The organism is Mesorhizobium sp. M0293, assembly GCF_040321735.1.
GTDB lineage: Bacteria > Pseudomonadota > Alphaproteobacteria > Rhizobiales > Rhizobiaceae > Mesorhizobium.
On record NZ_JAMYSA010000025.1, the window covers coordinates 1 to 57,671 of the forward strand.

The following is a 57,671-nucleotide window of genomic DNA, read 5'->3' on the forward strand; positions in this document are numbered from 1 at the left end:
CTGCCGCGCCAATAAAAATGGCCGGAAAACCCGGCCATTTCAAGATCATCGTCGCCCATGACGGCTGGTCGCGCCGCCGGCCTTGCCCCTCAGTCGTCGCGGTAGACTTTTTCGCGGCGCTCGTGCCGTTCCTGCGCTTCGATCGACAACGTCGCGATCGGACGTGCATCGAGCCGCTTCAGCGCGATCGGCTCGCCGGTCTCTTCGCAGTAGCCATAAGTGCCTTCGTCGATGCGCTGCAGTGCGGAATCGATCTTTGCAATGAGCTTGCGCTGACGGTCGCGCGCCCTGAGTTCGATGGCGCGGTCGGTTTCCGAAGAGGCGCGATCGGCCAGATCGGGATGGTTGGCGTTTTCTTGTTGCAGGATTTCCAGTGTTTCGCGCGCTTCGCGCAATATGTCATTCTTCCAGGTGACGAGCTTTGAGCGGAAGTAAGATTTCTGCCGCTCGTTCATGAACGGCTCGTCTTCGGAGGGTACGTAATCGGCGGTAACGATGTCGTTCATTCGACTCACCCAAACTGCCCCAAATTTGGCGCCTATATATTCGCCGTCCGACGCCTGCACAAGCGCAATCAGCCGCTGTCTCACGCAATTGTTAATGTGCGCCGGCGCGCGCCTTTGCAGCGGCATACGGTCGTTTTGATACCAAACTACTCTGTGGCGCTTTGGATCCGGCGCAACATGCTTTCGGAACATCGGCTGTGATTTTCGGCCGGTGCACAACCGCCTTTTGCGGCACCGCACCATGGGTGATTCGGGTATTCGAAGCACACAAGCCATTGTGCGCAACGCGTTCTCGTGGCTAATCCTGGAAGGCTTCGGCATCGGAGGTTGGGTGAGCAGGCTTTATCTGTTGCGACATGCCAAGGCTGGCTGGGCACTGCCCGGCATGCGCGATTTCGATCGCCCGCTCGATGAATCCGGCCGTGCCGACGCCGAAATGATGGGCGCCGCCATGCGCTCCCGCTCCTATGTTCCGGACCTGACGCTGTGCTCCAACGCCAAACGCGCCAAGGAGACGCTGGAAGGCCTGGCCGGCCAGACCGACACTGGCCGAGTGCTGTTCTTCGACTCGCTCTACAGCGCGGACGCGGCCGGTTACCTCCATCTCATCCGCGAAAATGGTGGGGCGGGCTCATTGCTGGTCATCGGCCACAATCCGATGACGGAAGACCTCACCATGGCGGTTTCGGGCGACGGCGACGAGACGGCGCGGGCAACGCTCAACCATGGGTTCCCGACCGCGGGCCTGGCGGTCGTCCGCTTTGACGGCGCTCTTGCCAAGGCCGCCCAGGGCACCGGCTATCTCGAAGCGTTCCTGACGCCGGCCGATCTTTGAAGCCATTTCAAAGCCTGGTTGCAGAGCCTATATCGGACGGACCGAAGCCCTGAGAGATCACATTTTGGCATCATCGCTGACCACCTTAACCGACGAGGCGAGGATTGCCCTCGACACGTTGTCGGGACGCGCTACCGGGCTTTTTTCCCCATCGCTGCGCCTCGGCGTGACCGGATTGTCCCGCGCCGGCAAGACGGTGTTCATATCGGCCCTTGTCCACAATTTGATCCATGGCGGGCGCCTGCCGCTGTTTGAGGCGCAAAAATCGGGGCGCATCGCCCGTGCCTTCCTCGAGCAGCAACCGGACGACGCCGTGCCGCGCTTTCAGTACGAGGATCATATCGCAGCCCTGGTCAACGATCGCGCCTGGCCCGATTCGACTCGCGCCATTTCGGAACTGCGGCTGACCATCGAATATGAATCGGCCTCCGGCTGGAGCCGCATGTTTTCCTCAGGCAGACTGTCGGTCGATATCGTCGATTATCCCGGCGAATGGCTGCTCGACCTGCCGCTACTCGGCAAATCCTTCGCCGATTTTTCGCACGAAGCCTTCGAAATGGCCGTTCTGCCGGTGCGCGAGGACCTGTCGCAGGCGTGGCGGGCGCTCTCGGCGGAGATCGACCCGAATGCCGATGCCGACGAGATGACGGCGCGCCGCCTGGCCGAGAGCTTCGCCGCCTATCTGAAGGCGTGCAAGCTCGACGAGCGGGCGCTTTCGACCTTGCCGCCCGGCCGCTTCCTGATGCCTGGTGATCTCGAAGGCTCGCCGGCACTGACCTTCGCGCCCTTGGCCGGGATCGGCGACAGGCGCCCGCGCCCGGGGTCGCTGCACGCCATGATGGACAGGCGTTACGAGGCCTACAAGACGCATGTCGTGAAACCGTTCTTCCGCGAACACATCACCCGCCTCGATCGTCAGATCGTGCTGATCGACGCCATGCAGGCGCTGAACGCCGGCCCCGGCGCCATGGCCGACCTGGAACGCGCGGTGACCGAGATCCTCAGCTGTTTCCGTCCGGGCCGGGGCAGCTTCCTTACCGACCTGTTCTCGCGGCGCATCGACCGCATACTGGTTGCCGCGACCAAGGCCGATCACCTGCACCACGAAAGCCATGACCGCCTGCAGGCTATCGTGCGGCGGCTTGCCGACCGCGCCGTGGCGCGCGCGAATTTCACCGGCGCGGATGTGGATGTCGTCGCCATGGCGGCGATGCGCGCGACACGCGAAGGCACCGTCAAGCAAGGTCGAGAGACGTTGCCGGTCATCATCGGCATGCCGATCGCCGGCGAGAGGATCAACGGCGAAACCTTTGATGGAAAGACGGAAACAGCCATATTTCCCGGTGACTTACCGGAGAAGATTGATGCGGTGTTCGATGTTTCGGGCCCCGATCACAAGCAGGACTCCGCGGACCCGGCAATCCGCTTCGTCCGTTTCCGTCCACCAAAGCTCGAACGCACGGCCGAAGGCGTCACGCTGTCGCTGCCGCATATCAGGCTCGACCGTGCCTTGCAGTTCCTGATCGGAGATCATCTGGCATGACCGCGCCCCGCAAGCCGGCAGCATTCCGCATCGAGCCGGAGCCCGTATCCCGGCAGGAAGCGCCGCAGGCGCACCGTGCCCACGCCGATCGTGCACAGACCGACACGGGGCGAAAGCCCCGCGCGATGAAAACCGATGTGGCGATGGTCATTCCGGCGGAAATCGATGTCTTCGACGAGCCCGACATCATTGCCGCGGAGCCGCCGCCGGCGATCGCCCCCAGGAAACGCTCGCTGCTCGGCAGCATCTTCTTCGGCGCTTTTGGCATCCTGGTTTCGCTGGCTGTCGGCCTGTGGACCGACCAGCTCATACGCGACCTCTTCGCCCGCGCCGAATGGCTGGGCTGGCTGGCCGCGGGCATGGCTGCCGTCGCCATGCTGGCGTTGCTGATCATCCTGATTCGCGAATTCCTGGCGATTGCCCGTCTCGCCGAGGTCGAAAAGCTGCAGATGCGGGCGCTCGACGCGATCGCGCGTGACGATCCCAAGGCAGCACGATCGGTCGGCGACGAATTGTCGGCCTTTGTCGCGGCCAAACCCGAGACCGCGGCCGGCCGGCGCGCGCTGGCCGAACTGCGCGGCGAAATCATCGACGGCGGCAATCTGGTGCGCCTGGCCGAAGCCGAAATTCTCGGCCCCCTCGATGCCAGGGCAAAAATAATGATTCTTGAGGCCGCCAAACGCGTCTCGCTGGTGACGGCGGTCAGCCCGCGCGCACTCGTCGATGTCGCCTATGTCGTATTCGAGGCCGGGCGGCTCATCCGCCGCCTGTCGGAACTTTATGGCGGACGGCCGGGAACGCTGGGTTTCTTCCGCCTTGCGCGTAGCGTGCTGGCGCATCTGGCGGTCACCGGCTCGATCGCGATCGGCGACAGTTTCGTCCAACAGATCGTCGGCCACGGCCTGGCGGCGCGCCTTTCGGCCAAGCTTGGCGAGGGCGTCGTTAACGGCATGATGACAGCGCGCATCGGCATCGCGGCGATGGAAACGGCGCGCCCCCTGCCCTTCAGCGCCGCGAAGCGTCCCGGACTGGGCGATTTCCTCTCCGCCCTGACATCGTTTGCCACCAGGAAAGACGGTGAAACAGCCCCGCCTGGCAAGTGAGCCGGGCCGGAGCGTTTGGACCTTCGGAATTGTTACCGGACTGCTTTGTGGCGACACCGTAGTGACGAAGCATTAACCAATCTTGTTCATGGTCAGACGGGTTCCAAACAGCCTCTTTGTTGCCGGGTGTCGTCGATGAAAAGCGTATTTCTGTCCAGCCTCCTGCCCCTGGCAACCGTGATCACAGCAGTCGTCGGTATTGCCGGAGCGGCCTCCGCGGCGGAGCCGGACAAGCAATTCTTCCAGTCGGCCGAAGGCAAATGGATCGGCCCCGGCGAAATCGTCGCCGGCAAGTACAAGGGCACCAAATTCAACTGCAGCTTCACCGGCTCGACACCCGACGGCAAGGTCGGCATGTCACTTGACGGCGGCTGCCGGGTCGGCATGTTCACCCAGCCGATGTCGGCCAAGATCGAGCGCAAGGGCCGCGAGGGCTACAAGGGCAGCTTCATGGGCGGCGCGAGCGGCTCCGGCCTCGACATCATCGGCGGCAATGTGGTCGATCCCCGCAAGGTGGTCTTCACCATCAACCGCAACCAGTTGCGCGGCGTCATGCAGGCGCGCATCCCCGACGACAATTCGATGACAGTGACCATTGCCGTGCGCGTCGACGACCAGTTGGTGCCGGTGATCGGCATGAGCCTGAAGCGCGTCGACGCCGTCGAAGTCGGCTCCATCGCCCCGAACTGACAAATCATCGATCGCTGAAAGCAAAAAAGGCGGCGACCCCATGGTCACCGCCTCATTCTAACAGCTAGAATCGGGCGCTTAGCCCTTGATCGCGGCCGTTACTTCGTCGTTCAGCCGCGAGGCTGTAGCAGCGCCAGTAGGGCCGTCGCCGCCGCAAGGACAGCGGTCAGAGTCAAGGGCGCCGTGGCACCATAGGTGTCCACGACATAACCACCGACAACCGCGCCGATCGTGATGGCAACTTGGAAAGAGACGACCATCAGGCTACCCGCCGCTTCCAGCGCATCAGGCGCCGCACGCGACAGATTGGTCGGCAGCACCACCGGCCCCATGCCGAAGGCGAGGCCCCAAAGTGTAACGAACCCGAAGGCAACGCCGATGTGCACGCCCCAAAGCACCAATGCCAGCGCCGCAAACGCCATCAATGCGGCGGTTACCACGAGAGCAATGCGGATATTGGCGTCGGCCATGCGGCCGCCGGCAATATTGCCAATCACGGCGGCGATGCCAAATCCGAGCAGAGCCAGGGCAATTGGCCCGGTTGCAAGCAGCGTCACGTGTTCGAGGAAGGGACGCACATAGACAGAGCCAGCAAAATGCCCTGTCATCAGCAAGACAATGGCAAGCATGCCGAGTTGAATACCACGCCGCCGTGTCAGCCGAAATACGTCTGCAAGACTGTTGCTTGCTGCTGCAGGCAAGGTCGGCAGGCTAAGCAACTGCAAAAGCATGGCAATCACGGCCAGCCCCGCCGTCATGGCCATGGCGCTGCGCCATCCCAGCCAGTCGCTGATCAACGCACCCATCGAGGGCGCGGCAATGGTGGCGAGCGAGACCCCGAGGGTGACGATGGCCATGCCTCGACCTGTCGCATTGGCGCCGACCAGCCTTGCAACGACAGCAACCGAAAGTGCCCAGAAAGCGCTGAGAGCAATCCCCAGTCCGGCCCTGCCTAGCAACAACAGCCAGAAATTAGGCGCCAACGCTGCAAGAATATTGGAACCGACCGCCAAGGCCATGAGGCCAACCAGCACCGTCTTGCGGTTCAATCGGCCGATGAGAACATTGCTCAACATGGCCGTCACGGCGCCGACGGAGGCGGTGGCGGTGACGACCTGTCCAGCCGTCCCCTCGCTGATGCCGAGATCACGCGCCATTGGCGTCAACAGACCTGCCGGCAGGAATTCGGCTGATACAAGGGCAAAGCTGGTGGCCGCCAATGAAAGGACCGCGAACCAGGTGGCCGCGCTCCACGCGACCGGCGCGTCGGCATCAAGGCCAATCGCGGCGTCTTCAAGCTGTAATGTTGTGTCAGTCACTGAAGGATCTCCAAAGTTTAGAGATCTTCATAGGCGAGTCCTTACGGATGATATGTATCTCAAAATCCGAAATTCATGTCTATTCGTCCGGGAATTGTGCGGCGCACAACACCGGGCGAGACATTGGTGATGCGCTTGAACGCGCGAGCGAAGGATGCCTCGGAATCATAGCCCAAACGGGTAGCGACTTCGGCAACCGACAAGCCGTTTTGCCCCAGCAACTCGCGGGCAAGCTGCATACGCAGGCGAGCGAGATAGCGTGCGGCACCCTCCCCCAATACAGCGCTGAAGCGCTCGGCGAAAATCGAGCGCGATTGGCCTGCCACGCCGGCGAGGCTTTCCAGCGTCCAGTTACGGCCGGGGTCTCGGTGCATTGCTGCCAGCGCGCGGCCAATATGGGGATCGCGGATGGCTGCGAGCCAACCCGTGGTCGAGGCTCCCGAGCAATTGACCCAGCAGCGGATGAGCCGGGCTGTCAGCAAGTCCGCCATACGCGACAAGATGGTGGCGCTGCCCATCTGCGGATGTGCGGCCTCCGCCGTCATGGCCGCCAGCAAAGGACCAACGACCGGGTCATTGCCGGCCACGTCGCAACCCTTGATGATAGGCGGCATCAACGAGATCAATGGGTTAAGCGCACAGGAGTCCAAGGTCATGGAGCCGCAGAAAAGGGTGCTCGTCGCGCCCGTTCCTTCCCGGACCACCTCGCAGACGTTGCCCCCCAACTTGATCACCTGGCAACCCTGGAGCGAGTCGCCTGCAACATTCGGCGCACTCGCCAACCGATGGGCGATGCCTTGCGGCAGCAGCACCAGATCGCCATTGCGCAACTCCTGCCAGCCTTGCGCTTCGGTATGAATCCAGCATGGACCCTGGCCGACAAAATGGAAACGAAGCAGATTTTGTTGCGGAAAGTCTATGCTCCATGGATGCCGGAGCTCGCAGCGGCCATAGTTGACACCACTCAAGCGAAAGTCTTGCAGAACTTCGCTAAGCGCGTCCATCGGGATGTGCGGCAACGACGGGCGGGACGAATAGTCAGGCATATAGCTGATATAGATGCCGAACGTCCGGCAAGCAAGCGGAGACCATTGTTCCACCAAGGAAATCGCGTCAACGGCACCCTACCCTTCCTGTCAAGCTTTGTGCCCTTGCCTCCCGCTCCCAGTGCATGCAAGGAGTGCTGTCAGACACAGGGAAAAGAGGCATGGCGGAAGCATCGGGCAGCGAGCTTATTCAGGTGGTGGCGCTGCTTGCCGCGGGTGTCGTCGCGGTTCCGATCTTTAAACGCATGGGGCTGGGCTCGATCCTCGGCTATCTCGCCGCAGGCGTGGTCATCGGCCCGTTCGGCCTCGGCGTCTTTTCCGAATCGGAAGCCATTCTTCACGTCGCTGAACTCGGCGTCGTCATGTTCCTGTTCATCATCGGGCTGGAAATGCAGCCGTCGCGGCTGTGGGGCCTGCGCCGCGAGATCTTCGGCCTCGGCGCCCTGCAGGTCGGCGTCTGCGCGCTTCTGCTGACCGGCGTTGGCATGGCGGGAGGATTTCCGATCGCGCAATCCTTCGTCGCCGGCGCCGGCTTCGTGCTGACCTCGACGGCGATAGTCATGCAGCTTCTCGAGGAGCGCGGCGAAATCGCCTCCCCGAAAGGCCAGCGCATCGTATCGGTCCTGCTGCTCGAGGATCTGGCCATCGTGCCGCTGCTGGCCCTGATCGCATTTCTGGCGCCCGGTGGGGCCGACACCAGCCTGTCGGAGCGGCTGACGGAGGTCGGCATCGGCCTCGCCGCGATCGTCGGCCTGGTGGTGGCCGGCCGGTATCTGCTCAATCCGTTCTTCCGCATCCTGGCGGAAGCCCGTGCCCGCGAGGTGATGACGGCAGCAGCACTTCTGGTCGTTCTCGGATCCGCGCTCGCCATGCAGCTTAGCGGCCTGTCGATGGCGATGGGCGCCTTCCTGGCCGGCGTGCTGCTGTCCGAATCGACCTTCCGCCATCAGCTCGAAGCCGACATCGAACCCTTCCGCGGCATCCTGCTCGGCCTGTTCTTTCTCGCGGTCGGCATGTCGCTCGACCTGCATGTGGTCGCCGCGAACTGGCGGCTGATCGCCATCTATGTCGTCGCCTACATGGTGATGAAGGCGTTCGGCATCTACATCGTTGCCCGCATCCTGAAATCAGGTCATCGCGAAGCGCTGGAGCGCGCGGTCTTCATGGCGCAAGGCGGCGAATTCGCCTTTGTCCTTTACTCGGCGGCCGCGGCCGTCGGCATCATCGACGGCAACGCCAACGCGACGCTGACGGCGATCGTCATCATCTCCATGGTTCTGACGCCGCTGGCGATCATCGCCTTGCGGTATCTGACGCCGCGCGACGAGCAGTCGCTCGACGGCGTCGATATCGCCGATGGCCTGACCGGCAGCGTGCTGGTCATCGGTTTCGGCCGCTTCGGGCAGATAGCCAGCCAACCGCTGCTGCTGCGCGGCATCGACGTGTCGATCATCGACAATGATGTCGAAATGATCCAGGCGGCGGCCGATTTCGGCTTCAAGGTCTACTATGGCGACGGCACGCGGCTGGACATCCTGCATGCCGCCGGCGCCGGCCGGGCACGCGCCGTGCTGATCTGCGTCGACAAGGCTGATGTGGCCGTTCGCATCGCCCAGTTGATCAAGGCTGAGTTCCCACTGCTCACCGTGCTGGCCCGCGCTTTCGACCGCGGAACCGCGCTGCAGCTCATTCGCGCCGGTGTTGATTTCCAACTGCGTGAAACCTTCGAATCCGCACTTGTTTTCGGTGGCTCGGCCCTGGAATCGCTGGGTGTCGATCCGGAAGATGTGGCTGAAACAATCGAAGATGTCAGGCGCCGCGACACCGACCGCTTCGAAACCCAGCTCGCCGAAGGCATTCGCGCCGGACAGCGCTTCTTGAGGGGCAATATCGGCACGCCGATTCCGACGCCGCTTTCCACGCCGCGCCGCCCTGGCCAGGCGCTCAACGAAGAGACGGCCGGCGTGCTGCACAAATCCGAAGCGGCCGATTGAGCAAGGAATTATGCATGGAATTGGACAGCAGAGCCTTGTCGGTCACCAAATTCTGGCGCGATGCCGGCGAGGATGCGTGGTTCGAGAAGAACGAGGCATTCGATGCCGACTTCCGCAACCGCTTTCTCGATCTCCACTACGCCGCCGCGCGGCGTGAATGCGACGCCTGGCTGGAGCATGCCGAAGGCTCGCTGGCGCTGATGATCCTGCTCGATCAGTTTCCGCGAAACTGCTTTCGCGGCACCGGCCATATGTACGCGACCGACCCGCTCGCCAGATATTTTGCCGCAAAGGCGATCGCGGCCCGTCATGATCTGGCGCTTGAGGAAGAAATTCGCGTCTTCCTCTATCTGCCATATGAGCATTCGGAACTGCTTGCCGACCAGCACCTATCGGTCGATCTGACCCAGGCCAGGGCCGAACCCTATCTGAAGTATGCTGTCGAACACCGCGATATCATTCAGAGTTTCGGCCGTTTCCCGCACCGAAACAGGATGCTTGGCCGCGAAACCACCCCGCAGGAGCAGACATTCCTGGATGGCGGCGGATTCTCGGGCTAAACGTCCGGCTGCCGCCTCGTCCGGACCTCAGGCCAGCCACCAATCCCGGCCGGACGACAATCGCTCGATGCCGGATGTGTCGACGGCGACCAGCCGGTCCGTGATGCTGCGACCACTGACAACCAGGCCGGGCGCGATCTCGGCCAGCGGCGCCAGCACGAAGGCACGCTCCAGCATGCGCGGATGCGGCACCTCCAGCCCGGTTTCGTGAATGACGCGGTCGCCGAACACCAGAATGTCGATGTCGATCAGCCGCGGCCCCCAGCGCTCCTCGCGCACCCGCTTCAGCTTGCGCTCGGCATCGAGGCAGAGGTCGAGCAAGGCACGCGGCGCCAGCCCGGTGGAAATTGCGGCAGCCGCATTGAGAAAATCCGGCTGATCGAGCTTGCCCCAGGGCGGCGTGCGATAGAGCGAGGAGACGCCGGTGACACGCGTGTCCGCGTCGGCGTCCAGCATGCGCAACGCCGCGCCCATTGATTTCGCCGGGTCGCCGAGATTGCCGCCAAGGCTGAGATAGACCGTACTATTCGGGCCAGACAACGGTCACCTCGACGTAATCGAGCACGCCGGGCACCGGGGCATTGGGCTTGCGCACGGTGATCTCGGCTTTCTTGATCTGCGGAAAACGCGCCGTCAGCGCACGCGCCACTTCGAGCGCCAGGGACTCGATCAGAAAACGGCGATGCCCGGTGATGATCTCTTCGATCACCGTGAACGCAATGCCGTAGTTGACGGTATCCTCGATGGAATCCTCGACAAGCGCCCGGCCGGGATCGACGGTGAGAGCGGCATCGACATAGAAGCGCTGGCCAAGCCTTTCCTCCTCGTCCAGCACGCCGTGCCGGGCAAAGAAAGCGCAGTTCTTCATGCGGATGACATACATCGCTCAGTCTCTCGCCCGGTCGGTTTGACGCGCCAGCATAGCATCTGCGAGCGCCAGCGCGTCCACGTTGAATGCGACATCGTGGACGCGAAACAGATCGGCGCCCTTGAGCCGCAGGATGACGCTGGTCGCCGCCGTTCCACCCCGTCGGGCGGCCGCCTCGCGGCCGGTGACTGTGCCGATGAAGCGTTTTCGTGACGTGCCGGCCATCAGCGGCAAGCCGAGTGTATGCAATTCCGAAAAGCGCGCCATCAGGTCGAGATTTTCGTCCGCCGTCTCCTTGGCGAAGCCGAATCCCGGATCGAGCACGATATGGTCGTCGGCAACGCCGTTCTGGTGGGCGATTTCGAGCGATTTTCGCAGGAATTCCAACTGATCGGCAATCACGTCCGGCAGCTTCTGGCGATCCCGCCCGGTATGCATGATGACAAGCCCGGCGCCGGTATCGGCGGCGACACGCGCAATGTCAGGCTCGCGCTGCAAACCCCAGACGTCGTTGACGATATGGGCGCCGGCGGCCACCGCGAACCTGGCGGTGTCGGCGCGATAGGTGTCGACCGAAATCAGCACCTCACTGGTGCTCGCCAGCGCTTCGATCACAGGCAGGATGCGGGCCTGTTCCTCGCTTGCCGATACCGCGGCGGCACCGGGGCGGGTCGATTCTCCACCGACATCGACGATCAGCGCCCCTTCCGCCATGATGCGCCGTGCCTGGGCCAGCGCCTTTTCAGGGGCGTCGAACAGACCGCCGTCGGAAAAGCTGTCGGGCGTGACGTTGAGGATGCCGACGACCACGGCCTTGCCGCCAAGGTCGAGATGGCGTCCATGCGCCAACTGCCATCGCCTAGCCGTCATTGTTCATCAACCATGGGGCTCATCAACCTAGGCTCATCAACCATGTGTGATCCCTAGCGGATCAATTCCGTTGCGCCGGCAACGGCCGTAAAGCAAGGTGGTCGAAGAGGCAACATGATGAAACGATCCATGCTTGGCATCAAACAATCCTTGGCTGGCGCGCTGCTGCTCGCCGTGACCCCGATCCCGGCGGGTGCGGCCAACCTCGTCAAGACGTACAGCTACTTCGCCGTTGGCGGCAGCACGCTCGACGACATCGAGGCGCAGCTCTTCAAACGCGGGCCGGAGGTGAAAAGCACGGGCACACGCCACCCGGGCGCCACCCAGATGGCCTTCACCACCCGCGTCAGCTATGCGCAGACATCGAACTCCTGCCGGATCGCCGACGCTGTGGTGACCGTCAAGGTGAAGGTGATCCTCCCCGAGTGGCGACGCCCACGCAAGTCCGATGCCGATGTCAGGCTGTTCTGGGACACGCTGGCCGCCGACATCAAGCGCCATGAGGAGCGCCACGTCGAGATTGCCAAGAACCATGGCCGCGAACTCGAAGAGGCGCTGAAAGCCACCTACCCGCAAAAGAACTGCAGCGCCGCCAAGGCCAAGGCCGCCGCGATCACTGCGGCTGTTCTTGCCAGCCACGACCGGGCCCAGCTCCAGTTCGACCGTGTCGAAAGCGTCAATTTCGAGAGCCGCATCCTGAGGCTGCTGCGCTACCGGATGGAGCGCATCGGGAACGGTCAATTGCCGCCGGCCTGAGCGCGCTCGAACTGACGAAAGCCAAATTCGCCGAAGCGTAGTGCCAGCTTCGAAAAACTTTCGAGCCCCTGTCGAAATCGGCCTATATGGGACGACATATAGCAGGCTCGCCAGGCGCGAGTTCAAAACGCCAATGCTATCGAGACGGTCAAAGCACCGGAACGGCTGAACAGCGCCGGTCAAATCGCAAGCTTACGGATGAACGATCATGGACCAGGCTGTCGACAATCAAACGATGGTGGAAACTGGCGCGCCGCTGACCGAGAGCGAGAAGAACGCCATCATCGGCGGCGTGCTCCTGTCGATGCTGTTGGCGGCACTCGACCAGACCATCGTCGCGCCAGCCATGCCGACCATCGGGCATGCGCTCGGAAACGCACAATATCTGCCATGGATCGTCACCGGCTACCTCCTGACTGCAACCGCCGTGGCCCCGCTCTACGGCAAGATATCCGATGTTTATGGCCGCCGGCCGACCGTTTATGCCGCGATCCTGATCTTTTTGGCGGGATCACTGGTCAGTGCGATGGCCCCCAACATGTTTGTGCTGGTTGTCGGGCGGGCGATCCAGGGCGCCGGTGGCGGCGGCTTGTTCGCCTTGACACAGACCGTCGTCGGCGATCTCGTTCCGCCACGCGAGCGGGCACGTTACGCCGCCTGGTTCTCCGGCACATGGGCCGTTGCCAGCATTGCCGGACCGTTGCTCGGCGGCACTTTCGCCGAGCACCTGCACTGGTCGCTGATCTTCTGGATCAATATCCCGCTGGGTTTTCTTGCGATGGCGATCATCAACAAGCCGCTCAAGAAACTGCCCATCGCTGCCAAGCACCATCGCATCGACGGCCTGGGCGCGCTGCTTCTGATCATTGCCACGGCGCTGTTGCTGCTGGCCTTGAATTGGGGCGGCAGCGCCTATCCCTGGATGTCGCTTGAGGTCATCGGCGTTCTCTGCGGCTCGGCGATTTTCTGGGGCGCTTTTGCCTTGCGGCTGATGCGAGCCGCCGAACCGCTCATCTCGCTCGAAGTGCTTGGCAATCCAATCGTTCTGGCAGGCACGCTTTCGATGTTCCTGCTTCAGGCCGCAAGCGTCGGTATGGCGGTGTACCTGCCCGTCTATCTCCAGTCGGTGCTCGGCCTGTCGGCAGCAGAGTCGGGCACCGCGATGCTTGGGCTTCTGCTGGGGACCGTCGGCGGCGCGACATTCAGCGGGCGTATGATACCGCGCTTCACCCACTACAAGCGCATTGCAATGGTGGGCGTCGTCTTCAGCATGCTGTGCCTCTGCCTGCTGGCCTTTGTCGCGGGGCATGCATCGCTGCTGGAAGTAGAGGTTTTGACGATTTGCATAGGGTTGGGGACCGGAACGACGTTTCCGGTCACCACCGTGTCGGTCCAGAACGCCGTCGACCGCATGCATCTTGGCGTCGCGACCGGTGTGCTGACATTCCTGCGCTCGCTGGGCAGTGCGCTTGGGGTCGCGATGCTCGGCGCGGTCGCTCTGGGCTATGGCCTGCCGCTTGCCGGCGAAGGCGTGCGGATCGCTGGTCATAGCGCATCGGTCGAGCCGTTCGTGATGATCTTTGTCGTCGCCGCAGCCACATTGCTGCTGGGGCTGATCACGCTGATGCTGATGCCCGAAAAGGAGCTTCGCGGTTATGCCGACGACGCAGCTCCAATCCTCGCGGAGTAAAAAGTTAGCCGGAGACGCCGAGCTTCTTCTGCAGACTGGTCGACGAGGTCGTGTACTGGAACACGATACGCTCGCCGGGGCTGATGATGCGCTTGGCGGCCTGCGCCATCAACGCCACCTCGTGGAAGCCCGACAGGATCAGCTTCAGCTTGCCCGGATACCAGTTGATGTCGCCGACCGCGAAGATGCCCGGCACCGATGTCTGGAACTTCTCTGTATCGACCGGAATGAGGTTCTCGTGAAGATTGAGGCCCCACTCCGCGATCGGTCCGAGTTTCATGGTCAGGCCGAAGAACGGCAGCATGCGCGTGCAAGGCACCTCGACGTCGCCGTCCGGTCCCTTGATGGTGGCCGATGACAGCTGGCCCTCAGTGCCGGTCAGTCCGGTCACTTGCCCGACCTGGAACTCCAGCTGCTTCATCTCCTGCATGGCATACATCTTGTTGACGCTGTCGGGCGCGGCACGGAACTCGGGCCGCCGGTGCACCAGAGTCACGCTCTTTGCCACGGGCTGCAGGTTGAGCGTCCAGTCGAGCGCCGAGTCGCCGCCGCCGACAATGACGAGGTCGTGGCCGCGAAAATCCTCCATCCGGCGCACCGAATAGAAGACGCTCTTGCCTTCAAAAGGTTCAATCCCCGGGATCGGTGGACGCTTGGGCTGAAAGGAGCCGCCGCCGGCGGCAATCACCACCACCTTGGCCTCGAACACTTCGTTCTCATCGGTGGTGACGCGAAAACTGCCGTCCTCCAGCTTTTCCAGGCTGGAAACCATGCGGTTGTAGGTGAAATCAGGCTTGAACGGCGCGATCTGCTCGAGCAATTTGTCGACCAACCCCTGCGCCGAAATCGAGGGCCAGCCGGGAATGTCGTAAATCGGCTTTTCCGGATAGAGTTCCGCGCATTGGCCACCGGGCCGGTCGAGGATGTCGATCAGGTGGCACTTCATGTCGAACAGGCCGAGTTCGAACACGGCAAACAGGCCGACCGGCCCTGCCCCGACAATAAGCACGTCTGTCTTGGTGGTCTCGGTCATGCGATGTGCCTCGCTGCGAAGAGAGCAGGACACTGCATGACCAATGCTCCGCTGCCAAGCCGCAGCGGGAAAAATCAGTTGGCAAAGATCCCGCGCTTATCCCTGGCGGGCGGGCACGCGGACAACCAGGCCGTCAAGCGCGTCGCGCACCTTGATCTGGCACGACAGGCGTGAGTTCGGCTGGACCTCGTAGGCGAAGTCCAGCATGTCCTCTTCCATCGCTTCCGGCTCGCCGACCTCAGCCGTCCAGGCTTCGTCGACATAGACGTGACAGGTCGCACAGGCGCAGGCGCCGCCGCATTCCGCCTCGATCCCGGGCACAGCGTTCCGGATCGCGTTCTCCATGACCGTCGAGCCGTTCTCGGCGTCCATTTCGAAATGTGTGCCGTCATGGGCGATGAAAGTCAGCTTGGTCATTTGTCACCTGAAGGGAGTCTCAGCCGAGATAATCACTCCGGCGAGCAAGTCAACTGCCGCGCGAAAGCGCCGCTTCGTGACGTTTTCCGCAAACCGGGTTTAGCGCCGGATTCAGCGACTGATGGCGGCGATGAAATCGCGCACTTCGTCGATCAGCGTGCCGAGCCGCTTGAGCGTCTGGTTGTCTTCCGGCCGGTGCTCGATCTCGGTGACGCAATCGGCAATGGCAAAGGCACCCACGCCCCGTGCCGAGCCCTTGAGTCCATGGGCGAGCAGAAGCCGGTCCTTGATGTCGGCGTCGACTATTCTGTCGCGCACCGACAGCGCCTGTTGTACAAACAGCGCCAGCACCTCCTGCTCGAGGCTACGGTCGCCCATCGTCTGGCGGGCAAGGTGTGCCAAATCGACCGGCCGTGACCGTCTTGGTCCGGATACGTCGCCCCCGGGCATTGAGAAGGCGATGCCGCTTTCGCCACGCATGAACTCGAACTCCGTTTTCTTCGATCGCCCAAAAACCTAAGCGAATCCAGTGGACAACGGGTTAATGGTTGGCCCGGAAAAATGGTGCGAAAACGGCGCCGAAATCACGGTTGCGTTAACCTTATATTTAAAGTTTTACGTATCCCGCGGAATGCATGTTTTCTTTACCCCCCTGTGTCATTACGATACGAGGGGTCCATTTTCAGCCTCCTGCGCGTGGTAAGACAAACAGAATTATAAGCCCGCGGCAGCTAGTACAGGGTAGCGAAGGCATGGCAAAGAAACCAACGACGAGAACTCTCGACAACGAAGTGGCCAGGGAACTGGAAAAGGCGCTTGATTTCGACCTCAGCAATGATGTCGGCAGCGGCGACCTCGACATCGCGGCTTCGATGGAGGATCTGGAAGCGCAGATATCCCAGGCCGCCGACGAGCTGGCACGCGAGGGACGCGATCAGAAACCGGAGCCCGTGGTCAATCAGAGCCAGTCCCAGAGCCAGGCCGCAAAACCCGCGCCAAAGGCCAAGCCTGCCGAGTTGCGTCCCGTGGAAACACGCAATGGCGCCCAGCCTGCGGGTTTCGCGCCGGCCAATGACGATCGCCAGAAGGACTACAAGACGCTCCTGCACAGCCTCAACAGGCGTGCCTCGAACACCATTTACTGGGTTGTCGCCTTTGTTTCGCTCGCCTGGTTCGCCGGCGCCGGCGGATTGGCCAATCTTCTTTTCGGACCGAGCATCTGGAAAATCCGCACGCTTGACCAGTTCCTTGCCCGTCCGGAGCTGATCGGCCTCGCCGTCGCGGCGATCGTGCCCGTCATCCTGTTCTGGGCTTTCGCGGCCATGATTCGCCGCGCCCAGGAAATGCGCATCGCCGCCCAGTCGATGACCGAAGTGGCCTTCCGTCTGACCGAACCGGAAAACCTTGCCCAGGATCGCGTCATGATGATCGGCCAGGCCGTTCGTCGCGAGGTCGCGGCCATGGGCGAAGGCATCGAACGCACGCTTGCCCGCGCCGTCGAGCTGGAAACGCTGGTGCACAGCGAAGTCAACCAGATCGAACGCTCCTATTCCGAGAATGAATCCCGCATCCGTTCGCTGGTCGACGGGCTAGGCAGCGAGCGCGAGGCCGTCGTCACGCACGCAGAGCGCGTCCGCGCCTCGATCACCGGCGCGCATGAGACGCTGAAGGACGAGATCGGCGCCGCCTCCGACATCATCCGTGATTCGATCCTCAATGCGTCGACCAAATTGTCGATGACCATCACCAATTCCGGCGACACGCTCATCGACCGCATCAACGAAAGCTCGATGTCGATCTTCGATTCGGTGGAAGGCCGGCTCGATTCGATCACCGACCGCCTGTCGACCTCCGGCGAGGCTTTCGCCAGCCTTCTTGATACCCGCATCGCCAAGCTGACGGACACCACGGACGGCCTGACACGGTCGTTGACCGATCTGCTCGACGATCGCACCACCGGCATGGTGTCGCTGCTTGGCGGTGCTGCACGCACCCTCAATTCCGAGTTCGAGGCCAGCCTCAACGGCATCGAGCGGACGCTCGCCGAACGCGGCCAGGCGCTGATCAGCGAGTTCCAGACGCGCGCCGAGGCGCTGGACACCGGAACGCAGAAGCTCAATGCAGCCCTCGAGGCCCGCGCCCGCCAGATCAACGAGACGCTGGTCGAGCGCGCCCGTGAAATCGCCCACACCTTTGCCGAGAGCAAGGACACGCTGTCGGCGATGATCGATCAGGGCAAGACCCAGATCGGCGCCGACATGGCCGACATCGTCACCTCGACCTCCTCCATGCTCGAAGCCCGCGCCAGCGACTTCGCCGGGCGCATGGAAGCCGCCCGTCACGTCGTCTCGCGTTCGTTCGACAGCGACATCCAGCGGCTCGCCGATGCCCGTGTCGGCATCGAGGAAGCCGTCGAGAACCACAGCAGAAAGCTGTCCGAAAGCCGCGAGCGCATGGCCGAAGCCATGCAGGCCGATCTGGCGAAGTTCGCCGAGGGCCGCGCCGGCATCGATGCGGCGGTGACCAACCAGGTGCAGAAGCTGGCCGAAGGCCGCAGCCTGATCTCGCGCGCTCTCGAAGAAGATTTGCGCAAGGTCAATGAATCGCGAGCGGCCATCGATGCGTCGCTCGGCAGCCATCTCGAAAGGCTGGAAGAAGGCCGCAACAGGCTCTCCACTGCCCTGAACGAAGACTCCGGGAAATTGGTGCAAGCTCGTACGATCATTGATGAAATGGTTGCCGGCCACGTCGGAAAGCTCGCCGAGGGCCGCAACATCCTGTCGCGCGCACTGGAAGCCGATCTCGGCAAACTATCCGACAGCCGCGCCGACATCGACGGTCTTGTCGCCGGTCAGGTCGAGAAGATCGCGGAGGGCCGCGCCGTGCTCGCCAAGGCGTTGGAAAACGACATTATAGGCATCAAAAATCTCATCGAAACCCATTCCGCCAAGCTGGCGGAAGACCGCACCCAGCTTTCGCACTCGCTCGACAGCGATCTGTCCGGCATACGCGGCCTGATCGAGGGTCATTCGGGACGCCTCGCCGAAGACCGCAGCCTGCTTTCGCAGACCCTCGAAGCCGACCTTGCCAAGCTTGCAGAGAGCCGCTCGAGCATCGACGGTCTCGTCGCCGGTCAGGTCGAGAAGCTGGCCGAAGGCCGCGACATTCTCAAACGGGCTCTGGAATCCGATCTGAACACGATCAAGGGCGTCATATCGAGCCAGTCGGAAAAGCTGGCCGAGGATCGCGGGCAGCTTTCGCGGGTCCTGGAAGCCGACCTGCAGAATGTGAACAGCGTCATCGCCGACCACATGAACAAGCTGGTTCAGGACCGTTCGACCCTGTCGAAGGCGCTCGAGGACGATCTCGCCAAGCTGGCCGACAGCCGTTCCAGCATCGACGGGCTGGTTGCCGGTCAGGTCGAGAAGTTGTCTGAGGGTAGAGATATCCTGCGGCGCGCCCTGGAATCCGACCTCAATGCGATCAAGGGAACCATTGCAGACCAGTCGCAGAAACTGGTCGATGACCGGGCACAATTCGCCCGGGCGCTCGAGGCTGATCTCGAAAGCGTCAACAGCCTGGTCAACAGCCATTCCGAACGGCTCGCCCAGGACCGTTCGACCTTGTCGAGGTCACTTGAGGCCGACCTCGAAAACGTCGGCGGCCTCGTCAACAGCCACGCGGAAAGGCTTGTCCAGGAACGCTCGACCCTGTCGAAGGCGCTTGAAGACGATTTGGCCAAGCTCGCCGAAAGCCGCTCCAGCATCGATGGCCTGGTCGCCGGCCAGGTCGAGAAACTGGCCGAAGGCCGCGATATTCTCAAGCGCGCGCTGGAAGCCGATCTGGCCAAGCTGGCCGAAAGCCGCTCCAGCATCGACGGTTTGGTCGCTGGTCAGGTGGAGAAACTGGCCGAAGGCCGCGACATTCTCAAACGCGCCCTCGAAGCTGACTTGCAGAAGCTGAGCGAAAGCCGCAGCGATATCGACGACGTCATTGCCGGACATGTCGGCAAGCTGTCCGAGGGTCGCAATATGCTGACCCGCGCGCTGGAAGACGATCTCGGCAAGCTCGCCGAGACCCGCAAGGACGTTGACCGCTCGCTGTCGGGCCATATCGACCAGATAGCCGCCAGGAGCACCAGCATTTCCGACGCGATCGCTGCCGATGTCGAGAAGATCGAGCAGGCGTTCGGCCGTCAGACCGGCATCATCGAGGAGCGCGCCGGCACTATGGAGCGTGCGCTCTCGACAGGCGTCGCCAACGTCCGTGCCGTGCTCGAGAAGAGCGCTGTGTTTGTCGCCGGCGCCCTGCGCGAAAAGGTGCTGGAAGTCACCAGCACGCTGCATGAGCAGGCCGGTGCCGCGTTCAGTGACGCCGACCGCAAGATCGCCGAGCGCGCCGAGCAGACCTCTGCCGCCCTGCTGGCACGGGCCGAAGATATCGCCCGCACCTTCGAGGACGCCGACCGTCGCCTGCACGCCCGTGCGGAAGATACGTCGAACGCCTTGCTTGCCCGCGCGGACGATACGTCCAGCTCACTGCTGGCCCGCGCCCATGAAACCGCCGATCAGCTGGCCGCTCGTGCAAGCGAGATTGCCGGCGCCTTCGACGTGGCGGACCAGAAGCTCGCCGCCCGCGCCCAGGAAACCGCCGATCAGCTGACCGCCCGTGCAAGCGAGATCGCCGGCACGTTCGATGCAGCCGACCAGAAGCTGGTCGCCCGCGCCATCGAAACGGCCCAGTCGCTGGCCGCGCGCGCCGGCGATATCCTGCGCAACTTCGAAGGCGCCGACCGACGGCTCGGCATGCGCATCGGCGAATCGGCCGAAGCGCTTGCCGCCCGTGCCTCGGACCTTGGCCGCATCTTCGATGCAGCCGACCAGCAATTGGTCTCGCGCATCGCCGAAGGTGCGGAAGCACTGTCCAGCCGCGCCTCGGAAATCGGCCGCATCTTCGACGACGCGGATCAGCGCCTGGTGTCGCGCATCGCCAGCAGCACCACCACGATCGGCGAGCATGCCGAAACCATCGTCGGCGCCTTTACCGATACCGAGCAAAGGGTCGCCGAACGTGCAAGGCGGACCGGCCAGGAAATGGCCGTGCATGCCCGCGAAATCGAGCAGGCGCTTGCCGGCGCCGATGAGCGGCTTGCGTCGAGCGCTGCGGCTACGGCCGCCCGTGTCGAAGAGCAGGTCTCAGGCGTCGAGAACCGCCTCGCCCACACGGCCGAGACGATGGGCCAGAAGCTCAACGAGCAGGTGTCGAATGCCGAGGCGCAACTCGTTTCGCGAGCCAATGTGATCGCCGAGACCTTCACTGCGGTTGGCCAGCATATCGGCCAGAGCACCAACGATGCCGCCAAGACGATCGGCGCCAACACCCGCGAACTCAACACCATGCTCGCGGCGCGTTCGGCCGAAATGTCGAAGATCCTCGACGAAACCGCACGGCCTTTGGTCGAGCGCTTCGCCCAGGGCGGTTCGGAACTGCAAAAGAGCATGGAAGAGGTCACCGAACGCGCCACCGAGAAGCTGCGCAGCGAGAATGCCGCACTTGTCGACGCGCTCGCCAGCCGCACCGCCGAGACCTTGTCGGCGGTCGAAGGCGCCCGCTCGTCGCTGTCCGACAGCGTCGCCGACCTCATTGGCCGCATGACCAAGTCCAGCTCGCAGCTCGGTCAGCTGATCGAGCAGGCCGCCGTCAATCTCGGCGAGGTCGATGAACGCCTCAGCGGCAGCACGCAAAGCTTCGCCGCCACCACCGAGAAAGCCGCGCAGACCTTTGCCAGTTCGGCGCGACTGGTCGATTCGAACACGACAAGGCTGACGGACCTGTCGTCGTCCACCTTGCGCGAGGTCGCGTCGATCGCCACCAAGTTCGACGAACACAGCCGTCTGCTGTCCAGCGCTTCGGACCTGTTGAGTTCGGCCCAGAGCAACCTCGAGCACACGCTCGAAAGGCAGTCGTCGCTCGAGGATCTCGCCGTCGGCCTGGTTAAGAAATCGGAAGATCTCGAAAGGGTCATGCGCTCGTTCGAAAATCTCGTCGGCCAGACGCTGCAGAACGCCGAAGGCAAGACGATGGAGTCGGCCGACAAGATCCGCAACGCCATCACCGACGTCGTCGATTCGGCTACCAAGCGCTTCGCCGATGCGACCGAGGAGATGCGGCGCACCGCGGGCTCGATCAAGAGCGAACTCGACCTCACCCGCGCCGAACTCAAGAAGGGCGTCATCGAGATGCCGGAAGAGGCAAAGGAATCGACCTCGGCCATCCGCCGCGCCGTCTCCGAGCAGATCAATGCCCTGAAGGAGCTTTCGGACATCGTTGCGAAGTCCGGCCGCAGCAGTGATGGCGCCGAGCCCCGCAATCTGCGTCCGGCGCCGCAAGCGCCAGCCGCACGCACCGCCGAGCCGCCGCGTCGCGCACCGCCGGCACCGCAGCCGGAGCTGCGCACCCCTCAGGCGCCGTTGGGCGGCCCTGCATTGCGCGGCACGCTCGACCTTGAGCGCCCCGCCGAGGCGGCACCACGCCAGCGTGGTGATGCACGTACGCCTCAGGGCGGTTGGGTGCGCGATCTCCTGACCGCGGCGTCGAACGACGAGGACCTGAGGTCCGCAGCACCTTCGGCGCCCGCGGAAGCACCGCGCGCGGCCCCTGCCCAGCGCTCGCCCCTGCATGTCGTGGAATCGCTGAACTCGCTCTCCGTCGATATCGCGCGAGCCATCGATCACGAAGCTTCGATCGAGTTGTGGAACCGCTACCGGCGTGGCGAACGTGACGTGTTCACGCGGCGGCTCTACACACTGAAGGGCCAGCAGACGTTCGACGAGATCCGTCGCAAGTATCAGGCGGAGGCCGAGTTCCGCGCCGCCGTCGACCGCTACTGCGACGATTTCGAGAAGCTGCTCAAGGATGTCTCGCGCAACGACCGCGACAACATCATGGCGCAGACCTACCTGACGTCGGACACCGGCAAGGTCTACACCATGCTGGCCCACGCCAGCGGCCGCCTGCATTGATCAGCCGATAGGGCAAAAAACAAAAAGGCGGGAAATTTCCCGCCTTTTTCATGTCGGCCGATTTGTGTTGTTGGCGCATCTGCCGACGCCGCGGCCGTTGCAGTGCCTCTGACATCAGCGTTGGCAGAAGTGTTATGCGATCAAGCCTTTACGGAGATCAGATCACCGAATCCGTCCAGCGCACGATCTGCCTGGCGGCATCGCCGAACGCGTTGTCGAGCGCACTGACATAGGCCGGATTGCCGCTGCCCGAAACAGGCGCGGAGGCGGTGAAGCTCTTCGAGGCACGCACCTCGCCATTGCGGTCGTTCAGAATGCGCACGAACAGGTCGACCTCGGCATGTTCGCCGCCGTCGACGCTCACTTCGAATGAACGGATCTCGACGATCACCTGATAATCGATCGCCAGGCCCTCGCCCGGCTTGCCGACGCCGGCAAAGCTGCCTGAACGCTGGAACGTCTCGGCCAGCCGCGCCTGCACGATCAGCGGCAGCCGGTCGGCCCATTGCGCGCCCTTGAGATACTGGATCGAGCGATCCGATGGCTTGATGACGATGTTCTGGCTGTCCAGCGCCTTGAGCGCCGAAGGCTGCGCGATCAGGATCTGACGGCGGCTATGGCCATGCGCGTCGACCGAAGGCGCCGACAGCTCAAAGGTGTCGAGCGGCGCAGGCTTGCCACCCAACGCTGCGCAGCCGACCAGCGTCAGGGCAAGCAGTGCCGCAGCCGATGTCCGCCCGCCCGTTCTCACCCACACAGATTTCACACGCGATCCCCGTTGTCCCCGGATCGTAAGATCAAGCCGCTTTCGCGGCCCATGTTTCTGGGGCGCGCCGACACCGAAGTCAACGCCGCGCCCTGCCATCGAACTGCCGGACCTCGCCCTCGCCACCCGAAAGGATGCGCTGCGGATTGCGGCTGAGATCTGTCACCGCCTCCTCAATGCGGCTGATCGAACGGCGGCTGTCCTGCACCAGCGCCTCGACATTCGAAAGCCCCTGGCCCGAGAAGCGCGTCAGATTGTCGGTGATGACGCCAAGACGCGCATTCAGCGTGTCGGCTACCTGCTTGAATGATTTCAGCGTGGCTCTGGCGTCGGCCATCACGCCATCGGCTTGACCCGAGCCGAGCAAGGTGTCGACCCTGGCGAGGATGCCGTCGACGCGCACCGAGGCATCGTTGAGGCGTTGGGCGAGTTGCTTGGCATCCTTGATCGTCTGGTCGATGTCGTCGGCCCGGTTGGCGAATTTGTCGGTCACTTCTGCGATGTCGGCGGCCGCCTTGTCGGCGTTTTCGCTGGCCTTCTGGATGTTGGCGAGTGCGGAACGCACCTGCGCCGGATCGATGCCGTCGAGCACACCGTCGACCTTCGTCAGCGTGCCTTGCGTCTGCTTGGCGAAATCGTTGACCGATCCGACGGCCGTATCGACGTTCTTGATCACGCCGTCGAGCTGTTTCGAAGTCTCCTTGAGGTTGCCTGTCACCGTATCGACGTTGGCGACAATGCTCTTGATCTTGTCCTTGTCGACGGCGTTGAGCAGACCTTCGGCTGCCTTGAGCGTGCCGTCGAGCTTGCCGGAAACGCCTTTCAGCTCATCGGACAGCGCACTGGCGGCGGACAGGAACTTGTCGATACCGTCCGAATTCTTGGCCAGCGCATCGGAGAAGGTCTGCACGTTCTGCACGGTCTGCGTCAGCGGCCCGCGAACGTCCTTGGTGAAGCCTTCGAGTTCCGTGAGCACCTTGTCGGCGCGGGTAAAGATGTTCTGCGCTGTCTGCAAGAGGTTGGTCACCGCCGACGGGTTGGCGACGATCTCGGCGACCTTGCCTTCCTTTTCCGCCTGGTCGAGGAGTTTTACTTCCTTGGGGTCAGCGCCCTTGAGTTCGATGTTGGCCTGTCCAGTGAGGCCGGCAAGACCGATATCCGCCTGCGTCGACTTGGTGATCGGCGTCAGTCGATCGATCTCGGTGTCGGCGATGGCGACAGTCGGATTGTCGACGTCGATATAGACGCGCCTGACATCACCAACCTTGACGCCGTTGAACAGCACGAAACTGCCGCGGCCAAGCCCGGACGCCGAGCCTGGAATGCGCACGCGCAGCAACGTCGTCTCGCCCTTGTCTCCGATCGCCGCCGTCCAGTAGACGAAGGCAAACGCCGCCAGGATCGCGGCCAGCGTGAAAATGCCGACAATGACGTAATTGGCTCTGGTTTCCATTGTCCCACTTATGGCTATGCGCGCGCGGCAAGATCAAGTTGCCGAGCGCGTTTTCCGCGGAAATAGGACTTTACCCACGGCTCCTCGCTCTTCAGCATGTCGTCGATGGTGCCTTCGACCAGTACTTTCTTCTTGCCGAGCACGGCCACGCGGTCGCAAGCGGTGAAAAGCGTGTCGAGATCGTGCGTCACCATGTAGACGGTCAGATCCATCGTATCGCGCAGCTTGACCACCAGCTCGTCGAACTCCGCCGCGCTGATCGGATCGAGGCCCGATGTCGGCTCGTCGAGGAAGACGATATCGGGGTCGAGTGCCAGCGCCCGCGCCAGCGCCGCTCGCTTGATCATGCCGCCGGAAAGTTCGGACGGAAATTTCTGCGCCGCGTCCGGCGGCAATCCGACCAGTTCGATCTTGAGCAGCGCCAGCTCATCCATCAGCTTCTTAGGCAGGTCGAGATATTCGCGCATCGGCACCTGGACGTTCTCCAGCACCGTTAGTGCCGAAAACAGAGCTCCGTGCTGGAACAGCACGCCAAGCCGCATATCGATGCGCAGACGCTCCACTTCGCTGGCCTTCTCGACATCGACGCCGAACAGCTTGATCGTTCCCGACTGCTTGCGCGTCAGGCCAAGGATGGTTCGCAACAGAACGGATTTGCCGGCACCTGAGGCGCCGACAAAGCCGAGGATTTCGCCACGCCTGATATCGAGCGACAATTTGTCGAGGATGAGCTTGTCGGCGAAGGAGACGCTGATGTTGTGCGCGGAAAGCACGATGTCGCCTTCGCCCGCATCGTCCGCCACCGCAATCGTCTTTGTCCTGCGCCGCAGCTTCATTTCAAAACTCGATCGCTGCGTAGAACATGGCGAAAAGCCCGTCGAGGATGATGACGACGAAAATCGACTTCACCACCGAGGCTGTCACGTGCTGGCCGAGCGATTCCGCGCTGCCGCCGACCTTCATGCCTTCGACCGAGGCAATCGTGCCAATGATCATGGCCATGAACGGCGCCTTGATCAGGCCGGCGAAAATCGTACTGAGATCGATGGCGACACGCAGCCGGTCGAGGAAGGCGGCCGGCGCGATGTCGGAATAGAGCCAGGCAGCCAGTATGCCGCCGCCGAGTGCGGCGAAATTGGCGATGATGGTCAGGCACGGCAAGGCGATGACCAGCGCCACCAGCCGCGGAAAGACCAGGACGCCGATCGGGTTGAGCCCGATGACCTTCAGCGCGTCGACCTCCTCGCGCATCTTCATCGAGCCGATCTCGGCGGTGATCGCGCTGCCGGAGCGGCCGGCGATCATGATCGCCGTCATCAGCACGCCGAGTTCGCGCAGGATCAGCACGCCGACCAGGTCGACGACGAATATATCGGCGCCGAAATAGCTGAGCTGATAGGCGCCTTGCTGGGCAACGATGGCACCGACGATCGCCGACATCAGCACCACCACCGGAATGGCGCCGACACCCATGCGGTCGATCTGGTTGAAGATCGCCGCCGGGTTGACGGCGTGGCCGCGGCCGAGCTTCATCTGCGCGCCGCGAATGGTGGCGCCGAGGATGTTCATCGAGGAAAGGAAGTCGTCGCGCATCTCGTAGACGCGGCGGCCGACCGCCTCCAGCGCGCGGATGACGATATTGGGCGGACCGGCAGCGCCGGATTCGGGTTCGCGCCGCACGGCCTCGCCTACCGCGTCGAGCAGGATCGAAGCGATCTCGCTCTGGCCTTGCATCTGGATCTCGACGCCCTTCTTCTCGAAGGCGCTTACCAGCCGGTCGATCAACCAGGCGCCGGCGGTGTCCATCTTCTCGATCTTGGAAACATCGAGCGCCAAGGTCTTGAAGCCGCTTCGTTTTTCGATCTTGCGCATGTCGGCGTCGATCAGCGCGACGGTCCGTGTCGTCCAGATTCCGGAGAAGGCGCAGCCGAGAACGCCGTCCTCCTCGCCGATTGCCACGCGCGGTTCGTGGTCAGCCTCCCCTGCGGTCGTGCCGCTTGCGTCGCGCTTGCCGATGGTCAACATGGCATCCTGTTTAGCCTGACGGGTCTGACCTGTCGATTTGCCGACAACGCTTGTCGCATAGCAGGAGCAGAAAAATATGGCGCGTGTCATTTCGGTCGAGGCCGAGCGTTTTCCAATCGCCGGAACCTTCACCATCTCGCGCGGTTCCAAGACCGAAGCCGAAGTGATCTCCTGCACGATCAGCGAGGGCGGCCACGCCGGCCGCGGCGAATGCGTTCCCTACAAGCGCTATGGCGAGACCATGGACCGCGTGCGCGAGACGATCGAGGCCATGCGCGACCGGATCGCCGGCGGCATCAGCCGGGCCGCCTTGCTCGATGCCATGCCGGCCGGAGCTGCCCGCAACGCCATCGACTGCGCCCTGTGGGACCTCGAAGCCAAGCTGAGCGGCAAACCAGTAGCATCCAGCATCGGTGCCGCTCCACTACGGGCGCTCGAAACCGCCTACACGCTGTCGCTCGGCGAACCGGAGGCGATGGCGGCGCAGGCCCGCGCCAATGCCGCACGGCCGCTTCTCAAGGTCAAGATCGGTGGCGACAACGATATCGCCCGCATCCGCGCCGTCAGGCAAGCGGCACCCGACAGCCGAATCATCCTCGACGCCAATGAGGGCTGGAACGACGACAATATCGTTGCAAACCTTGCATTCGCCGCCGAGCAAGGCATCGCGCTGATCGAACAGCCGCTGCCGGCCGGCCATGACGAGATCCTGGGCCATATCGCGCATCCCGTGCCGATCTGCGCCGATGAAAGCGTGCACGAGGCGAAGAACCTCGCAGCTCTTGTTGGCCTCTACGACGCCGTCAACATCAAGCTCGACAAGTCGGGCGGCCGGGCCGCCGCCCGTGTGCTGCGCGATCGCGCCCGCGAACTCGGTTTCGGCGTCATGGTCGGCTGCATGGTCGGCACGTCGCTGGCGATGGCCCCGGCGGTGTTGCTCGCTCAGGATGCAGATTTCGTCGACCTCGACGGTCCGCTGCTGCTTGCCCGCGACCGTGTGCCCGGCCTTGTCTATCAGGGATCGCTGGTGTCACCGCCTGATACGGCGCTGTGGGGCTGAGCGCGCCGCAAACCCGATCAGCACCAGTCCGATCAAGGCGATCGGGATCATGGCAAAAAAGCCGTCGACGCCGAAACGCTCGTAAAGCGGGCCGGACGCCAGCGTTACCACCGCCATGAAGAAGCCGTTGGAGAAATAGGCAATGCCTTGCGCGGCACCGGTTCGCTCCTCGGAGACCGTTTCGCCGATCATCTTCTGCAGGCCGATCAGCACCAACGCCACCGAAACCGAGTGCAGCGACTGGACGCCAAAAAATCCGGCAACGCCGAGCCCGAGCGGCCAGACCAGCGGAAAGGCGATCCAGCGCACGATCGAGCCGATCCCTGCCATCACCATGATCGACACGACGGAGAACCGGTCGAAAAAGCGGGTGAACATCATGAACATGCAGACTTCCGACACCACGCCCCAAGCCCACAAAAGGCCGACAACCGAATCGCTGAGGCCGATCGATTTCCAGTAGATGGAGACGAAGCCGTAGAGAAATGCGTGGCTGGCGGTGATGATGCCGACGCCGATCGAAAAATACAGGAAATACGGGTTGAGAAGCTTCGGTGCTGAATGCTGGATGTCTGTGGCCGACAGCGGTGAAGCGCGCCGCGGACGGCCAAGACGCGGCGCCAGCAGCCCTGCGGCAAGGGCCGCGACAAACGCCACGAGAATGATCACCGGAACCGCCCGCGACCCGGTTGCCGACAGGATGAAGCCGCCGGCGACATTGGCGAGCAGATAAGAGATCGAGCCCCATTTGCGCATGCTCGTATAGTTCGAGCCGAAGCGGCGCACACCCGAAAGCGCCAGCGAATCGGCGATCGGCGAATGCGGCGTCCAGACGATGGTCAGCGCCAGCGAAACCGCCAGCACCATGGCGTAGGTCGGCGTCAGGAAATAACCGGCTGACAAAAGCAGCGACGCAGCTACCAGCGCGACGTAGACATCGGCGCGATCCCTGGCACGATCAGCCAACGCGGTCAGCAACGGCGTCGTCACCACGCGCAGGAACATGGGGGCCGCCAGAATGACGGCGATCTGCTCGGCATGAAAACCCTTGGCCTGTAGCCACAGCGGAAAGTAAGGCAGATGCGTTCCGAGCGGCACGAACAGCGTCGCGAAAATCAGGCTCATGCGCAGTTCGAAATGGCGCGGCTTGACGAGTTGTTCGGGCGAAAGCGGCGGCAGGGACATGAATCGATCCAATAACGCTGCACTCGGCCGGATGGCAGCGCGTATCGATCCCTTAACATGGGCGAAAACCGGGCGAAACCGGTTGGACTAATCGATTGATCCCGGAGTCCGGACGAACGCCGGCGCTATGCCGCCTGCCCAACCCGGTCTTCGATGAGCAACGGGATAAAGGGCTCGTCCGGCGCCTCGGGCAGCACCTGTGCCCAGGTCAGGATTTCCATCCGGCCATCAAAATGCTCGACCACAGCCGTGCAGCTTTCCACCCAGTCACCGGTGTTGATGTACTGGACATCGCCAAAATTCTCGATGACGGCATGATGGATGTGGCCGCAGATGACGCCGTCGACATGCGAGCGGCGCGCCTCGTCCGCAAGCATGGTCTGGAACGAGCCGATGAAGTTCACCGCCTTCTTGACGTTGACCTTGGCCCAGGAGGAAAACGACCAGTATGGCAGGCCGAGCAGCTGGCGCAGCCGCGTCACCACGCGGTTGACCAGCATGGCCGCGTCATAGGCGTGGTCGCCGAGGTAGGCGAGCCAGCGCGCGTTGTGGACGACGGTGTCGAACTGGTCGCCATGGATGACGAGCAGGCGCTTGCCGTCGGCGGTCTCGTGGATGGCGCGGTCGGCGACAACGATGCCGCCGAAATGCACGCCCTGGAACTGGCGGGCGAATTCGTCATGGTTGCCGGCGATGTAGGTGATATTGGCGCCCTTGCGCGCCTTGCGCAGCAATTTTTGCACGACGTCGTTATGGCTTTGCGGCCAGTGCCAGCTCCGCCGCAGCCGCCAGCCGTCGACGATGTCACCGACCAGGTAGATGATGTCGGCGTCGTGATGTCTAAGGAAATCGATCAGGAATTCGGCCTTCGCCGCCTTCGAGCCCAGATGGACGTCGGAAATGAACATGCTGCGAAAAGTGCGGGGCTCTTGGCCGGACATCGCGATTTCACCCTTGCTTTCGCGAGAGCCTATGCCCCGATTCATGCAACAACCGTATGACGGTTGCGATTGGTCCAGCCGAAGGACTAGCTTGCCGCCGGCTCACAAGGAGAAATCATCATGGATCTCGGTATCAGCGGGAAGAAGGCCATTGTCTGCGCTTCGAGCAAGGGACTTGGGCGCGGTTGCGCCATGGCGCTGGCCGAGGCCGGCTGCGACATCGTCGTCAACGGGCGCAATGCAGAGCTGGTGGCGAAAACCGCCGCGGAGTTGCGCCAGCGCCATGGCGTCAGGGTGACGGAAGTCGTTGGCGACGTTTCCAAGCCCGAGGTGCAGAAGGCGCTGCTCGCGGCCTGCCCGGACCCGGATATCCTCGTAAACAACAACGGCGGACCGCCGCTTCGCGATTTTCGCACGCTCGACCGCGAAAAGATCCTCGAAGGCGTCACCCAGAACATGGTGACGCCGATCGAGCTGGTTCAGGCTGTCCTCGACGGCATGGCGGCGCGCGGCTTCGGCCGCATCGTCAACATCACCTCGCTATCGGTCTACGTGCCCATTCCAGGCCTAGATCTGTCGTCCGGCGCGCGCGCTGGCCTGACCTCGTTCCTGGCCGGCGTGGCGCGGACGGTGGCGGATCGCAACGTGACCATCAACAGTCTTTTACCGGGCAAGCTCGATACCGACCGGCTGCGCGGGCCGCACGAGGCCGGCACATCAGAGGATCCTGCCGCCGCAGCAGCCCGCAAGACGCGCATCAGCGCCGATGTTCCGGCCAAGCGGCTCGGCACGCCGGAGGAATTCGGCCAGATCTGCGCTTTCCTGTGCTCGGTCCATGCCGGCTATCTGACCGGGCAGAACATACCGGTCGATGGCGGTCTCTACGTCAGCGCCTTTTGATCGACGCGCCTGCCGACCAGCAGCAAACATTTGCGATAAAATCGGCATAAGCACTTGATAGACAATGGTTTTCTATGGGCCGCAGGGTAAAGCCGCCGGCGCGTCAATTAGCGTCGCGAAAAACCTCGGCTGCATGCTAAAAGGGAATCTCCAGGCAGATTTCGAGGGAGCGGCCGCATGGAAGGCGAGAGCAAAAAGACGGCACGTTCGGACCTCGACGAAGCCGCCCTCTACTTCCACAAGCATCCAAGGCCGGGAAAGCTCGAGATCCAGGCGACCAAGCCGCTCGGTAACCAGCGCGATCTCGCGCTCGCCTATTCGCCTGGTGTCGCCGCCCCTTGCCTGGAAATCCGCGACGATCCGGCGACCGCCGCCGACTATACCGCGCGCGCCAATCTGGTTGGTGTCGTCTCCAACGGTTCGGCGGTGCTCGGCCTCGGCAATATCGGCCCGCTGGCCTCCAAGCCGGTCATGGAGGGCAAGGCTGTCCTGTTCAAGAAGTTCGCCGGTATCGACGTCTTCGACATCGAGATCGACGCGCCCGGCATCGAGCGCATGGTCGAGACGATCTCGGCGCTGGAGCCGACCTTCGGCGGCATCAACCTCGAGGACATCAAGGCACCGGAGTGCTTCGAGGTAGAGGAGCAGTTGAAGGCCCGCATGGGCATACCGGTGTTTCACGACGATCAGCACGGCACCGCCATCATCGTCGCCGCCGCCGTGCTCAACGGGTTGGAATTCGCCAGCAAGACCATATCGGACATCAAGATCGTCACCTCAGGCGCCGGCGCGGCGGCCTTGGCTTGCCTCAACCTGCTGGTCTCGCTCGGCGCGCGTGTCGAAAACATCTGGGTCACCGACCGTTTCGGTGTCGCCTACAAGGGCCGCACCGACGAGATGGACCGCTGGAAAGACCCTTATGTGAAGGATACCGAGGCGCGCACGCTGGCTGATGTCATATCAGGCGCCGACGTCTTCCTCGGCCTGTCGGCCGCAGGCGTGCTGAAGCCGGAACTGCTCCAGCACATGGCGCCAAAGCCGCTAATCCTGGCGCTGGCCAACCCCAATCCGGAGATCATGCCGGAGGTGGCGCGCGCGGCGCGTCCCGACGCGATGATCTGCACTGGCCGTTCCGATTTTCCCAACCAGGTCAATAACGTACTGTGTTTTCCTTACATCTTTCGCGGTGCGCTTGACTGTGGTGCCAGCGCCATCAACGAGGAGATGAAGATGGCAGCGGTGCGGGCGATCGCAGCGCTCGCCCGTGAAGAACCGTCCGATGTCGCGGCTCGCGCCTATTCCGGCGAGACGCCGATCTTCGGCCCCGAGTTCCTGATCCCCTCGCCTTTCGATCCGCGCCTGATCCTGCGCATCGCCCCGGCCGTCGCCAAGGCTGCCTGCGACACCGGTGTCGCGACAAGGCCGATCACCGCCTTCGCCGCCTATATCGACAAACTGAACCGCTTCGTCTTCCGCTCCGGCCTGGTGATGAAGCCGGTTTTCTCGTCCGCCAAGGCGTCGAGCGCCAAGCGCGTCATTTATGCCGACGGCGAGGACGAGCGCGTGCTGCGCGCCGCCCAGGTGGTACTCGAGGAAGGCATCGCCGAGCCGATCCTGATCGGCCGCCCGCATGTCATCGAAGTGCGCCTGAAACGCTATGGCTTGCGCATCAAGCCCGGCGTCGATTTCGGCCTGATCAACCCGGAAGACGATCCGCGCTATCGCCACTATGTCGACCTGCTGATCGAACTCGCCGGCCGGCGCGGCGTGACGACGGAGGCCGCGCGCACCATGGTGCGCACTGACAACACGGTGATCGCAGCGCTTGCACTGAAGCGCGGCGATGCCGACGCCATGGTCTGCGGCCTCGAAGGCCGCTTCGAGCGGCATCTGCGCAACGTCACCCTGATCATCGGCCCGCGCACCGGCGTTAGGGATCGCGATCTCTCGACGCTGTCCATGCTGATCTCGCAGCGCGGCATCATTTTCCTGACCGACACGCACGTCTCCGTCGATCCGACGGCCGAGGAGATCGCCGAGATGACGGTACTGGCGGCGGAAGAAATCCAGCGCTTCGGCATCGAGCCGAAGGCAGCACTCCTGTCGCATTCGGATTTCGGTTCGCGCGATTCACCCAGCGCGCTCAAGATGCGGCAAGCGGCAGCGATCCTGGCGCGCATCGCGCCCGAGTTGGAGTGCGACGGCGAGATGCATGCCGATTCCGCTTTGTCGGAGCATCTGCGCCAGCGCGTCTATCCGCACTCGCGGCTGAAGGGCGAAGCCAATCTGCTGGTGTTCCCCAATCTCGATTCGGCCAACATTACGCTGACCGCGCTCAGAACCATGATGGATGCGCTGCATGTCGGGCCGATCCTGCTCGGCACGGACATGCCGGCGCACATATTGACGCCGTCGGTCACCTCGCGCGGCGTCGTCAACATGACGGCGCTTGCCGTGGTCGAAGCCGCCCACAAGGCGCAGGCGGTCGTCAATCTGGGCTGAACGCGGATTTCGCGATAAACTGCAGTTAACCGCGAACACGATAGCCTTGCGGGCCAACGGGCGGGATTTGGGCAGGCGGAGTTTGGGCGGATGGCAAGCGGAGGGTGGAAGCAGGCGCATACTGCCGTGCTGCTCGGCCTCCTGCTGTCCAGCGCCTGGGTGGCCGAACCGCAGGCCGCGTCGCGGGTCTGCCGCCAGTTGGAGGCCGATCTTGCCGCGGCCTCACGCAGTGGCGGTGGTGGTCCGGCACTGATCAGGAAATACGATTCCGCAATTGCCAGGCAGCATGAGCAGATATCAAAAGCCCGCAGCCAGGCGAGCCGGGCCGGGTGCGGCTTTTCGCTGTTTGGCCGCAACCTCAATCAATGCGCCGGGCTCAACGCTACCATCGACCGCATGAATGCCAATCTCGACGCCCTGCAAAACAAGCGCGAGCGGATGGCCGGCGGTGGCTCGCGCCGTGACCGCGGACGCATCCTTGCGGCACTTGATGCCAATGGCTGCCGTAACGACACCGTTGCGCCACGCCGTGCTCCCCTCCAGGAAGCCAACCGCGACGGCGGCAGCACAAACCTGTTCGACCAGCTTTTCGGCGGCAACAGCCAGCAGCTCGATACGCTCGATAATACACTTGACCAGCCTGACGATCCCGGCGAGGAGCGCGACGTTCGCCGGGTGCTCAACCGGCCCGGCGTACCGGACTTTCCGAGCGTCGGCGGTGAATTCCACACTTCCTGTGTGCGCACCTGCGACGGATACTTCTTTCCGATGTCGAACTCGGCCTCGGCAGGCGATTTCGAACGCGACCAGAAGAATTGCGAATCGAGCTGCCCCGGCACCGAGATGCAGGTTTTCTACTCGCGCGGCATGGACGACGATTCGGCCTCGATGACGTCGTCGGTCACCGGCCGGCCCTACAGCGAATTGCCGACCGCCTATCTCTACAAGCAGCCCGACATGTCGCGGCCGCCGGCTTGCGGCTGCAACGCCGCCGCGCAGGGCTTCCAGATCATCGCCGGCAACCCGCCAAGCCCGGAGCAATCGCAGCCCGAAACGGACGCTGCACCGTTCATCCCAGTCCCCGTTTCCAAGCCAGACCCGGGCGTTGATCCGGAAACCCTTGCAAATCTCGAAGGCGGACTCGACCGCGACGCCATAAAACGGCTTTCCGCCAAGCCGGTGACCTCGCCGGTGTCCGCGCTGCCGCCGGAACAACGCAAAATCAGGGTCGTCGGGCCAACGTTCCTTCCCGACCCATCAGCGGCAATAGATCTGCAAGCTCCGGCCCCGAAGGCAGTCCGGTAAGGGCTGTTCTGAGCGGCATGAACAGGGCTTTGCCTTTGCGGCCGGTCGCTTCCCTGATCTTGCCCGTCCAGTCTTTCCAGATCGTCCCGTTCCAGGGTTCCTCCGGCAACAGATCGAAGGCCTGACCAAGAAAATCGCGGTCGTCATCGGAAAATTCCGGCTTCTCCTGCGGTCCTTCGCGCACGATACGCCACCAGTTGACCGCATCGGCCAGCCGATCGAGATTGCCTCGCACCGCCAGCCAGAACGGTTCGGCCTGCTCGCCCGAAACGCCGAGCACGATCAGCCGGTCTTGCGCCTCGGCGAACGGCATATGATGCAGCAGTGTCCGGTTGAGCACGAACAGCTCGTCAGGGTCGAACTTGGCCGCGGATTTCGATGTCGCCGCAGGATCAAAGCGCTCCGCGAGTTCACCCATAGTCGGCACCGCCGCGACATTCTCCGAGGTGCCGACCAGCACGGCCAGCGAGGCGACGGCCATCGGCTCGATGCCGTCCTCGCGCAGGCTTTCGATGGAGAGCGCGCCGGTGCGTTTCGACAGTCCTTCGCCCGATGCCGTGGTCAACAGGTTGTGGTGGCCGAACACCGGCGACACGGCAGCCAGTGCCTGGAACAGGGCAATCTGCACGCCGGTATTGGTGACGTGGTCGTCGCCACGGATGACATGGCTGACGCCCATCTCGATGTCGTCGACCACTGAGGGCAGCGTATAGAGATAGGTGCCGTCCTCGCGCACCAGCACCGGATCGGAAAGCGAGGCGAGGTCGACGGTTTCCTCGCCGCGCACCAGATCGTTCCAGTGGATTTCGGTGCGTTCCGGCTGTTGCGGATCGCCCGAGAAATTGGGGAGGAGAAAACGCCAGTGCGGCCGGCGGCCATCGGCCTGGTATTCGGCGATCTGCTCTTGGGTCAACGTCAGCGCCTCACGACCATAGACCGGCGGCAGGCCGCGCGTTCGGCGCACCTTGCGCCTGAGATCCAGTTCCTCCGGCGTTTCGTAGCAGGCATAGAGAACGCCTGATGCCTTCAGCCTCTCAACCGCTGCGTCATAGACCTCGAAGCGTCGCGACTGGTACTCGGTGGCGTCCGGGAAAATGCCCAGCCAATGCAGATCGTAGAGTATCGCGTCTGAAAATTCCTGCTTCGAGCGGGCAATGTCGGTGTCGTCGAAGCGCTGGATGAAGCGGCCCTTGTTGTTCATGGCAAACAGCCAGTTGAACAGAGCCGTGCGCGCATTGCCGATATGGATGCGGCCGGTTGGCGACGGGGCGAAACGAACGGTAACTGTCATGAGTGGGGCGTACCGGATGCTTTTGCGATTGACAAGACGCGCCCCCGCGCTGCCCGGCAGACATAGAACATGGCGAACGCGATGAAAAGGCCGGGGTGGCGCGTCTCAGGCGGCGCATAGGCGGCGGCCAGCCTGACGGCGCCCGCCTTGACCGAGCGCAGCCAGCCGATGGCGCCGACGAACAAGTTGTCGAAGGCAATCAGTGGCCGAAGTCGTCGGAACTAAGACGGGTCCAGCGGTCGCCCATCACCCCACCGATAAAGATGTCACCGGAGCGGACCGCTTCCGTGACCTCGGCGATTCGCGAGCGGACCATCGTCCCCCCGGCATAGCGGAAGAAGAGATTCTTGTAGCCAAAGAGTTGAGGCATGAATCTGCTCTGCGTCTGCCCCGTGATGCCCACGCAGCCCATATCCCACGCGGCCGCGATAAGCCCATCCAGCGTCGCGCGCCAGTGAGATCCGGACGACTGGATTTGCAACAGGTTCGCGATGTCGCCGGCTTGACCGTAGAAGGCATAACAACCGAGCATTTTGCCCGTTTCGCCGTAAGTCCCACCGAAATGAAGCGGGCCGTCGGCCCGCTTCACGGCGGCCAGCGCGAGCAGCCGTGGCAACTCGCCATCCTTCCAACTCGGCCGAAGAGCGTAATCGGACAGCAAGGTCGGCAGCCGCTCGGCAAATTGCGCGGCATCGATCGTCTCACGGTGGACGCGTTGCGACGATGAAAGCTGGACGGGGGGCTCGAACCTTCTTTTCGCAAGAGCATCGAGTGCTCTCGCGCAGGGATCGAGTGCCAAGCGAGGCAGGCCGGGCCATTTACGGTGCAGTGCGGAGGCGGCCATCGCGGCCGGCCGGAAAATACAGGTCCATCCCAGACAATGCACAGGCAGGAGCTGATACTTCATCGGGCGCGCGAAGGCCAGAGATGTCCGGTTGGCCGAATCGGTCAGTTGCAGATCGAATTCGCCTTGGTGCAAGGCACGCAGCAATTGCGGTCCCGCCGAGCCATCGTCGGTGCCGGGGTCGGCCATGAGCGGACCGATGATGGCCGCATTCAATGCCGCTCCGTTAAGCTCGTAGCGGGCTTTCAGGACGCCGAGGAACCCACCCAGACGACCCTGCCGGTTAATCTGGACAAGAGCGTTACTGGCACCGGACTGGCCGGCTGGGCCAAGATAAATCTCTCTCATATACTCGGTCGTCTCCGCGATCGCGCGATCGAGGAGATGACGCCGCCGCCGGCGAAACTTCGTCAGGAAGAGTTCGGCGACGCGCTCGAGATCTTCGGCAGCGAGCGGCCGGACCGAGCCGTGCTGAGAGTCCAGCACCGACGGCGCAGCCACCTTTCCCGGACCGGCATTTGCGGAAACAAGATGCATCGTGAAAACCGCTTGAGGTTGCTTTGATATGCATATATCAACCACCGATAGAAACAACGCATCTCCATCGGTAACGTAAACAGACGTCCCAAACTCAGAATCTGGAATGGACTTCACAGTCCGGTTTGCTCGACCGGCACACGCTGAGTGACAGGACTAGAGGTGACCCCCGGCCAAAGCCGGAGGCCTCCTCAGATCAGACAGCCAGACCCTTGGTCAGTTCCAGCGCCTGGCGCTCGAACAGGCGACGGTAGATGCCGCCTTTCAGCCGGATCAGTTCGTCATGCGAGCCTTCCTCGACAATGTTTCCGCGATCGAAAACCAGCAGCCGGTCAAGCGCCCGCACCGTCGAAAGCCGGTGCGCGATGACCAATGTGGTGCGGCCGACCATCAGCCGCTCCATCGCCTGCTGGATCAGCACCTCCGATTCCGAATCGAGGCTCGATGTCGCCTCGTCCAGGATCAGGATGCGCGCATCGGCAAGAAAGGCGCGCGCGATCGCCACGCGCTGACGCTCGCCGCCCGACAGTTTCACACCGCGTTCGCCGACCAGAGTGCCGTAGCCCTTCGGCAGGTTGGTGATGAAATCATGCGCGCTCGCCAGCTTTGCGGCGTGCTCGATCTCATCCTGCGTCGCGCTCGGCCTGCTATAGGCGATGTTCTCGGCCAGCGACCGATGGAACAGGATCGGTTCCTGCTGGACGATGGCGATCTGCCCGCGCAGCGACGCTTGCGCTACCTGCGAGATGTCCTGACCGTCGACCAGGATCTTTCCCGCATTCACGTCATAGAGGCGCTGGATCAGCTTGACGAAGGTCGTCTTGCCCGATCCCGAATGGCCGACTAGCCCGACACGTTCACCCGGCGCGATGTCGACCGAAAAGTCACGGTAGAGCGCCGATCGGTGACTGCCATAGTGAAAAGTGACGTCGTCGAAGCGGATAGCCCCTTCAGTGATCCGGATCGGCTTGGCGCCGCGCCGGTCTTCGATGCCGAGCGGTTCGGACTGGAAATCGACCAGCTCCTCCATGTCGTTGATCGAGCGCTGCAGATTGCGGATATGCGTGCCGATATCCCTGAGATAGCCCTGCAGCACGAAGAGCGAGGTCAGCACGAAGGCGACGTCGCCGGCGCTCGCCTGTCCCCACGACCACAGCATCAGCGCCAGGCCGATCACCGCGGCCCGCATGACCAGCAGCAGCGCCCCTTGCGTGGTGCCGTTGATGGTGCCGCGCACCCAGGTGCGGCGCGTGCGCGCACGCCATTTGGCGACGACCCTGGCGAGGCGACGCTCCTCGCGCTCCTCGGCGCCAAAGCCCTTGACCACGGCGTTGCAGCTCACCGCGTCGGCCAGCGAGCCGCCGAGGCGCGTGTCCCAGGTGTTCGCGAGCCTTGCCGCCGGGGCGACATAGCCAAGCGACAGCATCGTCGTGACCATGATGAACAGCATCGAACCGGCGGCGACGACCGCGCCCATCAGCGGCCAGAACCAGCCGAGCAGCAGCGTCGAGCCGACCAGCATGACGACGGACGGCAGCAGCGCGATGAGGATCGTGTCGTTGAGCAAGTCGAGCGCCCACATGCCGCGTGTCACCTTGCGCACGGTCGAGCCGGCAAAGCTGTTGGCATGCCAGTCGGTGGAAAAGCGCTGGACGCGATGGAAGGCGTCGGCGGCGATATCCGCCATCATTTTCAACGTCAATTCGACGATGCCCATGAAGGCAAGGTTGCGCAAAACAACGCCGGTCAATGCAAGGGCCATCAGCATCGAAAACGCCGTCACCGCGGCATTCCAGGCAATGGCGTCCGCGCCGGCGCTGCTGGCGACAGCGTCGACCAACCGGCCGGAATAGAGCGGCGTCAGGACGTCGGCCAGCGTCGACAGCAGGAAGCCGCCCATGATGAGCAAAAGCCGCCACGGCTGGCGCCGCCAATGGGTGAGCGTGAAGCCAAGAACGCTGCGAAAGGCGCTCGCGCGCAAATCGATTCGAAAACGAGCCATGATGTCATTCGGGCGCAAACGAGCCCGATCCCAGTAAAGTCGAAAATTGAAGAAGCCGCGCAAGGGGCCAATGAGCGCCCAGAAAGCGGAGTGGCATATTTGGCGTCTCGCCCGTAATCGGGCGGCGACCGGCATCGGCATAAGCCTGTGCTCGATCCGGCTTCCGTGAGAGGACAAAACCCTCGCGGAGCGCCCGATGAGACCTAGGCTTCGCGGCCTCGCATTACCATTTGAAATACTGCCATTCGGACCTCCCGCAAATGAATCGCGGAGACGTCCTTATAGAGACGCGCAGATGCATCGCCAAGATCAGTACACGCCAAAAGCGTATCTGGTCCAACCACTGCGATTATTTTGCAACAATGTCGGCGCCGCGTGTCTCACCCAGGAATGCGATCCAGGCGCATGTAGCGGCCATCGGTCGATGGCTTGAACCCAAGCTTTTCATACAAACCATGGGCGTCGCTGGTCGACAGGCTCCAATGGAAAACAGTCCTGACTTCAGGATGATCGATCAGGGCCTGGACGAGGCGTCCACCTATGCCCTGCCCGCGGTTCTCCGGCCAGATGATGATGTCGGCGAGATATGCGAACACCGTGCGATCGGTGATTGCCCGGCCGAAGCCGACTTGCTTGCCATCGATGTAAGCGCCGACGCAAAGCGAATTGGCAAAGGCGCGACGATGGACTTCGTCACTGCATCCAACGCCCCAATAGCTTGCCATCAGCAGGTCGGATGTCGCCCGGAAATCGATCCGTGACAGGTCGAAGCTGATTTCACAGTCGGGCATGGCTATCTCCGGTCGAGGCCGCCGTGCGCCTTCCGTGTCTAACCGCCATCTCTGAAGCGGTTGGTAATGGGGTAGCGGCGGTCGCGGCCGAAATTCTTCTTGGTGATCTTCACGCCCGGAGCCGCCTGCCGGCGCTTGTATTCGGCGATGTAGAGCAAGTGCTCGATGCGCGTCACCGTTGCCCGGTCATGGCCGCGCGCAACGATGTCGTCGACGCCCATCTCGTTTTCGACCAGGCATTCGAGAATGTCGTCCAGCACCGGATAGGGCGGCAGCGAGTCCTGGTCGGTCTGGTTCTCGCGCAATTCCGCCGATGGCGCCTTGTCGATGATGTTCTTCGGGATCACCTCGCCCGACGGCCCGAGCGCGCCCGGCGGCACATGGCTGTTGCGCCAGCGCGACAGAGCATAGACCTGCATCTTGTAGAGATCCTTGATCGGATTGAAGCCACCGTTCATGTCACCGTAGAGCGTGGCGTAGCCGACCGACATCTCGCTCTTGTTGCCGGTGGTGACGACCATCGAGCCAAATTTGTTGGAGATCGCCATCAGTATGGTGCCGCGCGCGCGGCTCTGCAAATTCTCCTCGGTGATGCCTTCCTTGGTGCCTTCGAACATCTGCGTCAACGTATGCAGAAAGCCCTCGACCGGCTCGAAGATCGGCACGATGTCATAGCGGCAGCCGAGCGCACGGGCGCAATCCTCGGCGTCCTTCAGCGAGTCCTTCGAGGTATAGCGGTAAGGCATCATCACCGCGCGCAGGCGTTCTTCGCCGAGCGCATCGACGGCAAGGGCGGCGCAGATCGCCGAATCGATGCCGCCCGAGAGACCGAGCACGACGTTCTTGAAGCCGTTCTTGTTGACGTAGTCGCGCAGGCCCAGCATGCAGGCGCGATAATCCGCCTCCTCGCGGTCCGGGATCTTCGACATCGGCCCTTCCGAGCAAACCCAGTGATCGCCTTGACGCTTCCAGGTGGTGACGTCGACCGCTTCCTCGAACTGGCTCATCTGGAAGGCCAGTGTCTTGTCGGCGCCAATGGCAAACGACGCGCCATCAAAGATCAGCTCGTCCTGGCCGCCAAGCTGGTTGGCGTAGATCATCGGCAGTCCGCACTCGATGACCTGGCGGATGACGACCTGGTGGCGGACATCGATCTTGGCGCGATAATAGGGCGAGCCATTCGGCACCAGCAGGATTTCCGCCCCGCTTTCGGCCAGCGTCTCGCATATGTCGACATCGCCCCAGATGTCCTCGCAGATCGGAACTCCGATCCGCACGCCGCGGAAATTGACCGGCCCCTGAATTTCGGGCCCGGCCTGGAAAACGCGCTTCTCGTCGAATTCGCCGTAATTCGGCAGATCGAGCTTGTAGCGCTCGGCGATGATCTTGCCGCCATCGGCGAAGACAATCGAATTGTGCGTGCCGCTCTTGCGCTTCAATGGCGTGCCGATGATGACGCCCGGACCGCCGTCGGCGGTATCGGCGGCAAAGTCCTGTGCCGCCTTTTCGCAGGCCTTCAGGAAAGCCGGCTTCAGCACCAGATCTTCCGGCGGATAGCCGGCGAGGAAAAGCTCGGTATAGAGAACGAGATCGGCGCCCTGGCGGGCGGCATCCGCCCTCGCCTCGCGGGCCTTGGCGAGATTGCCAGCAATGTCGCCGACTGTCGGATTAAGCTGGGCGATCGCGATGCGCAGGATGTCGAGGTTCTTGGTCATGCCTGCTGACTTAGCGCGGCAAATTTCACCGGGCAATGGCGTTCGTTTGGACCACTCCGGCCGATTGTGGCCGCACTGCCGGCGATCAGTCGTCACCCATATATTCGCGCAACGATTGCGGAGAATGGTTCTCCCCGATCGACATCGCCAGGATGCGCGATATGTGGCGGCGCGGCAGACGTGTCTGCGCCGCCCACTGATTGATCTGGGCCTGGATCTTGTCGAGATCTCTCTTCGAGGTCGGGCTTTCGGCGATTTCGAGCCCCGAGTCGCGCAATGCCGCCGCCATATCGCCCGAAATGACGAAGGCATCCCAGCCTAGCCAGCGCAGGAAATACTGGCCGGTGTTGCCGCCGAGCCGGCTGCCATGTTTGCCGAGATAGGCCATCAGCCCGACTTGGTCGTCGGCCGGCCAGTTGGCGAGGAATTCGCCGAAGCCACCATGCTCCTTCGACACGCGCTCGACGAAGGCAGCGTTGTCGCGAACGGATTTGATCTTCTGCGGATTGCGCACGATGCGCTGGTCGGAAGTCAGATCGTGCCAGAAATCATCGGGCTGAAACAACAGCCGTTTCGGCTCGAAGTGGAGAAACGCCTCTTCGAAGCCCGGCCATTTCTGTTCGATGACGCGCCAGACGAAACCGGCGGCAAAGACGCGCTCGGCCATAACAGACAGAATGCGATCGTCCGCGATCTCTGCCACGGCGGCATTGTCGGGCGCCGGGCCCAGCAGCGACGTCAGTTCCTCTTCGCCGCCTTTGCGTTTTGCAGCGCGTGCGCGGATTTTTGCGAAATTGGGCATTCTGCTTGCATCCTCACGTCCTGCTTTTGACGAACCGGCATCTTCCTATATGGAAACCAGGCTGCCAAGCCGATGCTTTGTATGGAGACATCCATGAACAAGACCGTGCCCGAACTGGCCAATCGCTGGCTGAGGCGAAACCCGGAGAATTTGAGCGAGCTTGAGAGGCGGGTGCTGCAAAGCACCGTCGACCGCAAGCCCATAGCACAGGACATCAATGACAATCTTGCCGGTCTTCAGGGTGCGGGCGACCGTATCGCCGACGCCATAGCGCGCGTCGGCGGCTCGTGGACGTTCATCCTCTCCTTCATCGCCTTCCTGATCCTCTGGATCGGCGCCAATTGGTGGCTGCTGGGGCGAGAGTCGTTCGACCCCTACCCTTTCATCTTCCTCAACCTCGTCCTCTCGATGATCGCCGCCTTGCAGGCACCGGTGATCATGATGTCGCAGAACCGTCAGGCGGCGCGCGACCGCATCGACGCCGCCCACGACTACGAGGTCAACCTCAAGGCCGAGATCGAGATCATGGCGCTGCATGAAAAACTGGATGAACTCCGCCACGGCCAGATCCTCGGCATGCGCGACGAGATCGTGCGACTGGCCGATCTCGTCAAGCGGATCGACGAAAGGCTGTCTTCGCAGTCGACTTCATGACCGACGCGATCCATCATTTCATCGAACAATACGGGCTGCTCGCGGTCTTTCTGGGCTGCGTCGCCGAAGGTGAAAGTGCCGCTATCCTCGGCGGCTTCTTCGCCCACCAGAACGTCTTCGTGCCGTGGCACGCCTTTGTCGCGGCAGCCCTTGGCGCCTTTGCCGGCGACACGTTCTTCTTCATCCTTGGACGAAGCTTTGCCAACCATCCCTATGTCGTCAGACTGAGCAAGCGGCCCGGTTTCCGCCGCGCCTATCGCCTGCTTAACTCGCACCCCAACATCTTCGTGCTGTCGAACCGTTATGTCTACGGCATGCGCCTGGTCGGCGGCATCGCGGCCGGCCTTTCCACCATCGCGGCGCCGCGCTTCGTCATCCTCAACGCCATTTCATCGGCGATCTGGGCGGTGCTGTTCGGCACGATCGGTTATGTCTTTGGACTGGGGGCCGAGCACTTCATCGGCCAGGCGTTCATGCGTCACGAACGGTTGTTGGTCGGGCTTGGCATCGGCCTGACCGTGGCGATCCTTGCTTGGTTCGTCGCCCGTCACATCGCCAAGAGAGAGCGCGCCAAGGAGAGCTGACGTCAATCAACGCCGAGCGCCACATCACCCCGATCGAGGATCAGCGGGATGATAAGGTCTTCCTCGTCGGCAAGATGCCGGCTCAGCATGGCGATCAGCCGGCTGTTTTCATTAGCATAGGCGTCGGCGGCGAAGCGCTGTCTGTCCTCGCTCTCCTGAAGCGTCTTGATGAAGGCGTTGGCCGCCTCGGCATTGCGCTCCAGCCCTTCGTGGATCGAGTGATGGTCGGCATCGAGTATCTCGAAGCCGCGCTTCAGCCGGGGCTCGGCCTTGGTGAAGACCGGGAAATATTGGTAATCCTCGACATTGTGGTGGCCGTCGAGATTGCCGAGAAAATGATTGAGGCGCGGCGCGAACCAGCGCGCGAAGTCGGGGGCCGTCAGCCTGCCCTCGCGGTAGTCGCCGATACCGTTGGTCAGCATGCCGCCGAGTTCGCGGAACATGTCGTGCCGCTGCAGCCACATATTGGCGATGCCGTGGATGTTGGCATGGCCTTGCCAGTTTTCACGCGGGTATTTCTCAGCAAGCCAGCGCAGATCGTCCGGCAGTCCAGCTCGTTCGAGAAGCAGAGTTTTTGTGGCCTCATACATGACATTTCCTCAGACCATGATCCCGAAAAGTCGACACCACTTTTCGGAATGAATCTGGGGCGGGATCAGGTCGGGGTAACCGTCATATAGGAGCCGAAGTGTTAGATCGGTAGGCCCGTGATCCGCTCGATGATGGCGATGCCCCAGACACCGGCGACGATGAGCACCGAAATCAGCACCGCCAGCGAACCGCAGTCCTTCGCCAGTTGGATGTCGACATTGAACTCGCGGCTGAAGGCATCGCATGCCGCCTCGATGCCGGTGTTCAGCACTTCGACCAGGATCAGCAGCAGCACCGCGCCGATCAACAAGGCATAGCCGCGCCATGAGATCGAAACGAACCAGCCGAGCGGCAAGGCAAGCGCAAGCAGCACCAGTTCCTGCTGGAAAGCCTTCTCGCCGGCGGCCAGCTTGCGAAACGCCCGCACCGAATTGAAATAAGCGCCGATCAGCCGCTGCATGCCAAACCCCTTTCCGAATCACCGGCACGGGATAATGCAATTGCTGGCCAGATCAACGAAATAAGGCGATTTTTCCAAGAATCATTCGGCGACCGGTATGGACGGTGTCGATTTTTCAAACTGTGGCAGGCCGTCGTCGATCGAATAATAGTCGCCCTTGTCGCCGACGAAAATATGGCATTCGCCCTCAAGGCCTGTCGGCTTGTCGAACGACCCCGCCATGACTGAAATGTAGTCCTGGTCTCGCGGCTTCCAGAACAGCACCGACCCGCACGCTTTGCAAAAACCGCGCCTGGCGAAGGCGGATGCCTCGTACCAGGTGATGCTTTCCGTGCCTTCGATCACGATGTCGGCGTTGGCAACATTGGTCGCGGCGTAGAAATGTCCGCTCTGCTTGCGGCATTGCGAGCAATGACAATAGACGACGCCACGTAGCGCTCCGTGCGTTCTGAAGCGGACCGCTCCGCACAGACACGATCCTCGATGACTGTCGCTCATGTCGACCCCTTCTTGAAGAAAACTCTGCTTGGCCCGAGCATCGCCATCAGGATTCCAGCTTTGCGGTGGCCACGCGCAAGCAAATGCGACATGTGCTGGCGCGGCGAATCCGAAATTCAGTTTCATTTTTGAGAGTGCAATGCGCGAATTCCGGATTCAGCGCCATCAAACTGGCGTTGTCACCTCTCCGGTTTTTTAAATTAAGGAAACTTTAGCGCGGGCGCATTTATAGTCACGGCAAGCGAAGGCCGTAGGTGGGGACGCGTCTCTTCGCAAATTGTTCTGGACTATCGGGTAGCATTCCCCAGGTCGGCGACACATGGAACCCGCAAACTCTGCGGCGGGATCCGAGGGGAAGAGTGATCAGAACATGCAGCCGGCAGCAGCCCCGACAGAACGAAGCACCGACATCGCAGCCACGGTTGTCGCCACAATGCGCCAACTGGGTGTGCTCGGCCTGCCGCGCAACTACGAGATCTTCTACGAGGCACTGAGCGGCACCAATCGCGACCTCAGCCTCGCCGTCGTTTCGCTGAGCAACCGGCCGACACAGGATGAACTGGACCAGATCGGGCGCACTTTCTTTGCCCATAACCATGGTCCCGGCATCGTCGAGCATGCCAGGGACGTCATTGCAAGGGAGCTTGAGGCGGTCGCTTCGCTGTTGCGGAGCGAGCGCAGCCACATCGAGAAATACGGCAGGATCCTCGATGAGACATCGAGCGGGCTCAGCGGCCGCAGCCTCCTGTCCCAGGATCTTTTGCAAAAGATCGCCAGCGCCATGGCGACTGCCACCAATTCGACGATCGATCACGGCCGGCAGGTGGCATCGATGCTCAGCGACAAGACGGCCGAACTCGAGAGCGTCAAGTCGAAGCTCGAAGAGTACAAGCGGCTGGCCGATACCGATCCCTTGACCCACATCTGGAATCGCCGCGCCTTCGACAAGGAAATCACCAGGATCTACAACAGCAACAAGGGTATCTTGTTCAACGCCCTGGTCCTTGCCGACATCGATCGCTTCAAGGACATCAACGATCGCTACGGCCACCCGGTCGGCGACAAGATCATCCAGATCATCGCCGACATTTTCCAGACCAGCATTCGCGGCGACATGTTCGTTGCCCGCACCGGCGGCGAGGAGTTCGCGCTGATCATCGAGGGCGCTAGCGAGGACGCCACCTACGAGATCGCCGAGCGCATTCGCGCCCTCATCGAGCAGACGGCGTTCACCAGCAGCCAGACCGGCACCAACTACGGCACCGTCACCGTCTCGATGGGCATCTGCATGGCATCCGAGGCCGAGGGGCCGGAAGATCTCTACACCAAGGCCGATCGGGCGCTCTATCGCTCGAAGGTCAGCGGCCGCAACCGCGTCACCAAGCACTCGACGATGGCCGGCCGGGCCGGCAAAAGCTGGCTGCTCTACAAGAAGGACTGAGCCTCCCGTCGATCGCCTCTGCGGATTGTTTTGCGCGCACCCCTTTCCATGTGAATTTCTGTGGGCTATATTTTCTATAGAAATAGGAAAACGACGCGATGCAACCTCAAACCGCTGCCAAGACAGCCGATAATGCAGTCCTGACCAAGGCAACGCTGCGCGCGGCCGATCTGCTGGACATCACCGCCAGGATGCTGGCCTCGGTAATAGGCGTTTCGGAGGCCACGGTTTCGCGCATGCGCAGGGACGAATTCCTGCTCGAGCGCGGCACCAAGCCATTCGAGCTCGCCGTGCTGTTCGTCAGGCTGTTCCGCTCGCTCGACGCCATTGTCGGCGGCGACGCGGCTGTCGCCCGGGCATGGCTGAAGAACGCCAACACGGCGTTCGACGCCGCTCCGCTTGAAAAAATCCTCACCATCACCGGACTTGTCGATGTCATCGCCTATCTGGACTCCCGACGCGCTCTCGTCTGAGGCCGTCGGCATCGACGGCAAATACTGGCGCATGGTCGAGGCTCAGCACCATGTCTCGACGCTGAAAATCGTCGACACACTCGACGAGCAGGAGATGCTGGAAGACCTGATCGAGGAAACCAAACCACAGATTCCCGTCGAATGCCGCCATCTCCACTATCTCCTGACGACGCCCTTCCGCTACGGCTCGGTCTATCCGCATGGCTCACGCTTCCGCCGCGCCGGCAGGACCAAGGGCGTCTACTATGCGGCCGAGACCATGATGACCGCGGTGGCCGAAATGGCCTTCTACCGGCTGCTGTTCTTTGCCGAGTCGCCCGAAACACCCTGGCCGAGCGATGCCGCCGAATACACGGCCTTTGCCGCCGCGATTAAATGCGCTGGGGCAATCGATCTCACCCGGAAGCCGCTTGATCGCGACGCGGCTACATGGATACATCCGACCGACTACGCGGCCTGCCAAGCCATTGCCGATGTCGCCCGCGAGGCCGGGCTGGAAGCGATCCGCTACCGCTCGGCGCGCGACCCCAAAGGTGCCAACATTGCGCTACTGACCTGCCGCGGCTTTGCCAAGGCCAAGCCGATGGAGCCGCGGACATGGCGCATTCGCCTCGGCGCGTTCGGCGTTCAGGCGATCTGCGAATTTCCGGAAAAGCGGATCGAGTTTTCCAGAACCGCCTTTGCCGACCACCGTCTCGCCAACTTGCGGTGGGAACGCGGGCACTGAACCAACCAAAAGAAAAGCGCCGGATTTCTCCAGCGCTTCTTCCGTCAACCATTCATGCCGAAATCAAGCTCAGCCGTTGACGGCCTGCTTGTGCTGCACCGGGTGGCTCTTCTTCAAGAGATCCGAGACCAGGAAGGCAAGTTCGATCGCCTGGTCGGCGTTGAGGCGCGGGTCGCAATGGGTGTGGTAGCGGTCCTGCAACTCCTCGGCGGTGATGGCGCGCGCGCCACCGGTACATTCGGTGACGTTCTTGCCGGTCATCTCGACATGGATACCGCCCGGATGCGTGCCTTCGGCGCGGTGCACCTCGAAGAAGGTCTGCACCTCCTTCAGGATGCGGTCGAACGGCCGCGTCTTGTAGCCGGCGGCCTCGATCGTGTTGCCGTGCATCGGGTCCGAAGACCACACCACGCTGCGGCCTTCCTTCTGCACCGCGCGCACCAGCTTCGGCAGATGGTCGGCGACCTTGTCGGAACCGAAGCGCGCGATCAGTGTCAGCCGGCCGGGCTCGTTCTCGGGATTGAGCAGGTCGATCAGCTCCAGCAAGCCGTCCGGCGTCAGCGACGGGCCGCATTTCAGCCCGAGCGGGTTCTTGATGCCCCGGCAATATTCGACATGCGCATGGTCGGGCTGGCGGGTACGGTCGCCGATCCAGATCATATGGCCCGAGGTGGCATACCAGTCGCCGGAGGTCGAATCGACGCGGGTCAGCGCCTCCTCATAACCGAGCAGCAACGCCTCGTGGCTGGTGTAGAAATCGGTTTCGCGCAGGGCGTAGTTAGTTTCCGAGGTGATGCCGACGGCCTTCATGAAGTCCATCGTCTCGGTGATGCGGTTGGCGAGCGACTCATACTTTTCGCCCTGCGGGCTGTCGGACACGAAGCCGAGCATCCAGCTATGCACATTCTCCAGGCTGGCATAACCGCCCTGCGCGAAGGCGCGCAGAAGGTTGAGCGTCGCCGCCGACTGGCGGTAGGCCATCTCCTGGCGGGCAGGATCGGGAATGCGCGACTTGGCGTCGAATTCGATGCCGTTGATGATATCGCCGCGATAGCTGGGCAGCGTCACCCCGCCCTTGGTCTCGTTGTCGGACGAACGCGGCTTGGCGAACTGGCCGGCTACGCGGCCGACCTTCACCACCGGCTGTGCGCCGGCGAAGGTCAGCACTACCGACATCTGCAGGAATACGCGGAAGAAGTCGCGGATGTTATCCGCGCCATGCTCGGCGAAGCTCTCGGCGCAATCGCCACCCTGGAGAAGGAATGCGTCACCGGCAGCGACGGCCGCAAGCTGCTTCTTCAGCTTGCGTGCCTCACCTGCAAAGACCAGCGGCGGAAAGGTCGCGAGCTGGGCTTCCGTGGTCTTCAGCGCGGCAAGGTCCGGATAAGCAGGAACCTGCTTGATCGGTTTTGCTCTCCAAGAATTCGGCGACCATTTCGTCATCGCTGCACCCAACGCTCTTTCCGAGCAATTCCAGGAAAAGTGTGAAGCGGTTTTCCGCCCGGAATTGCGTCTAACAAACAAATGGGCGCCATCGCCCGCCAACCCGCCCCATAAAGGGATCGCGGCTCCATACACGAAGCCGATTTCCTATTCTAGACCGGATTTGGCTGCGTGGCGAATGCCCGCCTGGCGAGGCGGTGTCCTATCCCTGCCCTACGCCGCCGCCTTCTCCACCAGCCGCGCCAGTTGTGTCATGACGACCGCGGAGCCCGCCAGCCGCTTCTCGGGCGTTGGCCAGTCGCGCACGAAGACGACGCTGTGGTCCGGCCGGATCTTGGCCAGCGACCCCTGCTCGCCGATGAACCGGACCAGCCCGACCGGGTTGGAGAATTCACGCTTGCGGAAATGGATGACGACGCCTTTCGGCCCGGCATCGAGCTTTTCGACATTGGCCTTGCGGCAGAGCGCCTTGATGAAGACGATCTTGAGGAGATGCTTGACCTCCTCCGGCAGCGGGCCGAACCGGTCGATCAGCTCGGCGCCGAAAGCATCGATCTCCTCGGTGTTTTCGAGATCGCCGAGGCGGCGATAGAGCGCCAGCCTGAGCTGCAGGTCCGGAACATAGCTTTCCGGGATCATCACCGCCGTGCCGACGGCGATTTGCGGCGACCAGCCGCCGTCCTGCACCTCGCCGGAATCCTTCACCTCGGCGACGGCCTCTTCCAGCATCTGCTGGTAGAGTTCGAAGCCGACCTCCTTGATGTGGCCGGACTGCTCTTCGCCCAGAAGATTGCCGGCGCCTCTGATATCAAGGTCGTGGCTGGCGAGCTGGAAGCCGGCGCCCAGCGTATCCAGCGATTGCAGCACCTTCAGCCGGCGCTCGGCGGTGTCGGTCAGCTTGCGGTTGGCTGGCAGCGTGAACAGCGCATACGCGCGCACCTTCGAGCGGCCGACGCGGCCGCGCAGTTGGTAGAGCTGCGAAAGGCCGAACATGTCGGCGCGGTGGATGATCAGCGTGTTGGCCGTTGGGATGTCGAGGCCGGATTCGACGATGGTGGTCGACAGCAGCACATCGTACTGGCCGTCATAGAAGGCATTCATGATGTCGTCGAGTTCGCCCGGCGGCATCTGGCCATGGGCCACCGCCACTTTCAGCTCGGGCACGGATTCTTTCAGGAAATCATGGATTTCTGAGAGATCGCTGATGCGCGGCACCACGTAGAAGGAGTGCCCGCCGCGATAGCGTTCGCGCAGCAGCGTTTCGCGGATCACCAGCGGATCGAAGGGCGAGATGAAGGTGCGCACTGCCAGGCGGTCGACCGGCGGGGTGGCGATCAGCGACAGTTCGCGCACCCCGGTCAGTGCCAGTTGCAGCGTACGCGGGATCGGCGTCGCCGACAGCGTCAGCACGTGCACATCGGTCTTCAGGTCCTTCAGCCGTTCCTTGTGCTTGACGCCAAAGTGCTGCTCCTCGTCGATGATCAGCAGGCCAAGATTCTTGAACGAGATCGCGGACCCCAGCAGCGCATGGGTGCCGATGACGATGTCAACCTGGCCTTCGGCGATGCCTTTCTTGGTTTCAGCCAGTTCCTTGGCGCCGACCAGCCGCGAGGCCTGGGCGACGCGGATCGGCAGGCCAGAAAAGCGCTGCGAAAACGTCTTGAAATGCTGGCGCGACAACAGTGTTGTCGGTACCACCACCGCCACCTGAAAGCCTTCCATCGCCGCGATGAAGGCCGCGCGAAGTGCCACTTCCGTCTTGCCGAAGCCGACATCGCCGCAGATCAGCCGGTCCATCGGCTTGCCGGCGCCAAGGTCGTCGCGCACGGAGTCGATCGCCGTCTGCTGGTCATCGGTCTCCTCATAGGGGAAGCGGGCGGAGAACTCGCCATAGAGACCTTCGGCCGGCACCAGCGCCGGTGCGGCGCGCATCTGCCGTTCGGCGGCGATGCGGATCAATTGCCCGGCCATGTCGAGCAGGCGTTTCTTCAGCCGCGCCTTGCGCGACTGCCAGGCGCCGCCGCCGAGCTTGTCCAACGTCGCCTCGGCTGTGTCAGAACCGTAGCGTGACAGAAGCTCGATGTTTTCGACCGGCAGGAACAGCCGGTCGTCGCCAGCATAATGGATTTCCAGGCAATCATGCGGCGCGCCGACCGCTTCGATGGTGCGCAAGCCGATGAAACGGCCGATGCCGTGGTCGGCATGGACGACGACGTCGCCCGCCGACAGCGCCGAGGCTTCGGCAATGAAATCCGAGGGACGCTTCTTGCGCTTCGAGCGCCGGATCAGCCGGTCGCCGAGAATGTCCTGCTCGGCGACGACGACCAGTTTTTCGGTCTCGAAGCCGGATTCGAGCGGCAGCACGGCGAGCGCCGCCTGCCCCGGCTCGAGCTTTTCGGCTTCTGCCAACGTTGCAACCTGCTTGAGGTTGCCGAGGTGGTGTTCGGCGAGAATCTGGCCAAGCCGGTCGAGCGAGCCCTCGGTCCAGCCGGCAATGACGACGCGGCGGCGCGCAGCTCGCTCATCGGCGATGTGTTTGACGACGACGTCGAACACATTGATGCTCGGGTCGGCGCGTTCCTCAACGAAGCTGCGGCTGTGGCGCGAACCGGCGTGGTAGACTTTCTTCGCGCCGGCATCGGGAGCATCGAAGGGCGTGAAATCGATCGCTTCACGCGGCCCGAGCGAGGCGATCAGGTTTTCCGGCGAGAGATAGAGCATGTCCGGCGGCACCGGCTTGTAGGGCACGGCGTCCTTCAAGGCACCATCGGCCTGCTTCCTGCGCGCCTCGTAGTGATCGAGGATCAGCGTGCGGCGTTCGGCCAGCGCCTCATGCGCCAGATGGTCGAAGACGACAGGCGTATCGGTGAGATAGTCGAACACCGTCTCCAACCGCTCGTAGAAGAACGGCAGCCAGTGCTCCATGCCGGCGAAGCGCCTGCCTTCGCTGACCGCCGCATAGAGCCCGTCGTCGCGCTGCGGCGCGCCAAAAGCTTCGATATAGGAGCGGCGGAAGCGGCTGATCGTTTCCGGCGTCAGCGCCACTTCGCTCATCGCCTGCAGCGCCATCGACTTGCGTTGGCCGGTGGTGCGCTGGGTGGCCGCATCGAAGACACGAATCGATTCCAGCGTGTCGCCGAAAAAGTCGAGCCTGAGCGCCTCGGCCCAGCCGGGCGCGAACAGGTCGAGAATGCCGCCGCGCACCGCGAATTCGCCGATGCCGCGTACCGTCGGCACGCGTTCGAAGCCGGACGTCTCCAGCCGCGACACCAGCGCGTTCATGTCGATCTGGTTGCCTGGCCTGGCATGAAAAGTCTGTGCCTCGACCAGTTCGGCCGGCGGAATACGCTGCAGCAGCGCATTGGCGGTGGTGAGGATGACGGCGCGATGCGGTTTTTTCGCCAGCGCGATCATGGCGGTCAGCGCATCCAGGCGCTTGGCGGCGGCGTCCGAACCGGGCGAGACGCGGTCGTAGGGCAAACAATCCCAGGCCGGCAGTTCCAGCACGGGAAGGCCGGGGGCCGCGAAGGACAGCGCCTCGATGATCGCCGGCAGCCGCTGGCCGTCGCGCGCCACGAACAGCACCGGCTTGTCCGGCGCGATCTCGAGTGCCGCCTGTACCAGCGCGAAAGCTTCGTAGCCATCGGCGACGCCGTCGACGATGAATTGGCCGGCGCGGCCTTTCGGCAGACCGATTGTGGGAATGAGGCTCATGAAATCACGGTCTTGTTTTATCGCAATTCCAAACGGAAAACCGCTTCGCACTTTTCCTGGAATTGCTTGTGTTCAGAATGTCATTGGGTGGCGGAAAGCCAGGATCTTTTGCAGGACGGCACAATCGATATCCGCCGGGACCGGGCGTTCGCCGGTGACCATGGGCAGGAATTCGGTGTCGGGAATGTCGAGAAGCTTCTCATATTGGTCGATTTCCTCGCCGGTCAAGGCGCCGATCTCAGCGTCGGCGAAAGTGCCGAGGATCAGATCCATCTCGCGCATGCCGCGATGCCAGGAGCGAAACAGAAGCTTGCGGCGGCAGGCGTCCAGCCCCTCGCTTGATCTCGTCGTTCCAGTCATTGTGCCGCATCCTCACTTGCTGCGGCGCATATAGCGTGGATAGAAGGTGCTGTCAGCCTTGCGCTGTAACCGCCGCGACATAAGCTGACATCATGCGCCCCACCATCCTCGATCCGCTGTTTGTTCCGATCACCTCGCTTGCCGGCGTCGGGCCGAAGGTTGGCGCCCTGATCGAGAAGGTCGTCGCCGCCGATCTCGGTGATCGCGCCGCGCGCGCCGGCGACCTTCTGTTCGTGCTGCCGCACACCGTCATCGACCGCCGCAGCCGTCCGGGTATTGCCGGTTCGGCCGAAGGCCAGATCGTCACTCTCGACGTGCGCATCGACCGCCACCAGCCGCCGCCGCGCGGCAACAGGTCGGTGCCCTACCGGGTCTACGCCCATGACGACACCGGCGAGATCGCGCTGACCTTCTTCCATGCCCACGCTTCCTATCTCGAAAAGGCAATGCCCGAGGGCGAGCATGTCGTGGTCTCCGGCCGCATGGAATGGTTTAACGGCCGCCCGAGCATGGTCCACCCCGACCATATTGCGCTGGCCAGCGAAGCGGAAAACCTGCCGCTGGTCGAACCGGTCTATCCGCTCACCGCGGGGCTCTCAGGCAAGGTGCTGCGCCGGGCAATCGGCCAGGCGCTTGCGCGCGTGCCTGAATTTCCCGAATGGCAGGACGGCGCCTTCATGCGCCGGCACACATTTGCGGCCTTTGGCGATGCGCTCGCACGCATCCACAATCCGGCAGATCCGATCGACGTCTCCATCGACGGCGCCGCATGGCGGCGGCTCGCCTATGACGAGTTGCTGGCGGGCCAGGTATCGCTGGCGCTGGTGCGGGCAAAAGTCCGCCGCCTGTCCGGGCGTCCCCTGGTCGGCGATGGTCGCATCGCCGAGAAACTGCGCGCCGCACTGCCCTATTCGCTGACATCAAGCCAGGAGTTTGCGCTGGCCGAAATCAATGCCGACCTCGCCGATCCCGAACGCATGCTGCGGCTTTTGCAGGGCGACGTTGGCTCCGGCAAGACGGTCGTCGCGCTGCTCGCCATGGCGCGTGCCGTCGAGGCCGGCGGCCAGGCCGCCCTGATGGCGCCGACCGAGATCCTGGCGCGCCAGCATCTGGCGACGATCGCGCCGCTTGCCGCCAAGGTCGGACTGCGCATCGCCATTCTCACCGGCCGCGAAAAGGGCCGCGAGCGCACCGACACGCTGGCCGGTCTGGCCGGCGGCGAGATCGACATCGTCGTCGGTACCCACGCGCTGTTCCAGGAGACCGTGACCTTCCACGACCTGGTCTTCGCCGTCATTGACGAGCAGCACCGCTTCGGCGTCCATCAGCGCCTTGCCATCACCGCCAAGGGCGATGCACCAGACATGCTGGTGATGACGGCGACACCAATCCCGCGCACGCTGGTGCTGACCGCCTTCGGCGACATGGACGTGTCGAAGCTGACGGAAAAGCCGGCCGGCCGCCAGCCGATCCGCACCGTCACCTTGCCGCTGGAAAGGCTGGACGAACTGGTCGGCCGCATGGTCGACGCCGTCGCCGGCGGCCAGAAGATCTACTGGATCTGTCCGCTGGTCGAGGAATCCGAAGAGATCAAGCTGATGTCGGCCGAGGACCGTTTTGCCTCGCTGAAGCCGCTGTTCGGCGACCGCATCGGCCTTGTCCATGGCCGCATGAAGGGCACCGAGAAGGACGAGGCGATGCGCGCCTTCAAGCAGGGCGAGACACGCATCCTGATTGCCACCACGGTGATCGAGGTTGGCGTCGATGTGCCCGACGCCACCGTCATGGTCATCGAACATGCCGAGCGCTTTGGCTTGGCGCAACTGCACCAGTTGCGCGGCCGGGTCGGGCGCGGTGACAAGCCATCTTCCTGCGTACTGCTCTACAAGGACCCGCTCGGCGAAACCGCGAAGCGCCGGTTGTCGGTGATGCGCGAGACCGAGGACGGCTTCCTGATCGCAGAAGAGGACCTGAGGTTGCGCGGCGAAGGCGAATTGCTAGGCACCCGCCAGTCCGGCACACCAGGCTTTCAGGTGGCACGCATCGAGGTGCACGCCGATCTTCTGGAGGCTGCTCGCGACGACGCCAGGCTGATCCTGTCGCGCGATCCGGAGCTGCAATCAGACCGAGGCGAGGCGTTGCGCCTGTTGCTCTATTTGTTCGGCCGCGACGAGGCCGTGCGGCTCTTGCGCGCCGGCTGAGCCAATGCGGCAATCGACGGATTGGCAAGCATTCCCTCGATCGGCTCGCCGTTCACGACAACCATCTGCTTGACCTCGGGCGCCACCAGCCCGGCCGAGACGATCAGCTTGGCGCCGTCCTCAATCGTCATGTCGAGCAGCACGATGTCCGACTTCGGCACATACATCAGGAACCCAGTGGTCGGGTTCGGTGTGCAGGGCATGAAGACGGCAATCAGCGGATCGCCTGCCTGGTCGAGCTTCTGGTTGATCTCGGTCTCCTTCTCGCTGGCGACGAACACTAGCGACCAGACGCCCTTGCGCGGATATTCGACCAGCCCGACCTGGCGGAACATGTCGCCCTTGTTCGACAGCACGGTCTCGAAAATTTGCTTCAGCGAACCGTATATGCCGCGCACCAGCGGCATGCGTCCGAGCAGCCGCTCGCCGAAATTGACGATGGCGCGGCCGACTATGTTGGCCGTCAGGAAGCCTATCAGCGTGATCAGGATCAACGCGACGATCAGCCCGAACCCCGGCACCGGAAACGACAGGTAGGTATCGGGGCTGTAACGAGCCGGAATATAGGGCTTCACCCAGGAATCGACCCAGCCGATGAACGACCAGGCGATATAGGCGGTGATCGCCAGTGGCGCACAGACGACGAAGCCTGTGAGGAAATAGTTCCTCAGCCGGGTCACGCCGGAGGTCTTGGGGGCATCGGACATGGTTCACCGGGGCGCGGGTTGCAGCGCAACATAGTGAACCAGAGGGCGTATTGGAACTGCGAAGTTTTTAAAGGCGCCTGTTTAAAAGCGCCTATTCCACCGTCACCGATTTCGCCAGATTGCGCGGCTGGTCGACGTCCGTGCCCATGAACACGGCGGTGAAATAGGCGAGCATCTGGATCGGTAGCGCGTAGATGATCGGCGAGATGATTTCCGGCACGTCGGGCAGCACGATCGTCTCCATCGTCTTCACGCTCGTCAGTGCCGCACCCTTGCTGTCGGTGATCAGGATGATCTTGCCGCCGCGTGCCGCCACTTCCTGCATGTTCGACACGGTTTTTTCGAAAATGCGGTCATGTGGCGCGATGACGATGACCGGCATGTTCTCGTCGATCAGCGCGATCGGGCCATGCTTCAGTTCGCCCGCGGCATAGCCCTCGGCATGGATGTAGGAGATTTCCTTGAGTTTTAGCGCGCCTTCCATGGCCAGCGGGAAGTTGGTGTCGCGGCCGAGATAGAGCACGTTCTTGTAGTGCGCGAGCTCACGCGCGATCTTTTCGATCTGATGGTCGAGCTTCAGCACCTGGTTGGCAAAGCGCGGCGCTTCCGACAGTTCGCGCACGAAGATCTTTTCCTGCTCCTTCGAAATCGTTCCGCGCGCCACGCCGGCGCGCACGGCCAGCGATGCCAGTACCGAAAGCTGGCAGGTGAACGCCTTGGTCGAGGCGACGCCGATCTCCGGCCCGGCGAGCGTCGGCAGCACGACGTCGGATTCGCGCGCCATGGTCGATTCCCGCACATTAACGACGGCGCCGATCTTCATCCCCGCCTTGCGGCAGTAGCGCAGCGAGGCCAGCGTGTCGGCGGTCTCGCCCGACTGCGAGATGAAGAAGGCGGCATCGTTCTTCGACAGCGGCATTTCGCGGTAGCGGAATTCGGAGGCGACATCGATGTCGACCGGCAGCCGCGCGTAGCGCTCGAACCAGTATTTGCCGATCAGGCCGGCGAGATACGCCGTACCGCAAGCCGAAATCGCCAGCCGGTCGATATTGGCGAAATCGAAAGGTAGATCGAGTGGCTTGGAGGCGCCGCCGACAAAGTCGAGATAATTCGCCAGCGTGTGCGAGATCACTTCCGGCTGTTCATGGATTTCCTTCTCCATGAAGTGGCGCCTGTTGCCCTTGTCGACCATGAAGCTGGTCGAGAGAGACTGCTGGCGCTTGCGGTCGACCTTTGTGCCGTCGATGTCGAAGATGGTGACGCCGTCGCGGCGCACCACCGCCCAGTCACCATCTTCGAGATAGGTGATCGAATTGGTGAACGGGGCGAGCGCGATGGCGTCGGACCCTAAAAACATCTCGCCATCACCATGGCCGACAGCCAGCGGCGGACCGTTGCGGGCGCCGACGATCAGGTCTTCATCGCCCTTGAACATGATCGCCAGCGC

Annotated in this window: 48 protein-coding genes (1 of these 48 running past the window's edge); 19 read left to right on the top strand and 29 right to left on the bottom strand. The window is 62.8% G+C overall.

Translation table 11 applies throughout. From position 1 onward, the window contains the following. Nucleotides 1-89: 89 nt before the first annotated feature. Complete coding sequence (gene dksA, locus NKJ06_RS12055; RefSeq protein WP_013531862.1) at nt 90-506, bottom strand: RNA polymerase-binding protein DksA; 417 nt, start codon at nt 504-506, stop codon at nt 90-92. A gap of 331 nt (nt 507-837) precedes the next feature. Between dksA and NKJ06_RS12060 the strand changes: the two genes are divergently transcribed. From NKJ06_RS12060 to NKJ06_RS12075, 4 genes are all read left to right on the top strand, one after another. Continuing rightward, nucleotides 838-1,341: a SixA phosphatase family protein gene (locus tag NKJ06_RS12060; RefSeq protein ID WP_352809845.1), complete on the top strand. Its 504-nt coding sequence runs from the start codon at nt 838-840 to the stop codon at nt 1,339-1,341. A gap of 64 nt (nt 1,342-1,405) precedes the next feature. Then, the gene (locus tag NKJ06_RS12065) at nt 1,406-2,884 is read left to right on the top strand and encodes a YcjX family GTP-binding protein (RefSeq protein WP_352627876.1); all 1,479 of its coding nucleotides are present in this window, start codon (nt 1,406-1,408) and stop codon (nt 2,882-2,884) included. Next, on the top strand, nt 2,881-3,987 hold the full coding sequence (locus tag NKJ06_RS12070) for a YcjF family protein (protein ID WP_352809848.1): 1,107 nt from the start codon (nt 2,881-2,883) through the stop codon (nt 3,985-3,987). Before NKJ06_RS12065 ends, NKJ06_RS12070 begins: the two co-directional genes overlap by 4 nt. 135 nt (nt 3,988-4,122) lie before the next feature. Next, nucleotides 4,123-4,677: a hypothetical protein gene (locus tag NKJ06_RS12075; RefSeq protein ID WP_352627878.1), complete on the top strand. Its 555-nt coding sequence runs from the start codon at nt 4,123-4,125 to the stop codon at nt 4,675-4,677. Nucleotides 4,678-4,787: 110 nt separating this feature from the next. Here NKJ06_RS12075 and NKJ06_RS12080 read toward each other — a convergent pair whose 3' ends face one another. Both NKJ06_RS12080 and NKJ06_RS12085 read right to left on the bottom strand, forming a co-directional pair. Further along, nucleotides 4,788-5,996 carry an MFS transporter gene (locus NKJ06_RS12080; RefSeq protein WP_352627879.1) on the bottom strand — a complete coding sequence of 403 codons (1,209 nt, stop codon included), beginning with the start codon at nt 5,994-5,996 and terminating at the stop codon, nt 4,788-4,790. A gap of 59 nt (nt 5,997-6,055) precedes the next feature. Further along, a complete protein-coding gene (locus NKJ06_RS12085; protein ID WP_352627940.1) occupies nt 6,056-7,042 on the bottom strand; it encodes an AraC family transcriptional regulator in 987 nt (328 codons plus the stop codon). Nucleotides 7,043-7,203: 161 nt separating this feature from the next. Here NKJ06_RS12085 and NKJ06_RS12090 point away from each other — a divergent pair, with 161 nt between their 5' ends. Together NKJ06_RS12090 and NKJ06_RS12095 are read left to right on the top strand one after the other, a co-directional pair. Further along, entirely contained in the window at nt 7,204-9,036 is a 1,833-nt protein-coding gene (locus tag NKJ06_RS12090) for a monovalent cation:proton antiporter-2 (CPA2) family protein (RefSeq protein WP_352627880.1), read from the top strand. 14 nt (nt 9,037-9,050) lie between these two features. Further along, nucleotides 9,051-9,596: a DUF924 family protein gene (locus tag NKJ06_RS12095; protein WP_352627881.1), complete on the top strand. Its 546-nt coding sequence runs from the start codon at nt 9,051-9,053 to the stop codon at nt 9,594-9,596. A 27-nt stretch (nt 9,597-9,623) separates the two neighbouring features. Here the strand turns inward: NKJ06_RS12095 and folK are convergent, their stop codons facing one another. From folK to folP, 3 genes are read right to left on the bottom strand one after another with little or no spacing between them, the layout of a single operon-like run. Further along, nucleotides 9,624-10,136 carry a 2-amino-4-hydroxy-6-hydroxymethyldihydropteridine diphosphokinase gene (gene folK, locus NKJ06_RS12100; protein WP_352627882.1) on the bottom strand — a complete coding sequence of 171 codons (513 nt, stop codon included), beginning with the start codon at nt 10,134-10,136 and terminating at the stop codon, nt 9,624-9,626. After that, nucleotides 10,120-10,479 (bottom strand): dihydroneopterin aldolase, encoded by a 360-nt coding sequence (folB, locus tag NKJ06_RS12105; protein ID WP_352627883.1) that lies wholly within the window; start codon nt 10,477-10,479, stop codon nt 10,120-10,122. Before folB ends, folK begins: the two co-directional genes overlap by 17 nt. Nucleotides 10,480-10,482: 3 nt before the next feature. After that, nucleotides 10,483-11,334: a dihydropteroate synthase gene (gene folP / locus NKJ06_RS12110; RefSeq protein WP_352809849.1), complete on the bottom strand. Its 852-nt coding sequence runs from the start codon at nt 11,332-11,334 to the stop codon at nt 10,483-10,485. A gap of 114 nt (nt 11,335-11,448) precedes the next feature. On the opposite strand from folP, the gene NKJ06_RS12115 reads away from it, so the two are divergent. Beyond that, nucleotides 11,449-12,090: a DUF922 domain-containing Zn-dependent protease gene (locus NKJ06_RS12115; RefSeq protein WP_352627885.1), complete on the top strand. Its 642-nt coding sequence runs from the start codon at nt 11,449-11,451 to the stop codon at nt 12,088-12,090. Between the two features lie 208 nt (nt 12,091-12,298). After that, nucleotides 12,299-13,780 (top strand): MDR family MFS transporter, encoded by a 1,482-nt coding sequence (locus tag NKJ06_RS12120; protein WP_352627886.1) that lies wholly within the window; start codon nt 12,299-12,301, stop codon nt 13,778-13,780. Between the two features lie 4 nt (nt 13,781-13,784). On the opposite strand, the gene NKJ06_RS12125 is transcribed toward NKJ06_RS12120, so the two are convergent. The 3 genes from NKJ06_RS12125 to NKJ06_RS12135 form a co-directional block, all read right to left on the bottom strand. Continuing rightward, a complete protein-coding gene (locus NKJ06_RS12125; RefSeq protein WP_352627887.1) occupies nt 13,785-14,813 on the bottom strand; it encodes an NAD(P)/FAD-dependent oxidoreductase in 1,029 nt (342 codons plus the stop codon). A gap of 96 nt (nt 14,814-14,909) precedes the next feature. Continuing rightward, nucleotides 14,910-15,230, bottom strand: coding sequence for a 2Fe-2S iron-sulfur cluster-binding protein (locus NKJ06_RS12130; RefSeq protein WP_352627888.1), 321 nt, complete (start codon nt 15,228-15,230; stop codon nt 14,910-14,912). A 111-nt stretch (nt 15,231-15,341) separates the two neighbouring features. Then, complete coding sequence (locus NKJ06_RS12135; RefSeq protein ID WP_352627889.1) at nt 15,342-15,710, bottom strand: Hpt domain-containing protein; 369 nt, start codon at nt 15,708-15,710, stop codon at nt 15,342-15,344. Between the two features lie 272 nt (nt 15,711-15,982). Between NKJ06_RS12135 and NKJ06_RS12140 the strand changes: the two genes are divergently transcribed. Further along, nucleotides 15,983-22,252 carry a coiled-coil domain-containing protein gene (locus NKJ06_RS12140; RefSeq protein ID WP_352809850.1) on the top strand — a complete coding sequence of 2,090 codons (6,270 nt, stop codon included), beginning with the start codon at nt 15,983-15,985 and terminating at the stop codon, nt 22,250-22,252. Between the two features lie 157 nt (nt 22,253-22,409). Here the strand turns inward: NKJ06_RS12140 and NKJ06_RS12145 are convergent, their stop codons facing one another. The 4 genes from NKJ06_RS12145 to NKJ06_RS12160 all read right to left on the bottom strand — a co-directional run bounded on the left by NKJ06_RS12145 (nt 22,410) and on the right by NKJ06_RS12160 (nt 26,496). After that, on the bottom strand, nt 22,410-23,018 hold the full coding sequence (locus tag NKJ06_RS12145) for an ABC-type transport auxiliary lipoprotein family protein (protein WP_502905611.1): 609 nt from the start codon (nt 23,016-23,018) through the stop codon (nt 22,410-22,412). Between the two features lie 79 nt (nt 23,019-23,097). Then, a complete protein-coding gene (locus NKJ06_RS12150; RefSeq protein WP_352627892.1) occupies nt 23,098-24,471 on the bottom strand; it encodes an MlaD family protein in 1,374 nt (457 codons plus the stop codon). Between the two features lie 14 nt (nt 24,472-24,485). Then, a complete protein-coding gene (locus NKJ06_RS12155) occupies nt 24,486-25,307 on the bottom strand; it encodes an ABC transporter ATP-binding protein (RefSeq protein WP_352627893.1) in 822 nt (273 codons plus the stop codon). A gap of 1 nt (nt 25,308) precedes the next feature. After that, the gene (locus NKJ06_RS12160) at nt 25,309-26,496 is read right to left on the bottom strand and encodes an MlaE family ABC transporter permease (protein ID WP_352627894.1); all 1,188 of its coding nucleotides are present in this window, start codon (nt 26,494-26,496) and stop codon (nt 25,309-25,311) included. Between the two features lie 76 nt (nt 26,497-26,572). On the opposite strand from NKJ06_RS12160, the gene dgcA reads away from it, so the two are divergent. Continuing rightward, on the top strand, nt 26,573-27,556 hold the full coding sequence (gene dgcA, locus NKJ06_RS12165; RefSeq protein WP_352809852.1) for an N-acetyl-D-Glu racemase DgcA: 984 nt from the start codon (nt 26,573-26,575) through the stop codon (nt 27,554-27,556). Here dgcA and NKJ06_RS12170 read toward each other — a convergent pair. Continuing rightward, entirely contained in the window at nt 27,527-28,741 is a 1,215-nt protein-coding gene (locus NKJ06_RS12170) for an MFS transporter (protein ID WP_352627896.1), read from the bottom strand. The two genes, dgcA and NKJ06_RS12170, sit on opposite strands and share 30 nt — an antisense overlap. Before the next feature lie 125 nt (nt 28,742-28,866). Beyond that, nucleotides 28,867-29,682: a UDP-2,3-diacylglucosamine diphosphatase gene (locus NKJ06_RS12175; protein ID WP_126068979.1), complete on the bottom strand. Its 816-nt coding sequence runs from the start codon at nt 29,680-29,682 to the stop codon at nt 28,867-28,869. Nucleotides 29,683-29,802: 120 nt separating this feature from the next. Here NKJ06_RS12175 and NKJ06_RS12180 point away from each other — a divergent pair, with 120 nt between their 5' ends. The 3 genes from NKJ06_RS12180 (at nt 29,803) to NKJ06_RS12190 (ending at nt 34,389) form a co-directional block, all read left to right on the top strand. After that, complete coding sequence (locus NKJ06_RS12180) at nt 29,803-30,582, top strand: SDR family oxidoreductase (RefSeq protein ID WP_352627898.1); 780 nt, start codon at nt 29,803-29,805, stop codon at nt 30,580-30,582. A 177-nt stretch (nt 30,583-30,759) separates the two neighbouring features. Next, a complete protein-coding gene (locus tag NKJ06_RS12185; protein WP_352809855.1) occupies nt 30,760-33,084 on the top strand; it encodes an NADP-dependent malic enzyme in 2,325 nt (774 codons plus the stop codon). A gap of 90 nt (nt 33,085-33,174) precedes the next feature. Continuing rightward, nucleotides 33,175-34,389, top strand: a complete 1,215-nt coding sequence (locus tag NKJ06_RS12190; protein WP_352627900.1) for a DUF2865 domain-containing protein — start codon at nt 33,175-33,177, stop codon at nt 34,387-34,389. Here the strand turns inward: NKJ06_RS12190 and gltX are convergent. From gltX to NKJ06_RS12220, 6 genes are all read right to left on the bottom strand, one after another. After that, entirely contained in the window at nt 34,307-35,680 is a 1,374-nt protein-coding gene (gene gltX / locus NKJ06_RS12195) for a glutamate--tRNA ligase (protein ID WP_352627901.1), read from the bottom strand. The genes NKJ06_RS12190 and gltX overlap by 83 nt on opposite strands. 199 nt (nt 35,681-35,879) lie before the next feature. Further along, a complete protein-coding gene (locus NKJ06_RS12200; RefSeq protein WP_352627902.1) occupies nt 35,880-37,061 on the bottom strand; it encodes a hypothetical protein in 1,182 nt (393 codons plus the stop codon). Between the two features lie 196 nt (nt 37,062-37,257). After that, nucleotides 37,258-39,063, bottom strand: coding sequence for an ABC transporter ATP-binding protein (locus NKJ06_RS12205; protein WP_352627903.1), 1,806 nt, complete (start codon nt 39,061-39,063; stop codon nt 37,258-37,260). A 380-nt stretch (nt 39,064-39,443) separates the two neighbouring features. After that, nucleotides 39,444-39,854 (bottom strand): GNAT family N-acetyltransferase, encoded by a 411-nt coding sequence (locus NKJ06_RS12210; RefSeq protein ID WP_352627904.1) that lies wholly within the window; start codon nt 39,852-39,854, stop codon nt 39,444-39,446. 38 nt (nt 39,855-39,892) lie between these two features. Beyond that, on the bottom strand, nt 39,893-41,569 hold the full coding sequence (locus tag NKJ06_RS12215) for an NAD+ synthase (RefSeq protein ID WP_352627905.1): 1,677 nt from the start codon (nt 41,567-41,569) through the stop codon (nt 39,893-39,895). Nucleotides 41,570-41,654: 85 nt separating this feature from the next. Beyond that, nucleotides 41,655-42,371, bottom strand: a complete 717-nt coding sequence (locus tag NKJ06_RS12220; protein WP_352627906.1) for a DNA-3-methyladenine glycosylase I — start codon at nt 42,369-42,371, stop codon at nt 41,655-41,657. A gap of 93 nt (nt 42,372-42,464) precedes the next feature. Between NKJ06_RS12220 and NKJ06_RS12225 the strand changes: the two genes are divergently transcribed. Beyond that, nucleotides 42,465-43,025, top strand: coding sequence for a DUF1003 domain-containing protein (locus tag NKJ06_RS12225; protein ID WP_352627907.1), 561 nt, complete (start codon nt 42,465-42,467; stop codon nt 43,023-43,025). Beyond that, nucleotides 43,022-43,609 carry a DedA family protein gene (locus NKJ06_RS12230; RefSeq protein WP_352627908.1) on the top strand — a complete coding sequence of 196 codons (588 nt, stop codon included), beginning with the start codon at nt 43,022-43,024 and terminating at the stop codon, nt 43,607-43,609. Before NKJ06_RS12225 ends, NKJ06_RS12230 begins: the two co-directional genes overlap by 4 nt. A 2-nt stretch (nt 43,610-43,611) precedes the next feature. Here the strand turns inward: NKJ06_RS12230 and NKJ06_RS12235 are convergent, their stop codons facing one another. The 3 genes from NKJ06_RS12235 to NKJ06_RS12245 form a co-directional block, all read right to left on the bottom strand. Then, nucleotides 43,612-44,199 carry a hemerythrin domain-containing protein gene (locus NKJ06_RS12235; protein ID WP_352627909.1) on the bottom strand — a complete coding sequence of 196 codons (588 nt, stop codon included), beginning with the start codon at nt 44,197-44,199 and terminating at the stop codon, nt 43,612-43,614. Between the two features lie 101 nt (nt 44,200-44,300). After that, nucleotides 44,301-44,660, bottom strand: coding sequence for a diacylglycerol kinase (locus NKJ06_RS12240; RefSeq protein WP_352627910.1), 360 nt, complete (start codon nt 44,658-44,660; stop codon nt 44,301-44,303). Nucleotides 44,661-44,741: 81 nt separating this feature from the next. Continuing rightward, nucleotides 44,742-45,158 (bottom strand): GFA family protein, encoded by a 417-nt coding sequence (locus NKJ06_RS12245; RefSeq protein WP_352627911.1) that lies wholly within the window; start codon nt 45,156-45,158, stop codon nt 44,742-44,744. A gap of 370 nt (nt 45,159-45,528) precedes the next feature. Between NKJ06_RS12245 and NKJ06_RS12250 the strand changes: the two genes are divergently transcribed. From NKJ06_RS12250 to NKJ06_RS12260, 3 genes are all read left to right on the top strand, one after another. Then, nucleotides 45,529-46,599 carry a GGDEF domain-containing protein gene (locus NKJ06_RS12250; RefSeq protein ID WP_352627912.1) on the top strand — a complete coding sequence of 357 codons (1,071 nt, stop codon included), beginning with the start codon at nt 45,529-45,531 and terminating at the stop codon, nt 46,597-46,599. Between the two features lie 98 nt (nt 46,600-46,697). Continuing rightward, complete coding sequence (locus NKJ06_RS12255; protein ID WP_352627913.1) at nt 46,698-47,072, top strand: MbcA/ParS/Xre antitoxin family protein; 375 nt, start codon at nt 46,698-46,700, stop codon at nt 47,070-47,072. Next, the gene (locus NKJ06_RS12260) at nt 47,032-47,799 is read left to right on the top strand and encodes an RES family NAD+ phosphorylase (protein ID WP_352657733.1); all 768 of its coding nucleotides are present in this window, start codon (nt 47,032-47,034) and stop codon (nt 47,797-47,799) included. The genes NKJ06_RS12255 and NKJ06_RS12260 overlap by 41 nt, the downstream gene beginning before the upstream one ends. Before the next feature lie 69 nt (nt 47,800-47,868). Here NKJ06_RS12260 and NKJ06_RS12265 read toward each other — a convergent pair whose 3' ends face one another. The 3 genes from NKJ06_RS12265 to NKJ06_RS12275 form a co-directional block, all read right to left on the bottom strand. Continuing rightward, complete coding sequence (locus NKJ06_RS12265; protein ID WP_352605358.1) at nt 47,869-49,242, bottom strand: class II 3-deoxy-7-phosphoheptulonate synthase; 1,374 nt, start codon at nt 49,240-49,242, stop codon at nt 47,869-47,871. Nucleotides 49,243-49,455: 213 nt separating this feature from the next. Further along, entirely contained in the window at nt 49,456-52,956 is a 3,501-nt protein-coding gene (gene mfd, locus NKJ06_RS12270; RefSeq protein ID WP_352627915.1) for a transcription-repair coupling factor, read from the bottom strand. 72 nt (nt 52,957-53,028) lie between these two features. Beyond that, entirely contained in the window at nt 53,029-53,316 is a 288-nt protein-coding gene (locus NKJ06_RS12275) for a succinate dehydrogenase assembly factor 2 (protein WP_352627916.1), read from the bottom strand. A 92-nt stretch (nt 53,317-53,408) separates the two neighbouring features. On the opposite strand from NKJ06_RS12275, the gene recG reads away from it, so the two are divergent. After that, nucleotides 53,409-55,517 carry an ATP-dependent DNA helicase RecG gene (gene recG / locus NKJ06_RS12280; protein ID WP_352627917.1) on the top strand — a complete coding sequence of 703 codons (2,109 nt, stop codon included), beginning with the start codon at nt 53,409-53,411 and terminating at the stop codon, nt 55,515-55,517. On the opposite strand, the gene NKJ06_RS12285 is transcribed toward recG, so the two are convergent. Both NKJ06_RS12285 and glmS read right to left on the bottom strand, forming a co-directional pair. Continuing rightward, nucleotides 55,469-56,224 (bottom strand): DUF502 domain-containing protein, encoded by a 756-nt coding sequence (locus tag NKJ06_RS12285; protein ID WP_352627918.1) that lies wholly within the window; start codon nt 56,222-56,224, stop codon nt 55,469-55,471. The two genes, recG and NKJ06_RS12285, sit on opposite strands and share 49 nt — an antisense overlap. Before the next feature lie 91 nt (nt 56,225-56,315). After that, nucleotides 56,316-57,671, bottom strand: partial view of a glutamine--fructose-6-phosphate transaminase (isomerizing) gene (gene glmS / locus NKJ06_RS12290; protein WP_352627919.1) — the 3' portion only. Its footprint extends 468 nt past the window's final position; 1,356 of the gene's 1,824 nt are visible here — the last part of the coding sequence; its start codon lies off the right edge, out of view; the stop codon is at nt 56,316-56,318.

Bases quoted from the DNA above. Each gene is read 5' to 3' on its own strand.
- NKJ06_RS12265 (WP_352605358.1), bottom strand. From the start codon at position 49,242: ATGACGAAATGGTCGCCGAATTCTTGGAGAGCAAAACCGATCAAGCAG.
- NKJ06_RS12245 (WP_352627911.1), bottom strand. From the start codon at position 45,158: ATGAGCGACAGTCATCGAGGATCGTGTCTGTGCGGAGCGGTCCGCTTC.
- NKJ06_RS12075 (WP_352627878.1), top strand. From the start codon at position 4,123: ATGAAAAGCGTATTTCTGTCCAGCCTCCTGCCCCTGGCAACCGTGATC.
- NKJ06_RS12070 (WP_352809848.1), top strand. From the start codon at position 2,881: ATGACCGCGCCCCGCAAGCCGGCAGCATTCCGCATCGAGCCGGAGCCC.
- gltX (WP_352627901.1), bottom strand. From the start codon at position 35,680: ATGACAGTTACCGTTCGTTTCGCCCCGTCGCCAACCGGCCGCATCCAT.
- dksA (WP_013531862.1), bottom strand. From the start codon at position 506: ATGAACGACATCGTTACCGCCGATTACGTACCCTCCGAAGACGAGCCG.
- folP (WP_352809849.1), bottom strand. From the start codon at position 11,334: ATGACGGCTAGGCGATGGCAGTTGGCGCATGGACGCCATCTCGACCTT.
- NKJ06_RS12220 (WP_352627906.1), bottom strand. From the start codon at position 42,371: ATGCCCAATTTCGCAAAAATCCGCGCACGCGCTGCAAAACGCAAAGGC.
- NKJ06_RS12160 (WP_352627894.1), bottom strand. From the start codon at position 26,496: ATGTTGACCATCGGCAAGCGCGACGCAAGCGGCACGACCGCAGGGGAG.
- mfd (WP_352627915.1), bottom strand. From the start codon at position 52,956: ATGAGCCTCATTCCCACAATCGGTCTGCCGAAAGGCCGCGCCGGCCAA.
- recG (WP_352627917.1), top strand. From the start codon at position 53,409: ATGCGCCCCACCATCCTCGATCCGCTGTTTGTTCCGATCACCTCGCTT.
- NKJ06_RS12235 (WP_352627909.1), bottom strand. From the start codon at position 44,199: ATGTATGAGGCCACAAAAACTCTGCTTCTCGAACGAGCTGGACTGCCG.
- NKJ06_RS12085 (WP_352627940.1), bottom strand. From the start codon at position 7,042: ATGCCTGACTATTCGTCCCGCCCGTCGTTGCCGCACATCCCGATGGAC.
- NKJ06_RS12250 (WP_352627912.1), top strand. From the start codon at position 45,529: ATGCAGCCGGCAGCAGCCCCGACAGAACGAAGCACCGACATCGCAGCC.
- NKJ06_RS12240 (WP_352627910.1), bottom strand. From the start codon at position 44,660: ATGCAGCGGCTGATCGGCGCTTATTTCAATTCGGTGCGGGCGTTTCGC.
- dgcA (WP_352809852.1), top strand. From the start codon at position 26,573: ATGGCGCGTGTCATTTCGGTCGAGGCCGAGCGTTTTCCAATCGCCGGA.
- NKJ06_RS12115 (WP_352627885.1), top strand. From the start codon at position 11,449: ATGATGAAACGATCCATGCTTGGCATCAAACAATCCTTGGCTGGCGCG.
- NKJ06_RS12260 (WP_352657733.1), top strand. From the start codon at position 47,032: ATGTCATCGCCTATCTGGACTCCCGACGCGCTCTCGTCTGAGGCCGTC.
- NKJ06_RS12130 (WP_352627888.1), bottom strand. From the start codon at position 15,230: ATGACCAAGCTGACTTTCATCGCCCATGACGGCACACATTTCGAAATG.
- NKJ06_RS12170 (WP_352627896.1), bottom strand. From the start codon at position 28,741: ATGTCCCTGCCGCCGCTTTCGCCCGAACAACTCGTCAAGCCGCGCCAT.
- NKJ06_RS12225 (WP_352627907.1), top strand. From the start codon at position 42,465: ATGAACAAGACCGTGCCCGAACTGGCCAATCGCTGGCTGAGGCGAAAC.
- NKJ06_RS12140 (WP_352809850.1), top strand. From the start codon at position 15,983: ATGGCAAAGAAACCAACGACGAGAACTCTCGACAACGAAGTGGCCAGG.
- NKJ06_RS12285 (WP_352627918.1), bottom strand. From the start codon at position 56,224: ATGTCCGATGCCCCCAAGACCTCCGGCGTGACCCGGCTGAGGAACTAT.
- NKJ06_RS12185 (WP_352809855.1), top strand. From the start codon at position 30,760: ATGGAAGGCGAGAGCAAAAAGACGGCACGTTCGGACCTCGACGAAGCC.
- NKJ06_RS12120 (WP_352627886.1), top strand. From the start codon at position 12,299: ATGGACCAGGCTGTCGACAATCAAACGATGGTGGAAACTGGCGCGCCG.
- NKJ06_RS12150 (WP_352627892.1), bottom strand. From the start codon at position 24,471: ATGGAAACCAGAGCCAATTACGTCATTGTCGGCATTTTCACGCTGGCC.
- NKJ06_RS12190 (WP_352627900.1), top strand. From the start codon at position 33,175: ATGGCAAGCGGAGGGTGGAAGCAGGCGCATACTGCCGTGCTGCTCGGC.
- NKJ06_RS12175 (WP_126068979.1), bottom strand. From the start codon at position 29,682: ATGTCCGGCCAAGAGCCCCGCACTTTTCGCAGCATGTTCATTTCCGAC.
- folB (WP_352627883.1), bottom strand. From the start codon at position 10,479: ATGTATGTCATCCGCATGAAGAACTGCGCTTTCTTTGCCCGGCACGGC.
- NKJ06_RS12210 (WP_352627904.1), bottom strand. From the start codon at position 39,854: ATGCCCGACTGTGAAATCAGCTTCGACCTGTCACGGATCGATTTCCGG.
- NKJ06_RS12125 (WP_352627887.1), bottom strand. From the start codon at position 14,813: ATGACCGAGACCACCAAGACAGACGTGCTTATTGTCGGGGCAGGGCCG.
- NKJ06_RS12275 (WP_352627916.1), bottom strand. From the start codon at position 53,316: ATGACTGGAACGACGAGATCAAGCGAGGGGCTGGACGCCTGCCGCCGC.
- NKJ06_RS12155 (WP_352627893.1), bottom strand. From the start codon at position 25,307: ATGAAGCTGCGGCGCAGGACAAAGACGATTGCGGTGGCGGACGATGCG.
- NKJ06_RS12180 (WP_352627898.1), top strand. From the start codon at position 29,803: ATGGATCTCGGTATCAGCGGGAAGAAGGCCATTGTCTGCGCTTCGAGC.
- NKJ06_RS12230 (WP_352627908.1), top strand. From the start codon at position 43,022: ATGACCGACGCGATCCATCATTTCATCGAACAATACGGGCTGCTCGCG.
- NKJ06_RS12090 (WP_352627880.1), top strand. From the start codon at position 7,204: ATGGCGGAAGCATCGGGCAGCGAGCTTATTCAGGTGGTGGCGCTGCTT.
- NKJ06_RS12255 (WP_352627913.1), top strand. From the start codon at position 46,698: ATGCAACCTCAAACCGCTGCCAAGACAGCCGATAATGCAGTCCTGACC.
- NKJ06_RS12205 (WP_352627903.1), bottom strand. From the start codon at position 39,063: ATGGCTCGTTTTCGAATCGATTTGCGCGCGAGCGCCTTTCGCAGCGTT.
- NKJ06_RS12215 (WP_352627905.1), bottom strand. From the start codon at position 41,569: ATGACCAAGAACCTCGACATCCTGCGCATCGCGATCGCCCAGCTTAAT.
- NKJ06_RS12095 (WP_352627881.1), top strand. From the start codon at position 9,051: ATGGAATTGGACAGCAGAGCCTTGTCGGTCACCAAATTCTGGCGCGAT.
- NKJ06_RS12200 (WP_352627902.1), bottom strand. From the start codon at position 37,061: ATGCATCTTGTTTCCGCAAATGCCGGTCCGGGAAAGGTGGCTGCGCCG.
- NKJ06_RS12135 (WP_352627889.1), bottom strand. From the start codon at position 15,710: ATGCGTGGCGAAAGCGGCATCGCCTTCTCAATGCCCGGGGGCGACGTA.